We start from the raw sequence: 56553 nt of genomic DNA on the forward strand, positions 1-56553 counted from the left end.
CCTGCGAACGGCAAGCTTTACAGCGACGCCGGCCTGACGCATGCGATTGCCGCCGGTGACACGGTGAGCGGTTCGACGGTCTACTTCGTGCCGAATGCGAACTACAACGGCACGGTGACCTTCCAGTATGCGGCGGTCGACAACAACGGCCTTGCGGACGCCAGCCCGGCGACGGCGACAATCACGGTGGCCTCGATCAACGATCCGGCGGTCCTGACGCCGGTCAACGTTAACCTGACGGAAACCGACGCGGCGCTGAGCACGTCCGGTCAGCTGTCGATCAGCGATATCGACAGCCCGGCGACCTTCGTGGCGCAGACGGGCGTTGCCGGCTCGAACGGCTACGGCAAGTTCACGATCACCGCGGTCGGCGCCTGGACCTACGTGGCCAACACGGCGCACAACGAGTTCGTCGACGGCCAGCACTACACCGACAGCGTGACGGTGACGTCCGCCGACGGCACGACGACGACGGTGACGGTCGACATTCTCGGCACCAATGACGCGCCTGAGACCAACGCGGCTTCCGGCAATGGAAACGAGGATGCGGCTTCGATCTCGGTGGCTCTGTCGGGTGGCGACGTCGACGGCTCTGTGGCGTCCTATAAAATCACCGACCTTCCGGCGAACGGCAAACTCTACAGCGATGCCGATCTGACGACCGAACTTCATGCCGGCGACACTGTGAGCGGCTCGACGGTCTATTTCCGTCCCGATGCAAACTACAGCGGTGCGGCGAGCTTCCACTACGCGGCCGTGGACAACAACGGACTGGCAGACAGCACGTCGGCGACGGCAACAATCAATATCACGCCGGTCAACGACGCACCCGTCATCACCTCTAACGGTGGTGGCGATACGGCGGTTGTCTCGATCGACGAAAACGCGACGGCTGTGACGACCGTTACGGCGACCGACGTCGATACCGCGGCGGCCAACCTCGTCTATTCGATCGTCGGCGGCGACGACCAGAGCCTGTTCAAGATCGACAGCGCCACTGGTGTTCTGAGCTTCAAGGATGCGCCGGATTTCGAGCATCCGCTCGATAACGGCAGCAACAACGTCTACAACGTCGTCGTTCGCGTATCCGACGGCGACAAGTTTGACACCCAGACGATCAACGTCACGGTGAAGGATCTCCAGGAGAACGTTGCGCCCGTCCTGACTTTGTCGAACAGCGCCTATGTCCTCGATCAGTTCAACCAGAATGCCTACAACGGCAACGATGGTACCGCGAACTGGAAGACGGACTGGATCGAATACGGTGAAGGCGGCGGCAATGCTGCGACCACCGGCGATGTCCGGGTAAGTAACGGAGCTCTCATTCTCACTGATACGGATGCAGAAATCGACACCTTCGGCGATTTCGTCCAGCGCACGGTTGACCTAACAGGCGCTACCCAGGCAACGCTGACCTTCGACTACAAGCGGGACAGCATGGAGTACGGCGACGCCATCCATGTGCAGGTGAAGGACAGCGACGGCAACTGGGTGGAAATAGCTACCGTCAAGGGCGAGGGCAATGATGCGGGCTACACGACCGTAAGCGTCAACCTCTCGTCCTACATCTCGTCCTCGACCACGATCCGCTTCTACGCGAATGACGACATCGATGATGGCGACAAGGTCTTCATCGACAACGTCAAGATCGAATACACAACGACGCCGACCTTCGTCGAAGGCGGCTCGGCCGTCGCGGTTGTCAGCAACGCCGCGATTGCCGATGCCGATGCGAACATGAGCTCGGCCACTGTCAAGCTGACCAACGGCCAGACAGGCGACGTCCTTTCGATCGCCGGCCAGTCGACCAGCACCGGCACGATCGGCGGTATCACCTACAACATCAGCGGCGACACCGTGACCTTCACCGGTTCGGCGACCAAGGCTGCTTACGAAGCCGCCATCGAAGCCGTCCGCTTTGCCAACAGCTCGGAAAACCCGAACGGCGCCGACCGTACCTTCCAGGTTGTCGTCAACGATGGCCTGAGCTCGAACGTCGCGACGACGATCGTCCATGTGACGGGTGTCAACGATGCGCCGGTCAACACGGTCCCCGCTTCCGCGGTTACCGCGGCGGAAGAGACCAGCACTGCGATCACCGGCCTTTCCGTCTCCGATGTCGACGCCGGCTCCTCGACGCTGACGACGACGCTCTCGGTAACGCATGGCACGCTGACGCTTGCCGCACTTGGCGGTGCATCCGCCATCGGTAGCGGAACCGGCACGGTAACGCTGAGCGGCACGCTTGATCAGATCAATGCGACGCTTGCCGGCAACAACGTCTCCTACAAGGGCGATCTGAACTACAGCGGTTCCGACACGCTGACGATGACGACCAGCGATGGCGGCAATACGGGCACGGGCGGCGTCAAGATCGACACCGATACCGTCTCGATCACGGTGACGCCGGTCAACGATGCTCCGGTCAATACCGTTCCGGTTGCGACGGTCGCTGCGACAGAGGATCTGGCCAAGGCGATCACCGGCCTGTCGGTGACCGACGTCGATGCCGGCTCCTCGATCGTCACGACGACGCTTTCGGTCCTGCATGGCACGTTGACGCTCGGCGGCGTCTCTGGCGGCGCGTCGATCACCGGCAGCGGCACTGGTACCGTGACGCTCAGCGGCACCATCGCCCAGATCAATGCGTCGCTCGCCGGCAGCAACGTCTCCTACAAGGGCGAGCTGAACTACAACGGCGCCGACACGCTGACGATGACGACAGACGACGGCGGCCACAATGGCGCCGGCGGTGCCAAGACCGATACCGACACGGTGTCGATCTCGATTAGCGCGGTCAATGACGCTCCGGTGGTCTCGAACCTGGTCATCACTGAAAGCGGCATCAACTTCACGCTTACGGATCCGGACAGCTCCAGCTTCACGCTTGCTTCGCCGTTCGCCACCGCATTCGGCAGCAACCCCGGCCTCCATGTCGGCGACAACACCCTGACGCCGACGGCACAGGCCAGTGTTGTCAGCGGCACGCTGACAGTCAGCGATGGAGCTGCGCCCGGTGGCGTCGTCAATGTTATCCTCGGTAGCAACAACGACAACAACGGCAGTTCGCTGAAGGCATCCGACACTCCGACGGCCATCTACGGCTTCGGCGGAAAAGATACCCTGACGGGCGGCTCCGGCGCGGACTGGCTGTTTGGCGGCGACGGCGACGACACGCTCGACGGCAACGGCGGTGCGGATACGATGTCTGGCGGCGCGGGCAACGATAAGTTCGAGCTGGCCAGTGGCGATTGGGTCGCCGGTGAATCGATCGATGGCGGATCGGGCACCGACACGATCTCGCTGACGGGCCAACAGACTGTCGACTTCACGACTGGCACGATCAGCAATGTCGAAACGCTGACCGGCAGTTCGAACGGTGACACCGTCACGATGTCGGCTTCGCAGTTCCTCGGCTTCTCGGCCATCAATCTCGGCAATGGCAGCGACTCGCTGACCGTAAGCCTGAGCGCTACGACGGATCTCTCTGCCTCCGCACCGACGATCACGAGCGTCGAAACGCTGAAGATCACCGGATCGGCCGGCGACGACAACCTGACCATCAGTGCCCAGCAGTATGCGGCCTTTGGCAGCATCGACCTCAAGGGTGGCAACGATACGCTGACGGTCAATGTTGCCGGGACCAGCGATCTCTCGGGTGCTGCCGCGCTTGCCGGCGTTGAAACCGCCAAGCTGGTCGGTTCGACCGGCAACGATACTGTTACGGTCAGCAATACGCTCTCCGGCTTCAGCTCGATCGACCTCGGCGGCGGCAGCGGCGATGCGCTGAAGATTGCCGGTGGCTTCACCGACAGCAATGACGCCCAACTTGCCCGTGTCGAGAATGTGGTGATGGCAAGCTCGGGTACCCTGAACCTGTCGCATCAGTCCGAAGGCTTTACCATCACCGGCACATCCGGCGTCGATACGATTACCGGCGGTTCTGGTGACGACAAGATCACCGGAGGTGCGGATGGCGACATACTGACAGGCGGAGCAGGTCGCGATACGTTCGTGATCGTGGCAGGCGATTCCACGCCCGAAACCGCACCGGGGACTGGCTTCTTCTCCTGGGTAAACAATGAAAACGGCACCATCAGCGGTTACGACAAGATCACGGATTGGGGAGCCGGTGGCACTGCCGACAAGCTGGACTTCTCTTTGGCTCCGGTTAAGGCCCTTGGTTCTGTGAACGGTTCAGACTCTGCGCTGACAATCGGCTACGACACCGTCGAGTCCCACAGTGTCAATACCACTACTGGAATGACCACTTTCTATGGCGCCGACAACTTCACTCAAACCTTGTCGGTGGCGACGACTTCGGGCTTGGCCGCCGTCGTCCAATATCTCATGGCGAGTGATATCGGCGATGCGGGCGCAACCCTTGCCTTCACCGGAATGGGCCACACCTACGTGTATCAGCAGACCGGCGCAGGTGCTGGCGGTTCGCTGGTTGAGCTCACCGGCGTCACCCTTACCAACATCTATGCGAGCATGGGTTCGGCGACTTCCAATGCCATCGACCCGATCATCCTCGACCTCGACCACAACGGCATCGCACTGACCCAGCTCGACCAGGGCGTCCAGTTCGACATCAATGCCGACGGTCACAAGGATCAGATCGCCTGGACGGCAGGTACGGATGGCATCCTGGCGTACGATGTGGATGGCAACGGCAAGATCGACAACGGCAGCGAGATATTCTCGCCGCACTTTGCCGGTGGAACCTATGTCGATGGTCTGGCAGCGCTTTCGACACTCGACAGCAACCATGACGGCAAGATCGATGCGGCCGATGAGGCCTTCTCGAAGCTCACCGTCTGGCAGGACCTGAACCACAACGGCATTACCGACAGCGGCGAACTGTCGAGCCTGGCGGATCATTCGATCAGCAGCATCTCGCTCGATGCCAACGTCTCGAACTCGGAGATCAACGGCCAGTCGATCCTCGCCGACGGCAGCTACACTCTGACGGACGGCTCGACCGGCCACTTCGTCGAGGTTGCCTTCGATACGACGCTCGGCGGCAGCGAGAACGGCAGCGCCTACTCGCTGATCGGTAGCGACGGCGACGACACCCTATCGGGCAACGGCGGCATGTATACGATCTCGGGCGGGGCAGGGGCCGACACCTTCGTCCTCGACACCGATGCGCTTGCTGATGTCAAGCTCGCCGATGTCATCACCGACTTCAAGGCGAGCGAGGGCGATACGCTCGACGTCTCGAAGCTCCTCGACAGCCTGCTCGGCCACGAGGCAAGCGAGGCGGAAGCGCTGGCCAGCGTCAAGACAACGGTATCGGGTGCCGACACCGTGGTCAGCGTCAACGCCAATGGTGGCTGGCACGATGTGGCGGTTCTCCAGAATGTCACGGAAGCGGTGAAGATCCTCTACGACGACAAGCACGACACGACGACGGCACCGCACGCCGGCTGATCGTGGTGCGAACCAAAAAAGAAAGGCGCCTCTCGGGGCGCCTTTTCTTCGTTCCGGGTTTTGATGGTTCGCTCAGGCCGCTGGCAGCCTGGACATCGGAACCGCCTCTTCGCTCTCGCCGCCGCGCTGCATGGCCATTTCATCGGCCAGCTGGCGGATGTGGTTGAAATCGGTCTGTCCCTCGAAGACCGCGCCGCCGAGACGGATGCCGATCGTCATTGGCGTGCCTTCGGCCGAGAAGGAAGCTTCCGCGACGCGCCGGCGGATACGGGTGCCGACGTCCTGGGCGTTCTCGACGCTTGCGCCCGGGAGAAACACCCCGAGCTCGTTGGTTGCAAGGCGTGCCACCAGATCGCCCTTTCTGACGGAAGACTGGATGATTGCGGCAAGCGACTGCATGACGGTGTCGGCCCATTGCGGACCGTAGCTGCGGCTGATCTCGTCGAGCGTGTCGATGACCACGGCGATCATCACGCCGCCGGCGTCGGTGGCGATTCGCCTGCGCCGGTCGATATAGTGCTCGACGGCCGCGGCAAAGGCCGTGCCGTTCAGCGTCTTCGTGACCGCGTCGTGGCGCGCAGTATAGTTAACGGTTTCCTGCAGCTTTTTGAGCTCGCCAACCTTCAGCTGCAAGATCAGAAGCAGCGGAAATGCAACAAAAAGCGAAATTACGCCGGCGCCGGCAAATCCTACCAAAAATGGTCTATCCGGCATCAGAAGGTTTAAGATAAGTAAAACGCCGACGGATCCAGCCGCGTAGCAGACAGCACCGAGGGTGGCTATCCGAAGAGCTGAAGCGATTGTGGCGGAAGAGTAACGCTGGCTGAAATTCATCGCGGTTCGTGTCCGTTTGAAGTAATGCCAGATAAGCAGGTCCGGGGAAAGTCCGCGTTAAAAAATCCTGTAAAATTCTTGCTTTAGGCGGTTGTTCAGGCGATTAACCGTCTTGGCAGTAATGCTTTAGACTACAATTGGAATGTGGAAAGATTGGTGTTACTTGTTTGCTAAAGAAGGACTTTGGTATACGGGTTTCGCCGGGTGAATCTTGGATGTTGAGGGGCATCGAACTTGTTTAAGGGCAAAAGAATTTTCGCAGCATTGTCTGCAACGGTTGCTTTCAGTTTTGCGTTTTATGCTGATGCCAATGCAATGTCCTTGCAGCAGGCAATAGAAAAGACCATGAAAACGAACCCGCAGATCTTGCAGGCCGCGAAGAATAGAGAAGCGGTCGAGTTTGAATTGCGTCAGGCTCGCGGTTTATACTTGCCATCCGTAGATCTGGAGAGCGGAGTCGGGCGCCGTCGGCTGTCGAACGAAAGCTCTGGTTCGCTTCGGGACGATCATGACTATCTCTCGCCTAGCGATGTTGGTCTGACGATCTCTCAGACGCTTTATGATGGTGGCAGCCGTCGGGCTCAGGTCGAGCAGCAGGCATCGCGCGTCGATGGCGCCTCCTTTCGGGTTCTCGAACGTTCCGAGTCGCTCGCCCTTGAAGTGACGCAGGACTATCTGGAATATGTTCTCCAGAACCAGATTGTTGCCGCCGCCAAGCAGAACGTTGCTTTCCACACGCAGATGGTCGGCGATATCGACGAGAGCATCAAGGGTGGCGCGCTGACGGATGCTGACCGCCTCCAGGGCAGCGAGCGCCTGCAGGCCGCCAAGGCACGCCTGCGTGAAGCGCTTGAGGAGCTCGAGCAGACAAAGATCCGCTTCCTCCAGGTCGTCGGCGAGCCGATTACCAACGCGCAGACACCGCCGTCGGTCGGCAAGTATGTTCCGAAGACGCTGAACGATGCGGTCTTCGTCGCCACCAAGAACAGCCCGCGCATCTATTCGGCCAACGCCGACGTCGATGCAGCCGATGCCGGCGTTCGCGGCGCGCGCGCCAACTATATGCCGAAGGTCAACCTTGAAGGCACCGCCCGTGTCGGCGACGACATCGATGGCGACGAAGGCAACACCAACGACTACCAGGTCCGGGTCGTTGCCCGCTGGAATCTCTATCGCGGCGGCATCGATGTCGCACGCGAGCAGGAGCAGATCCGTCGTGCCGGCGAGCAGCGCTACAATCTCGCGCAGGTGCAGCGCGAAGTCGGGGAGTCGGTTCGCTCGGCATGGAACGAGCGCGTCAGCCGCGGCGAGCTTTCCGGTATCCTCAACAAGCAGGCCTCGATCAACAACCAGCTCGTCGGCTCCTACCGCGAGCAGTTCAAGGTCGGCCAGCGCTCGCTGCTCGATGTGCTCGATGCGCAGAACACGAAGTTCAACACACAGGTTCTCGCTGACACGGCGCGTGTTGCCTCGCAGTTTGCCGAGTACAAGATCCTGGCGGCCTCGGGCAATCTGCTTCAGACGATGAAGCTGAAGCCGGTCGAGCAGTCCAAACCTTATGCGCGGGAAGAGTTTGTTGTCCCCGCGGGCGTCGCGAATCCCGGATATGTCGAGCTTGATTCACATCAGAAAGCCGGCATGCCCCTGGACCTCCTAGCGCCAATTCGACAGCAGTAGTCGACATGGCCATGGAACGATGCTGAACGTAGCGCTCGAGACTTCCAGCAGCACACCGCTGCAGACATTCAAAGCCGCATTCAAATCCGTGGCTGCGTTCTATGGCCGACCAAGCTCCGACACGGTCCTCTTCTCCGGTCTTCCGGATGAAGTGACCGAGTCGCTTGAGGTCGATGATGTCGAGCGCATGGCCGAGCGCATCGGCCTGCAGGTGATCAAGCATCAGGAGCGCGAATGCCGCCAGGGCAATTTCGATTGTCCGGCGATCGTCGCGTTTGCGGATGGCAGCGTGTTGCCTGTGCTCGAGGTCGCCGAGGACGGTTCCTACGTCACGGATATCGTGCCGATCGCCGGCAACGCGATCCGTCTGACACGGGAAGAATTCCTGGCGCTGAAGCCGCAACTGGCATTCGCCTTCACGCTCTATTACCAGAACGCCTCGGAAGAGGCGCTGGTCGGCAATGCCGTCGAGATCGAGAAGCGTCATTGGCTGGCGACGACGCTGGCGCCGTACTGGCGCACCTATGTCCGCGTCATGGTCGCAGCGCTCTTTATCAACCTCATTGCGCTCGGTTCGCCGCTTTTCACGATGAACGTCTATGACCGGGTGCTGCCAAATAAGGCGATCCCGACGCTCTGGGTCTTGGCCGCCGGCATCTCGCTCGCCTATGTCTTCGACTTCCTCTTGAAGACCGCGCGCTCGTCGCTCATCGATTATGCCGGGCGCAAGGCGGATCTGCGCCTGTCGCAACTCCTGTTCGACAAGGTGCTCAACTCGACGCTCGCCTCGCGGCCGATGTCGACAGGCGAATACGCCAACCGCGTCACACAGTATGAATTCGTTCGCGAATTCTTCACGTCGAACACGATCGGCGTGCTGATCGACAGCCTGTTCGTCTTCATCTTTCTGGCAGTCATTTATCTGATTGCGGGCTGGCTTGTGGTTATCCCGGCCGTGGCATTCGTGCTGTCTGTCATCATCGGCCTCTATGCACAGGCAGCGATCGGCAAGCGCATGGCAACTGCCGCCAACGAAGCCTCGCGCCGTCAATCCTTGCTCGTTGAGACCATTTCGACCATCGAAACGCTGAAGAGCTTGCGTGCCGAAGCGACGATGCTGCGCCGCTGGCAGGAACTCACCAAATATTCGAGCCGCACCAGCGAAGACATCAAGCACATCTCGACGAACGCCATCAACATGACGATGTTCATCCAGCAGATGGTGAGCGTCCTGATCGTGATCGCCGGCACCTACGAATTCTCCGAAGGCCGCATTGCCATGGGCGCGATTGTCGCAACCGTCATGCTGGCAAGCCGCGCCGGCGCACCGCTCGGCCAGATCGCCATGACGCTGGCTCGCTTCCGTCAGGCAACCATGTCGCTTCGCATTCTCGACAAGATCATGGAGCAGCCGGACGATCGCCCGTCGACTGTCGGCTTCGTTAACCGCGAGATCACCCGCGGCGCCTTCAGCTTCCAGGATGTGTCCTTCCAGTATCCGGGCTCTGACTATCCCGTCATCAACAAGCTGTCGTTTACGGTGCAGCCGGGCGAGCGCATCGGCATTATCGGCCGCATTGGCTCCGGCAAGACGACGCTTGGCCGCCTGCTCGACGGGCTCTTTACTCCCTCGGGCGGGCGTGTGCTGATCGACGGCGTCGATATCCGGCAATACCACATGGCGGAGGTTCGCTCAGCGGTCGCCGTGGCCGGCCAGTCGTCCGATCTGTTCTCGGGAACAGTCAAGGAAAACCTGTTGATCGGGCGCGCCGATGCGACCGATGAGGAGCTTCTCGAAGTCGCCCGCATGACCGGCGTCGACGAGTTTGTCGGCAACCATCCTCGTGGCTTCGACATGCCGGTCGGGGAGCGCGGCACCAACCTTTCGAGCGGCCAGAAGCAGGCGTTGACGATTGCGCGCCTGCTGCTCACGAAACCGAAGATCGTATTTCTGGACGAGCCTTCGGGCGCAATGGATCTGGCGACCGAGCGCAACCTGATTTCGCGCCTGTCGAAGGCGATCGGCCGCGACACCACGCTTCTGATCGCCACCCATCGATACAGCATGCTCGAGCTCGTCGACCGCCTGATCGTCATCGACAAGGGGCGGATCATTGCCGATGGTCCGAAGAATGCGGTCATCGAGGCCATGCAGCGCAAACCGGCGGGGGCGCAGTGATGAGCCTCAGCAATCGCCACGACAATCCTCCACTTCTCGCCCGTGGCATTCTCGCCTTGGTGGCTCTGGTCATTGCGAGCTTCGTAGCCTGGGCGGCAATCGCTGATATCAACGAGATCGCCCGCGGCGAGGGCAAGGTCATTCCCGTCTCGAAGACGCAGATCATCCAGTCTTCCGAACCTGGCGTCGTCCAGCAGATCGCCGTCACGCTGGGCCAAGTCGTTCGCAAGGGCCAGCTGCTCGTTCAGCTCGACAATACGACGACCGCATCCACGCTCGGTGAATCCGTTGCGAAGGCGCGGGCGCTCGGCGCCAAGGTTGCGCGCCTGAAACTGGAAGAGGCCGGCCAATACGATGTCGCGTTCGTTTGCCCCGAAGAAATCATGTCGGTCGCAAAGGAAGTGTGCGCCAACGAGCAGCAACTTTTCGCCGCTGATCGGGCGAGTTACCAGAATAAGCTCGGCGTCCTGCAGGAGCGTGTTCGCCAGCGCGAGAACGAACTGAGCGAAGCGCATGCGAACATCGATCGCCTTGAGCAGAACATCGACGGCGCACAGCGCCAGTACGACCTGCTGTACCCGCTGGCACAGAAGAAGCTGGTCGCCCAGACCGATGTCTTGAAGACCGAGCGCGACCTCACCGACCAGCAGGGTCAACTCAAGGTCTACCAGGAAAGCATCGACCGCCTGCAGGCCGCCGTGCAGGAGGCCAAGTTGCAGCTCGGTGATCTTGCCCTTGAGCTGCGCCAGCAGGCCCTGACCGACAAGGCGCAGGCACTGGCCGAGCTTTCGGTCGTCGACGAGACCATCCGCGGCGCCTCCGACCGCGTCAAGCGCACCGATATCCGCTCGCCGGTTGATGGCATCGTCAACACACTCGAGGTCAACACGATCGGCGCTTATGTCGATCCGGGCCGCGTCATCGCCGGTATCGTGCCGACCGCCGACACGCTGTTGGTCGAAGCGAAAATTTCGCCGCGCGACGTCGCGTTCGTGCGCCGCGGCCAGCCTGCTGTCGTCAAGATCACCGCCTACGATTTCTCGATTTTCGGCGGCCTCGAAGGCATCGTCGAGAACATCTCGGCAGACAGTCTCGTGGAGAAGGAAAAGGGCGAGACCTACTATCTGGTGCAGGTGAAGACCGACAAATCCGCCCTGGAGCGCGACGGCAAGTCCTATCCGATCATCCCCGGCATGGTTGCCTCGGTCGAGATCATGACCGGCAACAAGACGGTGCTCAGCTACCTGATGAAGCCAATCAACAAGGCGCGCAGCGAAGCGCTGACGGAGCGATAGGATGCTGATCGTCAAGCCTGGCAGCAACGCACTTTCCGAGCTCGAGCCCATCGATGAGCCCCTGCCGGCCATCGGACAGGACGAGATCGAGCCGCGCTTCCGGGCTGTTGTCGGTCGCGGCGGCGAGCGTCGCGGCATCCGTCTGGAGCGGATCTACTGGGATGGCCTCGGCCGCATGTCGTCAGCCGGCAAGATGAGCACTGCCGACCTCGTTCACTACACGGCCTCGCAGATGCCGGAATCCGGCAATCTGGCCTCGTTGCTGCGTGTCCTCAGCTTCAAGTGGGCGCTGCGCCGGCTGGATAGCGTCGAAGACGCCTCGTCGATGTCAAACGTCAACGCCATCATCCAGGCGTCGCCGTCGCCGACGATCCTGCTGACGCAGGAAAAGAAGATCCAGTTCTTCAACGATCCCTTTCTGACGATGCTGCGCCAGCGCCTCCCGATTGGCGATTCGGCGCAGTTGACGAAGAGCCTGAGGTTCTCGATCGACACGCAGATCGACGAGGCCATCGCGACGCTTTACCGCAACAGGGGCAAGACGCTGAATACCGGCTTCACCATTGCCGTCGGCTCCGCCTCGATGAAGGGGCAGATCAACCTGGCTCTGGCACCAACGCATGAGAAGTCGATGCTGATCGGCTACATCTCCCGCTACTAAGGGCAATTTCTGCCATGAAATAGGCGGCTGAAACGCCCAGCTGCTAGCGCAAGTGTGGAATCGCACAGAGCCGAGAGCAGTTAGCAATTGATGACGACGTTGCGCCACAAGCGGACGTTGACACTCCTCCCAATTTCAATTCAGGTGAAGCCAAAAGGGGGAAGAACCATGCCCGGCGAACTAACTATGAGGGTTGTGCGAGAAGATTACGCCCGGCGTGTCAGCGTGTATTCTCGTTCTGACGGGAAGTACGAATATGTCGAAGAGGTGCTCTCTGAATGGGATAACAGCCCGCCCTCTTGGGTCGGAGAACATACGTCAGGCATCCTCGCTAGCGCCAAGGATGCCATGGCAGAAGCCAAACAGGTGATAGAATGGATGCGGCTTCCATCGGCGACAAATAGTCGACCCACGGACGTTGACGTGCCACTTCGGAGGTGGCGGCCAGTCGGTGTTGCCGAGCGGGCCCTTATTACGCACTTGCTCGGGCAGGAGTTTCCTGGACGAGCCGAAATCCTCGAACAACTCAATTCTCTGGAAGTTATGCGGATTGGTTTTGGCAGCAGCCTAAAGCTTCGCAGTGAAGGGCCGTACGCCGAGGTTAAAGACAGTGACGCTCCGTCCTCGCGGCCGAACGACCGTATTCCCGTTGAAGGATTTTATGACGACGTCATTGATGAAACTAAGGGAATGTTGGGTATCGCGGCCCTCGTGAGGCTCGCATTGCATGTGACTGGCGGAGAGCTATCAGAACTTGAAATATACAAAGAGAATGGAAAGCCCATTCTCATCGATCCCTATGAGATTGATCTGTCGAGGGTTCATTTCTACTGAAGGGTCCCATCTACTTTGCGATCAGGGCTCCGCTGCAACGTCCGCTTCGGGCCGAAAGCAGCCTTCACCGATGACGGCTTTGCGCTGCCAAAAGCGGCTATCGTTTTCAATCTCTCAGAAAGCCCCGCCTTCGCCGGGCGCCACCTTTTCCAGCGGCATTGCCGAAGCCACCTGCTTTGCGCCCGTGCGCGTTCCGTGCAGGTAGCCCTTGCCGTCCGCGATTGAGTAGAGTGGCACGTAGTCGGGCAGCTTCGTATCGGAGAGAACCTCGTCACGCATGTTGTCCAGGATGAAGCGGTTGCCATTCACCGCGACGGAGAGCACGGCGTGGTAGAAGCGCCGCTTCTGATCGTAGAGGACGACGACGGACATGTCCTTGAGATCGACGCCGTCAGCGTGCAGGGCCGCCATCTTCAGGATCGCGAAATCCTCGCAATCGCCCTGCTGGCGCGAGAGCGTCTCGGCGGGCGTCGCCCAGTAGTCGGCCACCTTGTAGGTATCGATGTCGCGGCTGTAGCGGATCGCATGATTGATGGTCACGTTGACCGCGTTCAGCTTGTCGCGGATTGAGGACTGCGTCGTTTTGGTGAAGGCTACCTTGAGCGCGGCCGTGGCCTCGGAGCATTTGCCGCCGTTGCAGTCGACAGCTGTTCCGTCCGTCATTTCCGCAAGCGACGGTGCGAACTTCTTCAGGGCGACAAGGCGCTTGAAGGGAATGGCGACGGTACCGAAAGCAGCGTTGCCTGTCGGTGCGGCAATCGCCGGACGTGCGACGGGCAGTGCCGGCGCCGCGCTCTCCTTTACCCAGCCGGCAGGCTCGGGCAGCGCGCGGGTCAGCGCAGCAACGTCGATCGTGCCGATCGCGCTTGTTGCCAGGCTGAGGAGGCTGGCGACGCCGCCAAGGGGCAGCGCGCGCACGGTATCAGCTGCGACGTCGAACGAATGCATCGCGCCTGCCATCTGCTGGGAGGGAAGCGCTGATGCCGACGAAATAGTCGGCCCGAAAGCAAGGGCAAATGCGGAGAAAGCAAAAGCGGCGATATTGCTTGTTCTTATGCTGCGCTTCATGGGTCGACGTCTCTCGTTGGCTGTGAGAAACGTACAAAACAGCTATAAAAATCAGGTATTTAAGCGTGGATAAGCGGGGTATAAATTATCCGTTCAAAAGAACATAAAAGTTTAGTGTGTCGATCAACCAAGTTTGGGCGAAGGGTTTGCTTTCCGGTGTTGCCTGTGCAGATATGAAATCCTGCAAAAAGGCCGGAAGCGGCCGTGATTTTGAGAGTGGGGGAGCAGGTGACAGTGCAGTCGATCGAGCAGGTGCAAGGCTCGCATGGTTTACGCTCGGCACGTCAAGTGTCGCCTTCGGAAGGCGTCGGTTCCCTGAAACGCATCAAATCGCTTCTCGCAATGTCGATCGTCGTCGCCTGCGGGGCGCTCTCGGGTTGCCAATCCGATGTCGATGGCATCGCCAAGAATGCGAAGACCAATGACATCAAGGCACCCTCGACCGAGGTCGAGGAAAGCTTTGGCGAGACGGGAGCGGAGATAACGCTGCTGCTGTCGAAGGGCGCAACTGGTCTCTATGAGGGGGCTGCGCGCGATGTGCGCGATGGCGCCGGTCTCGGCGTGGGCGAACTCGGTGGCAATCAGGTTTTTGTGAAGGTCGTTGATGTGGCCGCCGGCGCTCCCGCTGCAGCGGCGGCAGTCACGGCTGCCAAGGCGCGTGGTTCCGCACTTCTTGTCAGCTATGCCTCGCCCGCCGTCACATCGGCCATCGCTGCCGTTCCCGCTGACCAGCGGCCGCCATTGCTCAATCTGGGCGCACCAGTGCCGCCGACATCGGGCAATGTTTATAACTTCGCGTCCGATGAAATTGACAGTGCCGTCGAAGGCGTGCGGGCAGCCGCTGCCGGCGGCCACAAGAAGGTGCTGGTTTTCGCACAGAGCGATTTTCCGGCCGCAGGCGAGGAGCGATTGGCAAACGCCATCCGTGGTGGCGGCGGCACCTATCTCGGAATTGCCCGCTACGATCTGACGGATGCATCCGCTTCCGACGCCGTGAAGAGGGCGACGGCCAATCTGCAGAATGCCGACACCGTGCTCGTCCTTGGGAAATCGGTCATCACCACGACCATCGCCGGCGCAGTGAAAGCGAGCGGCAAGACGAACGTCACCTTCGTCGGGACCAACGCCTGGCCGCCGCAGACCTACACCGATCCCTCGGTGGCAGGCGCCGTGATCGCCATGGTCGAGCCCGAAGGCGCGACGATGATCGCCGATCGCTACAAGCGCCACTACAAGCGAACGCTGTCCACCGATGCCGCTCATGGCTATGATGCGGTGGCGATCGCCTCCGGGATCGTCCGGACCAAGGGGCCTGAAGGCCTGAACGCGCAGAACCTGACGAGCAAGGTCGGCTTCCGCGGCGTGACCGGTCTCTTCAGGCTGACGCCCGCCGGTACCGTTGAACGCAAGATGAGCCTCTATTCGCTCAGTGGCGGCAAGCTCAATCTGCTCGGCGCCACTCCGGCATCGTTCTGAGAGCCTGCACCGCCCAAGTCTAAGGCCGCGCCGCCGCGAAGAAGGGCTCGGGGCTTTCTACTTCGATGAGCCGCCGGCGCTCGATCTGCCAGAACCGGTTGCCGATGGCGCGCACGAAGCTGCGGTCATGCGAGACGACGAGGCAGCTCGCCTGATGGGCCATGAGTTCGCTTTCCAGCGCTTCCTGCCCATCGATATCGAGATGGTTCGTGGGCTCGTCGAGCAGGTAGAAGTTCGGTTCCGCCAGCCGCAGGACCAGCATGCCGAGCCGCGCCTTCTGGCCACCCGAAAGCCGCCCGACGGGACGCGTCTGCATGTCGATGCTCATGCCGGCGCCCGCCAGCAGCGCCCGAGCCCGCTGGTCGCCGACGTCGAAGCGGCGGATGATCGTCTCCATCGGCGTGTCCTTGTCCTTGAGGTCGGCAAGCGCCTGGTCGCTGTAGCCGAGCACCAGCGAGGGAGTGGCCTTGATGCCGTCCTGCGCCGTCTCGGCATTGCCGATCGCCTTTCGCAGCATCGCGATCAGCCGTGATTTTCCGGCGCCGTTCTCGCCCAGCAGCACGATCCGATCGCCCTGGCAGATGAACTGCTTGCCGGTCCGGAAGAGCGGCGCGCCTTCAGGCGTCAGCACCTCGGCATCGTCGAGCGTCACCAGCACCTTGGCGTGCGTGCCACGGTTGGCGAGCTTGATTGCCCCGGCTGACCGCTCAAGGTGCGCGGGCTTGGCCGCATCCTCCAGCTTCTCGGCGCGTTGCTTGAGCTGCTTGGTCTTGACAACCAGCAGGTCGCTACCGGAATTGATGCCGATATTGTTGAGCTTCGCCGCCTGCTTGCGCAACTGCTCTGCCGTCTTCATGTCCCGCTCATAGCGTTTCCGGTCGGCGGCATCCACTTCGTCCAACGCCGCCCGCGCCCGGCTGTAGGGCAGGGAGAAGACCTGCGATTGCTCCGGTCGCAGGAACAGCGTGCGGTTGGTAACGGCATCGAGAAAGGCGCGGTCGTGGCTGGAGATGATGGCGGGCACGTCACGCGGCAGGGCGGTCAGCCATTCTTCGAGTGCAGCGATCTTGCCGAGATCGAGGTGGTTCGTCGGCTCGTCGAGCAGCAGCGCGTCCGGTTCCATCACCCAGGTGCGCGCCAGCATCGCCAGCCGCTGCCAACCGCCGCTGAGTTGACCGACCGGGCGGCTGCGCAAGGCTTCCGGAACGTCGAGCGAATCGAGCACGATGTCCACGCGCCAGCTTTCGTTCGCCTGCTGATCAGCGGGCAGCACCTGCAGGACGGCATCGTGGAACGGCGCCTCAAGCAGCTTGGCAGGCACGTCCTGCTCGACATAGCCGATTGTCAGCCCGCGCGAGCGCGTGATGTCGCCGTGCGTTGCCTCCAGCGCTCCTGAGATGCAACGCAGCAGGGTGGACTTGCCGCGGCCATTGGCTGCAACTAGCCCGAGGCGGTCGCCTGGGTTGATGGCGAGGTCGAGCTTGGCAAAAAGCGGTGCGCTGAGTGTGACGACGAGATTGCGAATATTGATAAGGGTCATGATCTTGCTCTGGTCTTGCCGAGCGATCACACGGGCGAGGGCATGCAGCCTTCATCGCGTGCGTGTGCTCAAGCTCGGTGGATGAATAGTTGCAGACGAGCGGAATGCCCGAACTGCTGCCACGAGGGGCAGACCAGGAAGAGAGTCTTGAGAAACGGTCTCTGGTCAGCCCTGCAAACGCATCTGCGGGGCGTTGACGGGGCCACGCTGCCGGTTGAACCGGAAATAGAAATTTTGCACGCGACCCTCCTTTCTCTTTGAGTGCATAGGCGAAATACCATCCGGCAGGCAAAAATGCAATCGAGACGATTGTATCCGGGCCTTCTGTGCCCCCCGCGCAGGGCAATCCCGTGGGTCAACTTGCGCAAGGTGGCTTGGCTGTTATAAGCGGCCCTGACAGGCAACTCATTGATCTCCAGGAGAAGCGTCATGGCCGGCGGTGACGACGAATACGTCTACGACGAAGTAACGGGTGAATGGCGTCCGGCTTCCGAATTGGCCGTCGCGGGGCAGGGGGATGTCGAGGTTCGCGACGCTTCCGGAAACGTCCTCAAGGACGGTGACTCCGTCACCCTCATAAAGGACCTGAAGGTGAAGGGCGCCAATCAGACGCTGAAGCAGGGCACGGTCATCAAGTCGATCCGGCTGACGGATAATCCCGAAGAAATCGACTGCCGCCACGAGGCCATTAAAGGCCTCGTCCTGCGCACGGAATTTGTTCGCAAGCGTTGAGGACGATCGCAAGATTTCAAACTAGGCTGTGAACTCATGCGTTGGGAACAACCTGGAATGATGGTTGTCTGTAGTTGTGCAGCGCATAATTTCACCATAGGGCTTGACGGCGTGACAGAACAGCTTTTCCACTTTCAGTCGCGTTGGAAAGAAGAATTGGTCGTTTCGGGAAGTGGGGGGTCCTTCGTCCTAGAACTACCAATGGGTGTAATGTCCGTCCACCTACCTACCGAAGCAGAGTGGAAACGTCGCGCGCCGGAATGGGCGCGATCGCTTTGGCCAGAGCTGAAACGAGAACTGGAAAAGTGGTGCCGCGAGAGCAACGCCCAATTCCATGTTGATCCTTCGGCAGGCGTTTACCCGCTTTGACAGGGCATATTTGCTATTGAGGTTTGCGGCTTGTCGCTTTCATATCGCTCGGGATACGATTCAGCATCGGCATGAGCCGATGCGGTCGGATCGATCTCGTGTGGCGTGTGATCGAGCCACGCCTCCACTCAGCGCTTCAAGCTGCCTAGGATGCCGCGCACCAGCGCTCGCCCGACCTGTGTCGCCACGGTACGGGCGACGCTCTTCATCGCTGCTTCGACGACCGTTTCGCGCTGATAGCCGGGGGAACGGGCGCGGCCCTGGCTCTTGGCCTGCGGCTCGTTGTCGTCATCACCAAAGCCCGGTAGCGTCCAGCGACCCGTCGCGCTGCCCTCTGTCGGTTCCGTCGGCTGCACCTGCTTCGCGGCATCGGAGTCTGACGCCTTCTTGGCGCGTGCCGTCAGAATCTCGAAGGCGGATTCGCGATCGAGATCCTCGTCATAGACGCCGAGCACAGGGCTCTTGTCCATCACCTGCTGGCGTTCGGGATCAGTCAGCGGGCCGACGCGTCCGGACGGCGGGCGCACCAGCGTCCGCTCGACGATCGAGGGTGAACCCTTCGCCTCCAGCGTCGACACCAGCGCCTCGCCGGTGCCGAGCGTGGTGATAACCGTGGCGCAGTCGAAGGCAGGGTTGGGACGGAAGGTGTCGGCCGCCGTCTTCACCGCCTTCTGCTCGCGGGGCGAATAAGCGCGCAGCGCATGCTGCACGCGGTTGCCGAGCTGAGCGAGCACCGTTTCCGGCACATCGAGCGGGTTCTGCGTCACGAAATAGACGCCGACGCCCTTTGAACGGATAAGGCGCACGACCTGTTCGACGCGCTCGGTCAACACCTTCGGGGCGTCGTTGAAGAGCAGATGCGCTTCATCGAAGAAGAACACGAGGTTCGGCTTTTCGGGGTCGCCCACCTCAGGCAATTCCTCGAAGAGTTCGGAGAGCAGCCACAGCAGGAAGGTCGCGTAGAGCCGCGGGTTCATCATCAGCTTGTCGGCGGCAAGCACCGAAATCTGGCCATAGCCGCGGTTGTTGGTTCGCATGATGTCTGTGATCTTCAGCGCCGGCTCGCCGAAGAAGTGTTCGGCACCCTGCTGTTCCAGGACCAGCAGGCCACGCTGGATCGAGGCGACAGACGCCTTCGAGATCAGGCCGAACTGGCTGGAAAGCTCGGTGGCGTTCTCCGCCATGTAGTTCAAGAGCGATGAGAAGTCCTTGAGGTCGAGCAGCGGCAGGCCGCCCTGATCGGCAATCTTGAAGGCGATGTTGATAACACCTTCCTGCGGTTCCGACGCATCCATCAGCCGCGCCAGCAGCAACGGCCCCATTTCGGCGATGGTGGTGCGGACGCGGTGACCCTTCTCGCCAAATAGATCCCAGAAAATGACAGGGAACTGGTCGAAGTCGTAGTCGTCAAAGCCGATCTGCTCGGCGCGCTTGGTCAGGAAATCCTTCGGTTCGCCTTTTGCCGCGATGCCGGAGAGGTCGCCCTTGATGTCGGCGCAGAAGACCGGCACGCCGGCCCGCGAAAAGCCCTCGGCGAGCACTTGCAGCGTCACCGTCTTGCCGGTGCCGGTCGCGCCCGTCACCAAGCCGTGGCGGTTCCCGAACTTCAGGTCGAGATACTCCGGCTTGTTGATGCTGTCATCGGGATTGCGGCTGACGCCAACGAAAATCTTGCCATCCTCGAGCATTTCGAAAATTCTCCCTGCGGCCGTCGGCGCCGATTGCGTCAAAATGCGGAGTATGGGTTCCGCACGGTCATTATAAAATCGCCACTCTGTTATAAGCAGGGAGTTCAGTGCGGACAACTGTCTGCATTAAAAGGAAAAGTGGGATAAAGCCTGCTTCCGCCGCGGGCGGCTTGAGTTGCTCCCCAAGTTCGATTAACGTTGACGTTAACGTTAAAAATAGGAGGCTGACAATGACTGAAATCGTAGACCAGATCGCCGCGCGTGTGGGCATCACCCCGGAACTGGCCGAAAAGGCAGTGGGCATGATGCTCGGCTTCTTGCAGCGTGAAGCGGCGGACGGTCCGGTTACCAAGATGATTGAGGCCATCCCCGGCGCGTCCGACCTCGTTGCCAAGTACAACGGCGAAGGCGGGAGCGGTGGCGGCATCCTCGGCAGCATCATGGGCGCGCTCGGCGGCGGCGGCATTATGGCGCTCGGTCAGCAGCTGATGTCGGAAGGCCTCGGCATGAGCGAGATCACCTCGCTTGCCAGGGAAACCATCGCGGTTGCCGAACAGCATGCAGGCAAGGAAGTTGTCGACGAGGTTGTCGGCTCGGTTCCGGGGCTTAGCCAGTTCGTCTGAACGGCAAAACACGAATTTTCGACGGGCGGGCTTGTTCCCGCCCGTTTTCTTTTCCGCCTACCGCGTTACGCCAAGCAATGTCAGCCAGATTTCCGACTGATCGCTGGCTGCCTGGCGCCCGGCATCGCCAAGCACAGGCGTGCCGCAGTAGCGTTTGACGTTGGCCCGGTCGGCATGGCTGAGCTGAGGATTGCGCGACGCGACAATGACTTGACGCCAGGCGCAGCCGAGTACGGGGTCGACAACTATGCCCCCCGCGCAGCCGGTGCTCAGGCAGAAGGAGACCTTCCGCTGGCTCTCGATGCGACCCGCAATCGCGTCCGCATACAGCCCGGTCCAGGCGGCGCGAATATCCTCGCAGCTCCCGGGAGTCTTGCTCTGATGGCAGTCAACCTTCGGGACATAGCTCTCAGCGGGCGGCCAATCGGCAACCTCGGCAAGGCTGACGCATCCGCACGCCAGCAGGGCTGTAGCAATCAACTGCAGCATTGGGCTCCTCGCTTGATGAAAGCGGCAAGAGAATCACTGAAGATAGGCTCAATGATTCTTACTCGCTGAAGAAGCGTTCCTGAAGCTTGATTGTATCAGGATGGGCAAGACAAGCAGTCAATGCTTGCTCTTGTTTTCCCTTGCCAGCTTGAGAATGACGTCGTCAGCCGCGTCGGCGAGCGCCATCGCGATTTCGGCCGCTTTCCATCCTCGTTTCTCACCATTGCGGATGAGCTCGAAGAGGATCGGCTCGAACTCTGACCTGCAGGTTTCCATGCGTTGATCGGACGGCGAGCTTTTCTTTGACAACTGAGTATCTGCCATGTGAAGACCCCAAAACCTGAGAATAGGTTTAGCAAGGCCGTGAAAGAGCGCAAGTAAATATATTAATCGAGCTTTAACAATTTCGACTAATGCGCGCTTCATTCGCCAAATGATAGAAAAAAACAAGAAGGGCCCGCCGGGGTTGGACGAGCCCCCGCTGTCTTTGTCGCACTGAAACAGCAACGCGCCAGCAGAAAAAATCTTCGCTGTGCAAGGGGAAGTGGTCAATTCATCCATATTTTGTATAGCGTACCATAAATGTGTTGCGGTGAATTATGGCTAGACATCCTTGGTGCAATATTTCACCCGGAATGCGGGAAGTCCCTCTAAGTATTATTTGGTTTTACTTTAGTTAAGCGTGCATTTGTGAAGCTATTTTGGCTCTTGGTTGCGTTGGGATTCGCCCAGTTCATGCCATTCCCGGCCATCGCGACGAATGAGTTCGTCGGCGCAGGATGGACCACTGCTTCCGGGTGCGTAGGCCTCCGGCGTTTCGCCGCTCTTTGCCCATACATCCAGGAAGGGTTGAACCGCAGCCCACCCGGCTTCGATGCCGTCGGCGCGCTGGAACAGCGTTTGGTCCCCGATGAAGAGGTCGTAAAGAAGCGACTCGTATCCGGTCATCTTGCCGATGTCGAACTTGTCGGCATAGCGGAAGTCGAGCGAGACCGGCACGGTATCGACTGAAAAACCGGGTGACTTGATGGAGATCTCGACACTCAGTCCCTCATCCGGCTGTACCTGGATGACCATCCTGTTTGGCGGCAGGTGGCGGTTGACGTCCGTTTTCCGAAATTGCGCGAACGGCACTTGCTGGAAGGTGATGACGACTTCCGTATCGCGGGCTGTCAGCGCTTTCCCGGTCCGGAGATAGAAGGGGACGCCTGCCCAGCGCCAGGAGTCGACGTAAAGCTTCAGTGCAACAAAGGTTTCGGTGTTGCTGTCAGGTGAGACGTCCTTTGTCTCCCGGAAAGCCGCAATATCGTTTCCATCGAGCTTGCCGGCCGTATAGGCGCCGCGCACTGCATGGGTGGCGGCTTCCTCCGGCGTGTAGATGCGCAGCGCGCCCAAAGCCTTGCTCTTTTCCGTACGGATCGCTTCCGCGCCAAAGCCGTTCGGGGCCTCCATCGCGATCATCGCCAGCAACTGGAACAGGTGGTTGGGGATCATGTCGCGCAGCGCGCCGGTGGCGTCGTAGAACTTGCCGCGGCTGCCGACGTCCACCGTTTCGGCAGCGGTGATCTGCACGTTGTCGATATAGTTGTTGTTCCAGAGTGCCTCGATCATCATATTGGCAAAGCGGGCGGTCAGAATGTTCTGCACCGTTTCCTTCCCCAGGAAATGGTCGAGGCGATACACCTGGCTCTCGGCTATCTTGCTCAGAATGCGGGCGTTCAGCGCGCGCGCGGAGGCAAGGTCCGTGCCGAAGGGCTTCTCGATTGCGATCCGCCGGAAGCATCCGTCAGCCTCGCTGGTGAGCCCGTGTTCTGCAAGCTTTTCGACAAGCGTCCCGAAGAATTGCGGCGGCACGGCGAAGTAGAAGGCGGCGTTGCAGCTTGCCAGGTGCTTCTTGATCTCGAGGAATATCCCGTCCTGCATGAAGTCACCCGAAAGGTAGGAGATGCGCTGGCGAAGTCGTCTCCAGGCATCGTCGGTCTCGGGTCGGATAGGCTCGCTCAGGCTAGCAAGGAAGCTGTCGAGCCGCGCCACCAGGGAAGCGTCATCGCCGGGCTCAATGCTGACGCCGAGGATCTTCAGGTCGTCGCCGACAAGGCCGCTCCGGGTCAGATTGATGATGGCAGGTATCAGCAGGCGCCGCGTCAGGTCGCCGGTGGCGCCGAAGATGACAAGGGTGGCTGGCGGAATGGGGGCGGCGTCCATGCAGGTCTCCTCGCTGTTTATGTCGACTATAGTCCGCGGGAGGGCCGCGGCAAGCGACAGGATGCCGCCTGCCAATGGCAGGCGAATGTCACTCAGAAGCCGATTGGCTGACTATCAATTTTTCACGGCCACCATGAAGATCCGCGGAAACCGCAGCAGGACGCGACCGTCCGACATCTTCGGATAGGCCTTTTCCACGCGGCCCAGATAGTCCGCCAGGAATGCGTCGCGATGTTCTTCGCCCGCGTGGTCGAGATAGGGCCTGAGGCCCGTCCCCTTCACCCATTCGACGATCGCCGCGGCATCCGCCATCGGATGATTGTAGGCGGTATGCCAGATGTCGACGCGGGCGGCCTTGCCGATCAGCCGGCTATAGTAGGTCGACGGCGGGGGCAGCGGCTTGCGGCGAACGCTCCGCGCCTCGAAGGCCGTTTTCCACGGCCCGGCGTGCGCTGTCTCCTCCATCAACAAATGGGTCGGCTCGGTCAGATTATCGGGCATCTGCACCGCCAGAGCGCCGCCCGGCGCAAGCCCGTCCATGAGGCGCTCGAAGATGTCGAGATGGTTCGGCAGCCACTGAAAGACTGCGTTTGCAAAGAGCAGGTCGGCCGGCTCGCTCGGTTGCCAGGTCGTAAGGTCGGCCTCCACGAAGGGCGTGCCGGGCATGCGCTTGCGGGCCGCCTCCAGCATGTTCAGGTCGCTGTCCAGGCCGGAAACGCCAGATGCTCCGAAGCGCTCGACAATCAGTTCCGTCGAATTGCCTGGGCCGCAGCCGAGATCGACGGCATGACGGACATGCTCGAGCGGCACCTGTGCCAACAGATCACGTGCGGGGCGCGTGCGCTCGTCCTCGAATTTGACATACTGGCTGGCAGACCATGCCATGGATCGTCTCCTTGTTTATGCAGCTTCCTCGATACGCTGGACACGCACCTTGTCGATGTTGCGGCCGTCCAATCGGACGACTTCGAAGGCCAGTTCGTCCGTCGTGAAGCCTTCGCCCTCGTGCGGAAGATGGCCAAGATGCCAGAGAATGAAACCGGCAAGCGTCGAATATCGGTCGGTCTCATCGACGAGATTGGCATCGAGCAGCTTGGAGGCATGGCGAATGTCGATCCAGCCGTCGACCGTCAAGGAGCCGTCGTCACCGCGTTCGATCGTGAGCTTTTCCTCGTCCTCATCGGGAAACTCGCCTGCGATCGCCTCCAGAAGATCGGTCGGTGTCACCATGCCTTCCAGATCGCCGTACTCGTCAAGCACGACCGCAACCGCCTGGCTGGATTGCCGCAGCTGCTCCATCAGTTTCAGTGCGCTGATGCTCTCGTGCACGACGAGCGGCTGGCGAATGGAGCGCTCCGGATTGATCGCCCCGTCGACAATTATGTCGCGTAGAAGGTCACGAGCGCTGGCGACGCCGATGAAATTATCGAGGCTGCCGCGCGCTACGGGAAAGCGCGAATGGCCGAGATCCAGGATTCGGTGCTGGAGTTCTGCCTGCGGCGCATCGAGGTCGAGCCAGTCGATATCGATGCGTGGGGTCATCACCGACTTCGCCGATCGCCCAGCGAGCGCCAGCACGCCCTGGATCATGTCCTTCTCTTCGGTCGAGAAGACTTCGTCTTCGGCTGTCTGCTCGGCAATCAAATCGGCCGTCGGACCAAGTGTGACCTGCGGGCGCTTGCCGCCGAGCAGATTCAGAACCGCGTCGGCGGTGCGCTCGCGGATGTTGGTTGGCGTAATCAGTCGCTCGCGATTGTGGCGGGCCAGCTGGTTCAGCGCTTCGATGGTGACCGAGAAGCCGATCGCGGCGTAGAGGTAACCCTTCGGCAAGTGGACGCCGAAACCTTCGACGATCAGTGAGAAGCCGATCATCATCAGGAATCCCAGGCAGAGGATAACGACTGTCGGGTGCTTGTTGACGAAGGCGGTTAGCGGCTTGGAGAGCAGCAACATGACGCCGATGGCGAAGACGACTGCAATCATCATGACAGGCAGGTGCTGGACCATGCCCACGGCGGTAATGACGCTGTCCAGCGAGAAGACCGCGTCGAGCACGACGATCTGCACGATGACCTGCCAGAAAACGGCATGAGCCACCCGTTTCTCGCTGCTCTCGACATGCCCTTCGAGCCGTTCATGCAGCTCCATTGTGCCCTTGAAGAGCAGGAAAAGGCCGCCGACGATGAGAATGATATCGCGGCCGGAAAAGCCGTAGTCTGAGATTGTGAATAGCGGCCTTGTCAGTGTCACCACCCAGGCGATGGAGGCAAGCAGCGCCAGACGGATAAGCAGCGCGAGCGCAAGGCCGATCAGCCGGGCCTGGTCGCGCTGATGTGGCGGGAGCTTGTCGGCGAGAATGGCGATGAAAACGAGGTTGTCGATGCCGAGAACGATCTCGAGCACAATGAGGGTGGCCAGACCAACCCAGGCGGAAGGGTCGGATATCCAGTCGAAGAATATCAATGGTTCAATGCGGCCGCGCCAGACGGGCCGCTCCTTTCAAGATGAAAACAATGGGCGTGATTACGTCCGGACGCAGGGCGACGCAGTCTAGTTACCGCAATGATTGAGGAAGGGGCCGCGCTGTGTGCTGGATGCCTTGCACTGAAGCGAACGGTGTCGCTCTTTCTACAGTGGTCGCTGCCATCGTCGGCCGGAGTATCCCGGCTGGAACGGGCAGAACTGGTACTGGAGGGGTCGCTGTCAGGCATGTCGCAATTTTGGAGAGGAACAGGAGCGAGCGCAAGAGGCCCGCAAGCAAAATCGCCTATAGCGCCTTAATGTGACAGTATCTTGTAGGAGAGGGGAGCCGCGCGAACATGCAGTCCGGGCGGCTCTTGAAAGGCTCAGGCCGCCAGGATGGTTATGCCGTGCGCGTTGGCTGCGGCCTTCATGCGTTCCATCGTTTCTGCCGAAGGCGTCACCTTCGGCGCCTCCTGCGAACCGGCAGCTTCCAGGAAGTCGGCCATGTCGCTGTCGACGATCGCCGAGAAGACAGCGGCGTCGGGACCGGGATTGGAATAGGCGTGCGCCTGATTCGCCTCGATGCGGACAATGTCGCCCGCCGTGGCTTCGAATTCCTCCAGGCCGGTCTCCGTCGCGCGGCGGAACGCCAGCCGGCCTTCGATGATCCGGAAGACCTCGGGGCTGGCGTGGCGGTGCAGCGGCGTCCCGTTACCCGGAGCCACAGTAATGTCGAAGATATTGAGCCAGGTTCCGTGCAGACGAGCCCGTCGCTCGATCCGATCGCCCAGCACGAAGTAAACCTTCGCGCTCGCCTGGGCAGGCGCTTTCACAAATGAGTTGGACATCATGTCTCGCTTTTCTTTTTCTTGGCGGCGAGCCCGTTAGACCTTTACGAAGCCCTTGGCAACCCGCAGCCGCCGAACGTCGCTGTCGCGATTTGTCGCGGCACATATGGGTTTGGGCGCCCTCCGCTTCAAGCGGCCGCGTTCTCCTGGCCGGTTTCCTGCGCCGCCAGAATGCGCCTTGCAACTTCTTCCAGGGCCCTCGCATTGTCCTTGGCAATGGATGCCGCGATGGCCTTCAGCGCTGCGATGTTACCGGGAGAAGCATCGTCGAGAGCGTCGTTCTCCTTCTGCGTCAGCTGCCGGTCGAGCCGGAAGTAATCGAGCCTCTCGATGTTCTCGTCGGTGACGACGGTGGAGTATTCGATATCCGTGCCGGCGGGGTTGAGGAGCGCGTTGGCCTGATAGGAAGCCGTGCTTGCCTGCCCCTGCATCAGTATTGAAATCAATGGCGTATCATAGGCGGGATGCATCCAGCCGATAGCGCCCCAGTCCTTCGCCTCCTGATAGGCAACCGGACGGTTCTGTTGCCCGGTGCCGAGCGAAAGGAAGACCAGCCTGTCGCCTTGCCAGGGTTTCTTGCGGGCCTCGATATAGGCCGCGAGAATAGGGTCGTTGGCAAACACGCCGCCGTCGATCAGCGGCACAAAACGTTCGTCCTGTTTCTTGACCCCGACGCGCTCGATCAGCGCCGGTGGAAAATAGGTCGGCGCAGCCGAGGTCGCGCGTGCCGCCTCCCAATAACGGAAATTGCTGTTCTTCTTGTCTGCATTCGACATGAAAAGCGCCGTACGGTTGCGGATGTCGTAGGCCGGGATGAGGACAGTGGACAGGCCTTTGTCCAGCGTCGCGGTTCCCAGGCGTTGCTTCAGCTTTGCCTCGAGCATATCGGCGTTGTAGCTCGGATCATTGAGACCGAACGGATTTATGACGTCGGCGAGCGGCGGTTTCTTGAAGATCTCGCCGCCTTCGTTCACATAGAGGCCGAGCAGCTCGTCTGGCGTACAGGCTGCCTCGCCGGACCTCGACGGGTGAGGGCATGTCAGGCCGGCTGCAATAATGCCGCCGGTGGAAGTTCCCGCAATCAGGTCGAAGGCCTTGTGTAGCGGTATCCCGTCAAGGCGACTTGCCAGTTCGACTAGGATGACGGCTGGAATGATGCCACGGATGCCGCCGCCGTCGATAGAAAGAATGAAACGCGTTGCCATTTTCCTCTCCATACCGGTTCATCCGGTGTGGACAGTATGAAATACAACCATAATAATACTACAAACTGAAATGCTCTTTTTGATTGAGGTCGGTTGTGGGCTGTCAGAACTGCGTGATGACGCTGATCCCGATCCCTTCCGCCCGATCAAGCGTCATCAGACCTGGGATCGCCTCCTCAAGCGTGATCCGTCGTCCGATCAGCTTTTGCGGCGCGATCTTGCCCGAAATCAGCATCGACAGCATCGCGTCGTAGCGCCAGGCCTGCATGCCGTGGCTGCCATAGATCTCCAGCTCGTGGCCGATCACCTGTGCCATCGGGATCTGCGGCGCCGCATATTCCCCGAGCATCAGGCCGACCTGTACGTGCCGCCCGCGCCGGCGGAGATTCTTGATCGAGTTGAAGCAGGTTACGGGATGCCCGAGCGCATCGATCGAGACATGGGCGCCGCCCTTGGTGATCTCGCGCACCGCTTCCGCCACGTCCGCGACACTGTTCGCATTGATCGTCGCCACGGCGCCGCATTCACGGGCGAAGGCAAGCTTTTCGTCGGACAGATCAATGCCGATGGCGTTTGCTCCGAGCGCGGTCGCGATCATGATTGCCGAAAGCCCGACGCCGCCGCAGCCGTGCACGGCGATCCATTCGCCGGGGCCGGTACGCGCGTGGTCGACGACAGCGCGAAACGATGTCGCAAAGCGGCAGCCGAGGCTTGCAGCGGTCGCGTCATCGATGCTGTCGGGCAGATGCACGAGGTTGGTGTCGGCATAGTCGATCGCCACGTATTCCGCGAACGAACCCCAATGGGTGAAGCCCGGCTGGAACTGGTTGGGGCAGACCTGCTGGTTGCCGGAATGGCATTCGCTGCAATGGCCGCAGCCGGAAACGAAGGGGACGGTCACCCGGTCGCCGACCTTGAAGCGGACAACGCCCTTTCCGGTTGCAACCACCTTGCCGGCCAGCTCATGTCCCGGCACATGCGGCAGCTTGATGTCGGGATCGTGGCCCATCCAGCCGTGCCAGTCGCTGCGGCAAAGCCCGGTCGCGCCGACCGCGATGACAACGCCGTCCTCGGTGGGTGTCGGATCGGGCAGGGTGCGGATCTCGGGAGCCTTCTCGAAGGCGTCATAGAACATGGCTTTCATCGATGTCACTCCTCGTCAGCGCGTGCGGCCTAAGATTGCATGGCTGTGCTGTCGCTTCCAACCGCGCGATCCATGATTTTCCGTGATATACCCATCGACGGCGCTCAAGGGCCCCGCACGAATATTACTCCCTGCGAGGGTCCTTCGCCATTTTGTTGCTTAGGATTCTGGGGCGTCGATTTCCGCTTGACCGCCGCTTCGCACGGGGATTTCTGCTCTTCGAACTTTTGAAGGAGGATGCCAATGGCCGTCGACACATCGCCCCGCTCGAACACCTGGACCTATGTCGAGGGAGAGTGGCTTGCCGGCAATCCGCCGCTGATCGGGCCGACCTCGCACGCGATGTGGCTGGCCTCGACGGTCTTCGATGGCGCGCGCTGGTTTGACGGCATAGCGCCTGATCTCGACCTGCATTGCCAGCGCGTCAACCGCTCTGCCATTGCCATGGGCCTGAAGCCCGTAAAGACCGCCGAGGAGATCGAGGCGCTCGCTTGGGAAGGCATCAGGAAGTTCGACGGCAAGACGCCGATCTATATCAAGCCGATGTATTGGGGCGAGCACGGCTCGGCCGGCAGTGTTGTTACCGTCGATGGTGAGTCCACGCGCTTCGCACTGTGCCTGTTCGAGGCTCCGCTCGGCAACAACGCCCCGAACTCGCTCACCGTTTCGCCCTATCGTCGCCCGTCGCCGGAAACGGCTATGACGGACGCCAAGGCCGGTTCGCTCTATCCGAACAGCGGCCGCGCCATCGCTGAAGCCAAGAGCCGCGGCTTCGATAACGCGCTGATGCGTGACATGAACGGCAATGTCGCCGAAACGGCATCTTCCAACATCTTCATGGTCAAGGATGGCATCGTCTCGACGCCGGTCGCCAACCGCACCTTCCTTGCCGGCATCACCCGCGCCCGCGTCATCGGCCTGTTGCGCAAGGCGGGCTTCGAGGTGCGCGAGGTGACGCTTTCGGTCGAGGACTTCATGAGCGCCGACGAGATCTTCACCACTGGCAACTACTCCAAGGTCGTCGGCATCAACCGTCTCGATGGCCGCGATTTCCAGCAGGGGCCGGTCACCCGCAAGGCGTTCGAACTCTACATGGACTGGGCATTCGGCCGCAGCGAAAGCGACAGCTAAATCAGTCGCATCTCATCGGAATAAAATGGTCGCGCTTGTCGCGGCCATTCGCTCGGCTGTAGGGAGGAGAGCCGAAGCCCCATCATTCGAACGACCGAGAAGTCCGCGTCATGATCGTGCGCCCCCGCCCCAGCCTGCTTAAACTCTTCTTCATTCTTCGCGGCTCGATCATCAAGCAGGTCTTTCCTCAGATTCTGCTGACCGGCTTCCTCTCCTCGCTCGTGGTCCTCGTCCACAGCGTCTGGCCGGGCACCTTGCCGGTGTTCAGCGGCGCGCCGTTCGCGCTTCTCGGCATCGCGATCTCCATCTTTCTCGGCTTCCGCAACAACGCCTGCTACGACCGCTGGTGGGAGGCGCGCAAGCAGTGGGGACAGATGATCTTCTCCGCGCGTCATTTTGCGCGACAGACGCTGATCCTCGAAACCGCACATGGCGAGGCTGGCGTCGACGCGCGCAGACGCCTTGTGACCCTCGTCATCGCTTTCATCCAGTCACTCGTGCCGCACTTACGCGCCGGCAGCGGCCGCGAAAAGGTCGAGCGTCTGCTGTCGCCTGAACTGAAGGCCCGCTATCACGCAAGCCGCACGCCGCCGGAGGCGATCTCGCTGGAAATTGCGCGGGAACTCGCCGATCTGCGTGCCAAGGGCATGCTGTCGGACATCTCCTATCAGATCCTCGACAAGACGCTCGGAGAGCTGACGCTGGCGCAGGCCTCCTGCGAGCGTATCCGCTGGACGCCGGTTCCGTTCGGCTACACGCTGCTGCTGCATCGCACGGCGCATCTCTTCTGCCTGCTCTTGCCCTTCGGCTTCGACGACGTTCTCGGCTGGTTCATGCCCTTTGCGACCGCGTTGGTCGCCTACACCTTTTTCGGCCTCGATGCCTTGGGCGATGAGCTGGAAGCTCCCTTCGGCAACCAGCCGAACGCGCTGCCGATCGGCGCCCTTGCCGATACGATCGAGATCAATCTGCGCGAGGCGCTGGGAGAAACGGACCTGCCGCCGCTCCCGACCCCGGTGGACTACCTGCTGATGTAGGCTTGTTCAGGTCCCTCGCGGGCGTACGAGCCAGGCGTAGGCGGCGCCAGCGATCAAAAGCACGCAGGTTCCGAGAAACACGGCCCGCATGCCGATGTGGCCGCCAACGAAGCCGCCGAGCACGGGTCCGGCGACCTGGCCGACATATTGCGAGGAGACCGACAGGCCGAGGATGCTGCCAGCTGCGCTGTCAGGCACGCTGTGGCGGATGACCGCCGAGATGCAGGGCAACAGTCCGCCGAGCGCCACGCCCATCAGAAAGCGCAGAATGATGAGCTGCCAGGAGGTCGTCACGAATGCCTGCGGGATCAACAACAGCCCGGCCACCGCAAGGGCGCCCGCAATGACGGGCCAGTGGCCGATACGGTCCGCTAGCTTGCCGAGCCGCGAGGCCGACAGGATGCTGCCGAGGGCCGCCGCCGACATGACGACACCTGCAATCATTGTTACCCTGCCGGGATCTTCCGCCAGCTGCGCGACATAGACGGTGATGATCGGCTCGATCGACATGTTGGCGAGCATCAGCAGCAGCCCGGTTGCCAGCATTGCGATGACGGGGCCCTTGTCCGGGATCGAGGCCCAGCCACCGCTCGCCTTCGCGGCTTGCTTGCGGGCAGGGGACTTCTCTTCCTTGATCAGGAAAGTCGTCGCGAGGAACGCCAGGAAGATCATCCCGCCCGCGGCGAGAAACGTGCTGCGGATGCCGATCAGCGGCGGCAGTGCTCCGCCGATCAGTGGACCCACGAGGTTGCCTGCCATGATGCCGGAAGCGAGAACGCCGAGTGCCCAGGCAGAACGGTCCTTTGGCGTTTGCGTGGCGACCAGCACCATCGAGCCGGACGAGTAGCCACCCGCAAGACCCACGAACAGGCGGAGAGCGACGAGCTGCCACACGTTATCGGCCATGCCCATCAGCGAGATGGCAACCGTCATCCCGGCGCTGGCGCGCACCAGCATCAGCTTGCGTCCATAGATATCGCCGAGCCGGCCCCAGAGCGGCGCCACGAAGGCCGCGGCCAGGAAGGTCGCGCCATAGGCGATGCCGGACCACTGGACGATCGCCGCATGATCGCTGACACCAAGTTCCTCGACATAGAGCGGCAGGAAGGGCAAGAGCAGCGTCATCGCGACGATCGTCGTGAAGGAGCCGAGCAGCGAAATGACCAGATTGCGCTTCCAGTAGATCGAACCGCTATCGACGACGGCGGCGTCCCATTTGGTATCGGTCATTTCGTGGCCTTTGCATTGATCGTACAGGTCAGGTCAGCCGCACCGGAGGCAAGGACATGTCCCTTTGCGGCGGCAGGAAAATCGGCGCGGGTGAAGGCGTCGGGAAGCATGAGCTGGTCGGTATCGAGCGCATGATGGTTATGCGGGATGCGCGGATCGTTCCAGGGCGGGCATGTGACCATATAGCCCCCGCAAGGGCGATCCATCAAGGCGGCTGCGAACCGGTTCTGGCCGTCGGTCACTTCACGACTGCTGCTGTGGTTCCGTCATTCGTACGCGACGAACGAAATCACGTTGCCGTCCGGGTCACGGACATGGAAGTCCGTTCCACCCCAGGGCTGGCTGGTTGGTTCCTGCGCAAACTCCGCGCCGCGTCCTTTCAGCTCCTCAAACAGCCCGTGGACGTCCGAAACCTCAATTGTAGCGAGGATAAGCGAGACCTCGCGTGCTGCCAGATCGGCAAAATTCGGTTTGCTGACACACCGAAGATGCAGACAGGCCGCGCCGCGTGACACCGCACCGTAAAACGGCGGCGTACCGTGGAGGAAATCGACGTCAAATCCGAGCTTCTCGTTAAAGAATCGGGCGCTCGCCGGCACATCACGCACAAAGAGGATCGGGATGATGGACGTCAGGGAAATTTCGTTCATGCATGTCTCCGCTATGCCGATAGAGTCTACAGATCGATTCATGTGTCTGCAAAGGGGCCGAACCAAACGATCGCACCTTGTCCGCAAAGCGCCAACAGCGAGCATGACATCGCTATCGTTAGCTGGTCTAATCGAATGATGGAAATTCCCGACCTTTTGCCAGATATCAGGTTCCCTCCGCTCGTGGCATCGGACCATGAGTTCTCGTTTCGGGTGAAAGCCGAAGCGATGGGTCCTCATATCAAGCGTCACTGGGGCTGGGACGAGCAATATCAGCGAGATGTTCACCACCAGAAATTACGAGCCAGGCCCTTTTCGCTGATTGAGTTAAATGGGAGCGCGATAGGCACGGTATCGTTGGAGCGGCACGCGGATCACCTGCAGTTTGGCGAGTTTTACATCCTGACAGAATTTCGCGGGCAAGGCATTGGATCGAGAGTCTTGCGCCATTGCCTTTCGCTCGCTGACGAAATGCACCTTCCAGTGTCACTTGAGTATCTTCTGTGGAACCCTGTCGGCACCCTTTATCGCAGGCATGGCTTTTTGGAAACGTCAACCACGGAGACCCATTACATCCTTAGCCGTCCGACCACTGGTCCCGGCGCCATGCGCTGATACCCACTTCGCGCCAAACGCGGTCATTTACGGTTGCTAGTTACCGTAACGTACTTCCCGACGCTGCGTCGCTTGGGCATCGTTCGGCCGTCGCGCGAAGTGACTGTGTCTCGCTCCGAGGTACGGCGCTCGAGGGAGGTTCGAATGATGAAGATTTCACAGACATTAATCATAGGCCTCCTGTTCATGGCAGGTTCAGCGGTGGCCGATGACGCTATCAAGGTGACGCCCGATAATTTTGTGCGCGCGGAAAGCGACATGTATTTTGCGGTTTCAGCCAAGGAGGGCGGCCTCGGGAAGCTGTTCCATCGCCGCGATACGTTCGACGTCGATCACCAGGCTGTGGTGCGCGGCAACCGCGATACGCTCTATTCGAGCGGCGTTTTCGACCTCGACGCCGGTCCCGTGACGATTACCATGCCGGATTCCGGAAATCGCTTCATGTCGTTGATGATCCTGAATGAGGATCACTACGTCATCGACGTATTCCATGGCGCGGGAAGCCATACGCTGACCAAGGACCGCGTCGGCACGCGGTACGTCCTTGCTGCAATCCGCACCCTGATCGACCCCGGCAAGACGGGTGATGCCGACGAGGTTCACAAGCTGCAGGATGCCATCAAGGTTGGGCAGCCCGGCGGCCCTGGCAAACTGGAGCTGCCCACATGGGACAAGGTCAGCCAGGATAAGGTGCGCAGCGCCCTCTTGGCGCTGAACGCCACCATGGGCAGCTTCGACCGGGCATTCGGCAGCAAGGAGCAGGTCGATCCCGTCCACCACCTGATCGGGGCGGCGGCCGGCTGGGGTGGCAATCCCGATAGCGAGGCGATGTACATCGCCGTCACGCCGCCGCAGAATGACGGAAAGACGGTCTATACGCTGCGCGTTCCCCCTGGTGTTCCAGTCGATGGCTTCTGGTCGATCAGCCGCTACAATAGCGAAGGCTTCTTCGTACCCAATTCGCAGAACGCCTATTCCGTCAACAATCTGACGGCGACCAAAGGCAGTGACGGTTCCATTGAGGTCCAGTTTGGTGGCTGCGATGGCAAGGTGGCCAATTGTCTGCCCATTGAGGCCGGATGGAATTATACGGTCCGGCTCTACCGACCACAGCCGCAAGTGCTGGATGGAAGTTGGAAGTTCCCTGATCCGCAGCCGCGATGAACACCTTTATATCGATCTGATTGTAGGAGCTTCGTTCGGAAAATCGTCTTCAAGCAAGACAGCTATGGAGAACGGCGATGACCATTACAATTACGGCCTTCGAGCGCTCGCCCGATCGTGGCAAGGGACTGGCGCGGGACATGCGCGTTCGCTGGGCGCTTGAAGAGGTGGGGCAGCCTTACGAGGTTCGTCTACTGTCGTTCAAGGCGATGAAGGAGCCAGCGCATCTCGCGCTTCAGCCCTTCGGGCAAATCCCAACCTATGAGGAAGGCGATCTCGCCCTGTTCGAGTCGGGAGCAGTCGTCCTCCATATTGCGCAGCGCCATGCCGGTCTCTTGCCTGATGACGCGGATGCCAGGGCGCGTGCGATCACCTGGATGTTTGCCGCGGTCAGCACAATGGAACCGACGATCGTCGATCGTGAAATCGTTCGATACCTCGAGGGTGACAAGCCGTGGTACGAGGAGCGCCTGTCCATGGTCGATGACCGCATCCGTCGGCGGCTGAGGGACCTTTCCAACAGGCTTGGCGATGCCGAGTGGCTCGACGGCGCGTTCAGCGCGGGAGACCTTGAGATGGTGTCGGCGCTGCTCCGGGCGAGAGGATCAGGCATCCTGGACGAATATCCGAACCTTGCTGCCTATGTCGCTCGCGGCGAAGCGCGGCCCGCATACAAGCGCGCATTCGACGCTCAGCTGGCGGTTTTCACCGCCGCGTCGACCGGATGACGCACGTTCTGGCTTGGTCCTATTTCGTCTTCCTGGCCGCCGGGGCAGGGGATGAAACGAGCGCGAGTTCCTTCATTTCATCCGCCGAGAGATAGTAGAGCCTGTCGGGCGTCGTCTCCATGGCGTGGATCCAGAGCCCCGGCTTTACGCCCATTTTGTCGAGATGCCGGGTCACATCGGCCGTGGTGCGCTGGGCTTCCGACATGGCGCGTTCGGGCGAAAGCTTCTCCCTGGTGCCATTGAAGATCTGATGCACGCCGATGACGGCATCCTTGTCCGCCGTGCGCACGACGCCGCCAGCCATGATGATCGGGCAGGAGGAAACACAAAGCGCGCCGCCGGCGACGCTGGTTGCGATCTTGCGTTCCCGGATAACCGTGGAGATTGCGATCGCGTCGCCGATCGATCCGCCCGGCGAGTCGAGCGAGACGGTTCTGACATACTCGCCACGCGCCTTGATCTCGGCCTCGAAGCGTACGGCCGCGCCCGGCTCGATCGTACCTTGTGCGATGAGGACGCCGCCCGGCTGCAGCTCGAAGCGGATCGGCTTTTCCAGAAGTTCAGGGTCCGTGGTGACCTCGGAAGGTGCGCTGTGTGGCTGGCCTTGCGTGAGGGCCGGCGGAAGCATGGGCAGGGCGTCCGGCATGGCAGGATCGTAGGCTGGAACATCGGGACCGGCGGCGCTGATTTCACGCCAGTCGATGACCACAAAGACGGCGGCGGCGGCAAGCAGCGCGTGGAAGGCATGTCGCATCAACGTGCCGTCATCGGCGGACAGCACGTAGCTCTTCAATTTCCGCCCCGCCGTTTCCAGTCTCATGCCGGCGGCCCCTTGCGTGGTCCCTTGCCTGACAGGTCGAAGCTCGCAACATTCGACTGGTCCGTCCCTTCGGCTCGCTCCGCTGCGCCGATGGCGGTTTCGAGGTCAACGCCGTTGCGCTGGATTTCACGCTGGACCTCCAGCGCCTGCAGCAACTCGGCAGCGGTGATCCGCTCGGCGAAGGGCAGCCGCTGCTCCTGGCGCCGGAGCGTCGAATGGACGATGGACAGCATGAAGATCAAGACTGCTGGCAGGATGTCGATCGAGATGGCCCCCGCCCAGCTTGGAATGAAGTCGCCGGCATAGCGCAGCACGGCCTCGGCGGATGACAGTGGTACGAAGCGCCGCTCGGCCACCGGCTTGCGCTCGAGGATCTGGTCGGCAGCCTGCGACAGCACCTTGGATTGCGCCGCGACGGAGGATCGGATCGTCTCCATGACCTGATCCTGCCGGTTGACGAGATCCGCTTCGCGGCCGTCTGCCACCGGGGCGATGAAGCCGAGCGACAGGTCTTCCGCGGCGCGCTTGACCGATGGCGCGATCGAGGTCTGTTCCAGCGAGGTGATGACACCGGAAAGACCAACGACTTCGGCGGAGAATTGATCTGCGCGCGGGTTGATCGCGCCTGGCGCTGAAACCAGCGTCCGCATCGTCTCGAGGTGTTTCCGTCCTTGGTCGAACAGCGTCGTCACCCGCTCGCGAGAGGCATTGATACCGTTCTCCAGCTCGGTCAGTTGCGAGGCCATCTGCGACAGAAGCTGAACGACGCTGCCGGCTCCGGTCGTGCCGGTCAGTGCGCCGGTCTCCCGCTCCTGGTCGGCAAGGCGCTGGAAACGCTCCTGAGTGCGCTGGATGTCGGGCAGCAGGCTCTGGGCGGCAAGCGCGTTCTGGTGCGCCTGATCGAGATCAGCGGTGTAGTCTTCGAGCGTTTCCGCGAGATGCTGTTCCAGCGCGGCGGAACCGGCCAGCGCAGCCGCATTCAGCCAGCTCGACATGGCAATAATCATTGCGCAGCCAAGCGCCATGACGCCGAGCATGGCGGCCCGCCCGCCGGTGCCCGTCACATGCGGATAGAAGCGGGCCATGTAGGTCCAGAAGGCGTAGATCGCCACCGAAACAGCACTCGAATAGATGAGCGCCGCGAAAAACACCGCGGTTGCCGAGCCGTCGAGGATGCTTCGTACGCCGAGATAGGTATAGACGCCAGAGGCAAGCGCCAGGATCGCCAACGCGAAGCGCGTCATGGTCTCGACGGCTTCGATGCCATCCTGCAAGCGATGCGACGAGCCGAGTGCCATGGTTCCCTCCGGGCCAAGGCATGTCCGCCGAAAGTGCAAAGCGGTTTCGAAGCCGGACATGCACGAGAACAAGGACCTGAAGCAGATCGCGCGAGTTCTTCTTCACGCGAACTGCCTTAGCCCTTAAGAAACCAATACAATACAGGCAAAAGCAAGACTTGGCACCAGACCCCAGCCTGGCGCCATCGAGCTTATTCGGCTGGCGTGCTGTCGGCTGACGGGGCGCGCAGCGATTTCTCCGAGATGTCGATCATCGGCGTGAAGCTTGCAGCCGGCATTCTCACGTCCTCAGGCTCATCGAGGGCAACCGCCGCTGCCACTGCGCCGGACCGTTCGCTGCGTGCGACTTCCAACTGGCCCGAGAGGATGGCGCGCTCGGCGCGCAGCTGCCGGATCTCCGACTTGGCGATCTCAAGGCTGGTGCGCAGCTGGCCGATTTCATAGCGATCCGAATCCATGCGCGTGTCGATGTCGCGGCGCAGCGCATCGGCATCCCGGTCGCGGCGCACGCGCAGGCTTTCAGCCTCGCGCAGCTTGAGCGTCAGCTCGTTCGCCTGCGTGGCGAGTTCGCGGCGGGCAGCTTCGCTCTCGGCGCCGGTCGTGCGTGCACGCTGCAGCTCCTCGGCAAGCCGCTCCGAGCGGGACAGCGAGGTGGCGAGTTCCGACTTGACGCGCTTGAGGTCTGCGCGTGCCGCCTGCAGCTCCTCGTCCGTCATCTTGTTGCGGCCGTTTGCCGTAACAAGGAGCTTCTCCACGAGTTCGGCCTTGGAGCCGATCGCCTCATGCTTCGTCGTCAGATGGGCAATCTCGAGCGCGGAGGATGCCTGCAGGGTTTCGTGTTCGACTTCGAGCCGCTTGTGGCGTTCCTCGAAGAGCGAGAGGTCCTGCTTCAGGTTGGCGACGGCCATCTGCAGGTTGCGCACCTGCGCCTCCTGCTCGATGAGGCTGGACTTCAGGTGGCTGCGCTCCTCGTTGAGGCGCGCCATTTCGCGGGCCTGCACACCATTCTCGCGTCGCGAGGTTTCGATCAGCAGCTGATGCGCGGTCGTCTCGTTGTCGAGCTTCTCCCGCGTGGCCGAGAGCTCGCGGCTGCGCTGGTCGAGTTCCGTCTGCGCGCGCTTTAGCAGCGTCGAGGCTTCATCGAACTGGATGGCGCGATCCGTCAGCTCCCGCTCGGCGTCGAGCAGCCGGTTTTCGATGATCGTGAATTCCTCGCGGGTGACCTGATGGATGCCTTGAAGTTTGGTCAGCTCGTCGCGGAAAGCCTCGATCTCGGAGCGAAGCTGTGTGTTGTCGGCGCGAAAATCCTTGTTTTCGGCGCTGAGGCGAACGTTGTCCTGGTCAGCCTTCTGGCGTGCATTGCTTTCATAGTCGAGAAGCGAGCTGATGCGCGCGCATTCGGCGCGCAGCGCGCCGGTTTCGTTCAGCGACTGGCTGTGGGTGCCGAGCAGCGAGGACACGCGCTCCTGCAGCGAGGCGAGGCTCGACAGAAGGTCTTCCGATGTCCGTTGGTTTTCTTCCAGCGCGGAGCCGAAAGCGGCGAAGTCGTTGACGTCAGGGATGGCGTAGCGCAGCGGCTCATCGGCGGCTGGGCGCTCATCGGTTATTGATGCGGGTCGGTATCCTGTTGTCGACAGCGACCTGCCGCCGTCTTCTGCGCGACGAAAAAAGCTCATGACCATGACTTATGCCCCAAAAGTACCTGTCAAAACGCCGGCGAAATATGGATTTCAGCTAATTAAGCGACCTATCGAAAATTGCCCTGAGTCCGTAAACGCATGCTGCGCTTGCATCTAGGAACGGCTATGTATCGGTGTCAAAATACGCAGCATGACAATCAACAGGTTTGACGCGCAGACCTGTGACGTTTGTGCAACAGATGGCTGACGACGTTATTCTTCGGGCAGAATCCGCATGTCGCTGGTCTCAAGTTCGCTGCCGAGCTCGACCTCTTTTGTCTGCTTGTCATAGACGCAGAAATAGCTGACGAAGCCATTCGCACCCTTCGGTTTGCCGGTCACGAGTGCGATGCCGTAGTGCTCGCTGCCAAACGGATCGACGACGGCATGCGGAAACTCGATCGAGGCACGCGCCGCCTGCTTGCATTTGCCTTCGACCTCGGTCGCAAACTGCTGCCACGCGTCTCCGGAGGAGGCGTGGGCGGCAGCTGCCGCAGCCATCGCAATGGCAACCGCGCAAAAGCGGATTTTATTCCTCTGCATCTGAATGGCCTCGTCTTCCTGCTGTTGCGAAACGCGGCCATGATCAGCGATTTAGGGCAGGAAAGCCAAGTGCTTGACGGAGGCAATTTTTCCTCTGCGCCGGTGTTTTTTGATATTTCGCCGGTTGCCTCTCAATGCTTGCGCTCCTATGTTCCGCCTCACCTGCCGATTACGCAAACTATTGCCAAAAGGAGACCCACAATGGCTTTCGAATTGCCCGAACTTCCCTATGACTACGAAGCGCTTCAGCCCTTCATGTCGAAGGAAACCCTGGAGTTCCATCACGACAAGCACCACAAGGCTTATGTCGACAACGGCAACAAGCTCGCGGCTGAGGCAGGCCTTTCCGATCTCTCCCTCGAAGAGGTCGTGAAGAAGTCGTTCGGCACCAATGCCGGCCTCTTCAACAATGCTGCCCAGCATTACAACCACGTCCACTTCTGGAAGTGGATGAAGAAGGGCGGCGGCGGCAACAAGCTGCCGAGCAAGCTCGAAGCTGCGATCAATTCCGATCTCGGCGGCTACGACAAGTTCAAGGCCGACTTCATCGCTGCCGGCACGACGCAGTTCGGCTCCGGCTGGGCATGGGTTTCGGTCAAGAACGGCAAGCTCGAAATCTCCAAGACCCCGAACGGCGAAAACCCGCTGGTACACGGCGCGACCCCGATTCTCGGCGTCGACGTATGGGAACACTCCTACTACATCGACTACCGCAACGCGCGTCCGAAGTACCTCGAAGCCTTCGTCGACAGCCTGATCAACTGGGACTACGTCCTGGAGCGTTACGAAGCCGCTGCCAAGTAAGCGGTTCGCAAGAACAGATGTCAGCACCCGGCGCCTCGAAACGCCGGGTGTTTTCGTTTCATGAACCGTCACAAGCGTGTCATCTGGTGCGCCTAAAGCGCTGCCATGACATCTCTTTCCGATTTTCCCCTTCTCCGTTTCGGCATCGTCGCAGACCCGCAATATGCGGCGAGGGAACCGCACGTCGGGATGGACCGCCATTATGCCAAAAGCCTCGCCAAGCTCGCGGAAGCGATCGAGGTGTTCAACGGGGAGGATCTGAGCTTCGTCATCACGCTCGGCGATATCATCGACCGGGATTTCGAGAGTTTCGACGACATCCTGCCAGTCTACGACAGTCTGGAGCACGAAAATTTCTTCCTGCTCGGCAATCACGATTTTTCCGTTGCGCCTGACCGGTTGGAGGAGGTCGCCAAACGGGTCGGGCTATCCTCGTCCTATTACAGCTTCGTCCGTTCCGGCTGGCGCTTTATCGCCCTCAATGGCAATGAGGTCAGTACCTTCGCGCCGCCGCAGGGCCATCCGCACCGCGCGGTGGCCGCCCGCAAGCTCGCCGATCTAAGGGCGTCCGGTGCGATCAACGCGCAGGACTGGAACGCCATGCCGAGCGACGAGCAATTCGCCTGGCTTTCCGAGGAGATCAGCGCAGCTGCAGCTGCAGGTGAGCGCGTTATCGTCATGAACCACTATCCGGTCTATCCGCCGAACGAGCACGACAGCTGGGACCGCGAGCGCATCATTGCTCTTCTGACAGCCAATCAACAGGTCGCCGCCTATTTCAGCGGCCACAACCACGCGGGCAATTTCGGTACGGTCGAGGGATGCCATTTCCTCAACTTCAAGGGCATGGTCGATACCGAGACTGGGAATACCTTCGCTGTCGTCGAGATATGGAGCGACCGCATCGAGGTCCGCGGTTTCGGGCGCGAGGATTGCCGGACACTGAAGCTTCGCGCGCCGGCGTGATTATCGCCGGCCCGTCCTCGCGCCAATCAGTACTCTGGGGCGGACGGGTGAAGCGCACCCGCCTTCCACCGCTCGGAATACATTTTCCGCCCGCTCGGCTGGCTCACATCGATCCATCGCGTTCAACAGGCTCTCTTTTGTCGCATAGCCATCTTGGAAAAGATCGAAGAGGGTTGAGGCAGCCCGGCAACCTTCGAGGCTGTTCGGGTCTTTCTTGTGCAGGTAACACCACTCCGAGAGTGCCTCGAAGACGACATTTATATCGTCTGTGAAGCAGATCCCGTTTGACAGATTTGTCATGTCTTTCGACGCTCCGCTTAGGCAGAAGTACGAGACTCCCAAGCGGTCGTTGCCATTACATGCCGACCGATAAGTCATGGTACTCCCTGCAGCAGAGTGCGGCTATTAACTAAGACATAGCGGAGCAACGCCGACCACGCATCCACGTCCGACGTCGCGCGCGAACTGCGATTGGATGTCTATCCTCACGGGACTTTTGTCATTGGCGGATGTTTCCACGTACCGTCGAGTGCCTCCGGCTTCGGCCAGTAAAGGCGCATCGCAACGACGAAAGGCCCCTTCGGTGCAGGAAGCCAGTTCGGCTCTTTGTCCTTCCCAGGCGATTCGTTTTGAAAATAGAATGTCAGCCCGCCGTCGGCGTCCTTCACGAACTGCGGCAGCATCGGTGAATTGAGCAGGTAACGGTCAATCGGGTTGGCCACGAGCAGGCTCTGGGGGAGTTCGTACATGGTCAGGGACCAGAAGGCGTTCACCGGTGGCATCGTGCCGGGAGCGAAGTGGACCGTGTACCTGTTGGCGCCGTCGAGTTTCTTGCCGTCGGAATCAATGGCGTAAGCCGGGTATATCGCCTCCTGCTTCGAGTTGCCGTAGATACCGAGGACGGCTGCCGCCATCCGGTAAAGGTAGTTGTTCTTCAGATATTCGCGCGTGCCGAACACGTCGCCGGATGTCACTTCGCCGGTATCGAAGCGCTTCCGCATCGTTCCCATTTCAGCCCATGCGTCGGCCGTTCCCTGCTGAAAGGCGGCCTTCACCTCAGGTGACAGCTTGCTCCCGTCGAAGGTCTTGCCTCCGCCTATGCCGATCTTGGCAAATCGCTCCATCAGTTCAGTTTCCGATGGATTGGTCGGGCAAAACTGCAGGTCGAAATTGAGAATGCTGAAAAACTCCGGCGATGTCTTCTCTTCGTCTGGCGTGAGAGGCTTGATGAAATCGATCGCACTTGCAGCGGCCGGGGCAGGCTGGCCGAGGAATTTGGACAGCGGCTCCGCCTTGTAGGCGGCCTGGATTTTCTTCACGTTGTCCAGATCGTCCGGATTGAAGAGCTGCGTCCGGTAGACCGCCAGCGCCAATTCGGTTTCGGACCGCATCACCTTCTTGATGCCTTGTGGCGTCTCGCCCTTCCAGTTCGGACCGGCGATCAGGAAGCTCCCGCCGTCATTGCCGGTTGCGCGACTGCCGATATAGTCGAAGTTGAACGTGTAGGCATCGATCAGTTGAATGCTGAAATACCGGTCCTTCTCGATCGGCGGCACTGTCAGCACCATCGGTTCGGCCCGCAGGTCCAGGCCGAGCATCGAATAGGGCGTATCGGAATTCGGCGTCTGGACCGCGGTATCCGCCGGCGTATAAACCCGCGGGATGTTGACCAGATGGTTCCAGGGACCTTTGTATTCCGGGTCTTTCGTGTTGACGAAATAGGCGTATTGAATGCGGTAGCTGTCGACCATCGGGAAGCCATAGATGTAGGCTTCCCTGGCAATCGCGCGTGCCTCGTCCGCGCTGATGTCAGCGGAAATACCCTTCGCCGGATAGAGGCTGGCAAAACCGGTTGCCAGGATCAGTCCCTTGGTGAATTCACGCTTCGTGAGTTGCATGGCGGCTGCTCCCATTGCTTCGATCCAGGACCGTTGACCTGTCCCACGGAGCAGCCTTGCGCAAAAGTCGGCTCGCTGGAAGCACGTTACAGTAACATTGGCCGTAAATGGCCGACCGGCCGGCAGCGGGAGAATCCGACTGGTCCTTCAAGCCTCTAACGTCTCGGAGGTTCCTTGAACTTTATCAGTTGACGTCCATTTCCTTCCGATCGAAACCCATCCAAGCGTGCTTCGGCTCTTGAAGATCGCGACTTACAACGTCAACGGCGTGAACGGACGCCTGGAAATCCTTCTTCGCTGGCTGAAGGAGGACAAACCCGACGTTGTGTGCCTGCAGGAGTTGAAAGCCGAAGACGATCGGTTTCCACGCGGCGCGCTCGAGCGGGCCGGCTACGGTGCGATCTGGCATGGGCAGAAGAGCTGGAACGGCGTCGCGATCCTTTCCAGGGGCTCGACACCCATCCTGACGCGGCGCGGTCTTCCTGGCGATCCCGATGACACGCACAGCCGCTACATCGAGGCAGCCATCGACGGCATCTTGATCGGTTGCCTCTATCTTCCGAACGGAAATCCCGCGTCTGGACCGAAATTCGACTACAAGCTCCGCTGGTTCCGACGACTCCACGAATATGCCGCCGAACTGCATGAGCTGGACATTCCTGCCCTCCTGGTCGGTGATTTCAACGTGATGCCGACGGATATGGACGTCTACAAGCCGGAGCGATGGCGAGATGACGCCCTCTTTCGGCCGGAAGTCCGCAAGGCCTATGCCGACCTCCTCGCACAGGGCTGGACAGACGCCATAAGACATCTGCACCCGAACGAGCGCATCTACACTTTCTGGAAGTATTGGCGAAACTCGTTCGAGCGTGATGCCGGTCTTCGGATCGACCACTTCCTGCTCAGCCCGATGGTCGCCCCGTGGCTGAAATCGGCGAGCGTGCGCAGGAAGCCGAGGAGCTGGGAACACACAAGCGACCACGCTCCCGTGATGATCGAGCTGGACATCCCGGCGCGACACTGAGGTTGTGAAGGGTGATAGCCTCGGATCGCTCTCTAGCGGTGCTCGACTGCGAGTGATGAACGTCCATTTTCGGACATTCGAAATCGATTGCGGGGCCGCGCTGGCGACCCCGCAAAATATCGAACTAGGCTACCTCTTGAAACCGCGCCTCGCCATCGTGGAGAAAGCAGGCCTTGGTAAACAGCTTCAGATCGATCGGGTTTGGCAGCCGGATATCTTTCATATCCGGCAGAGCTTTCATGTCGGGATCAAAGGAACGGTCGACCTGCGAGATGAATGCCAATACGATGCCGGCGGCCCGGGCAAAGTCGCGAAGAACGGGAACTTGCTCGGAAAGCGCCGGTTTGCTGCGTTTCTGATCCAGTATTTGCAGATAGTCGATGACGGCTACCGCCCCGCGGGGGCTGTCGGACATATGGCGCATGATGTAGTCGGCGCTGATTTCATCCGAGGTCACGATTTCAATCTTGTCTCCAAGCTCCGTGCCCGCGGATAGGGAATGGATACGCCTCCTGCTCTCCTGCTCAGTATATTCGAGCGTGAAGAATGTCGCCGTCCGGCCCACGCGGACGGCATCAAGCAAAAGCCGAAGGCCGAGCATGGTTTTGCCGTGTCCCGGGCGGGCGCCGAGGAGCACCAAATCACCTTCCGTCAGCCGCGACAGGACCGAAGTCGCGGAAGGGGGCTGCTCGTGTTGAGCCGCAAGCAGGCTCCAACCGGTGTAGCCCTGCTCTCGGGCGATGCGATCCAACGCCTGGTGAAGTGGAATATCGTCAATGCGAGCCAAGAGCTTGGCTTTCCGCTTGAGCTGGTAGATAGGAACGGACAGCTTCATCAAAGAACCTCCATTGCGAGCCAAAAACGCAATCCCTCCTTATGCGAGTGCTCGAACAGAATGGTTCGACGATAGTGGTGCCCTGCATGAACGATGCTTTCCCGACTGGAGGGGGGAGGCGTGGGGTAGCCTGAGTTCAAAGCTACCGGTGGCGATGATTCGGGACAAGCTTAAACGGTAGGTCGGCCGATCTCGCCCTTGGCGACTGCGACGTGTGTCATCGCACGCCGGTCGGGGCCTCGCTAGGCGGCCGTAACCATGGGCAGTTCCTTCCGTTCCATGGCATCGCGCTTCGGTGGCGTGCCGAACATGCGGGAATATTCGCGGCTGAACTGTGAGGCGCTCTCATAGCCGACCTGATAGGCCGCCGTGGCGACGCTGGCGCCGTCAGACACCATCAGTCGCCGTGCCTCCAGCAGCCGCATGTTCTTCTGGTACTGCAACGGCGTCATTGCCGTCACCTGCTTGAAATGTTGGTGGAAGGAAGACGGGCTCATGTGCGCGACGGAGGCAAGCTGTTCGATCCGCACCGGTGCGGCAAAGTTCTCGCGAAGCAGGTGAATGGCATCGGTCATGCGCCTGATGTGACTGCCTGGCAGCGCCAGCTTGCTGACCTCGGCCGCGTTCGGTCCCGTGAGCAGCCAGTAGCAGATCTCGCGCATGATGGCCGGATAGAGCACCGGAATGGCTTTCGGCGTATCGGCAAGACGCACCAATCGCAGCACGCAGTCGGCCAGCACCCCGTCGAAATTCTGCACGAAAACACCGGCCGCGCTGTCGGTGGCCGGCCGCGGCGGTTGTTCCATTGCCTCCATCACCTCACGCAAGATTGCCACGTCGAAATCGATGTTCAGGCCGATATACGGCTCCTCCTTGCTGGCCTTGGTGATCTGCCCCAGGGCCGGCACCTCGAAGGTGACGATCAGCGACTGCATCTCGCCATACTTGAAGACCCGGTCGCCAACCATGATTTCCTTGGCCCCCTGAACGACGACACAGATCGTCGGCCGGTAGATCATGTGGTTCGGCATGACAGGATCGCTGACCCGCGACACCGAGAGTGCCGGCAGCGGAGTCTCGAAACGCCCTTCGGCGTCACCGGCGGTTCTGTCGATATAGGTCTGGATTGCCTGCTTCAGGGTATCGAGCATCGCCAGCGTCTCCTCGGTCGTTCCTCGGTGGCAGTCAAGATATGCGCCGCATCGCATTGGCCCGCAAGTCGCTTGGAGTATTAGGCAAGAAATTCGAGAGTTTCGGCATTCAACGACGACCCATGGCAAGCGTATCGTAAGGGCATCAACTCCAGCAAAGGAAGAGATCATGTCAAACGAAACGCAAGCAAATTCAGTATCTAAGGTCGCCATCGTGACCGGCGGCAGCCGTGGACTGGGACGCAACACCGCGATCAATCTCGCCCGTCGCGGCGTGAACGTCATCTTCACCTACCGTGCAAATCGGGCAGAGGCGGAGGTCACCGTTTCCGAGATCAAGGCACTCGGTGCCGAGGCGGTTGCTCTGCAACTGGACACCGGGCGGACAGCCGACTTCGACGCCTTCGTGGGCAAGGTGAAAGATGCCTTGCAGGGGCTTGGACGAACTCAGTTCGACTACCTCGTCAACAATGCCGGCAGCAGCTATCACGCAACAATCGCAGAAACGACGGAGGAGGCGTTCGACGAGCTCGTCAACGTGCATCTGAAGGGCGTTTTCTTCCTGACACAGAAGCTTCTGCCGCTGATGGCGGATGGTGGGCGGATCATCAATGTCTCGAGCGGCCTTGCGCGCTTTGCCGTGCCCGGCATTTCCGCCTATGCGTCGATGAAGGGGGCAGTCGAGGTGTTTACCCGTTACCTCGCCAAGGAACTCGGCGCACGCGGCATCACGGCGAACACCGTTGCACCGGGCGCGATTGCCACCGACTTCAGCGGCGGCATGGTGCGCGACAATCCCACCTTCAACAAGATGGTCGCCGATGCGACGGCGCTCGGTCGCGCCGGCGTGCCCGACGATATCGGTCCTATGATCGCCTCGCTGCTCTCCGACGACAACCGCTGGGTCAACGGTCAGCGTATCGAAGTCTCCGGCGGCACGCACCTCTGATCGACTTAACCCGCGGCGGCAACCGGCGGGTTCGTCCACCCGCTCGTCCAGAGTTGCCGCAGCCGATCGCCGTCGCCTCGGAAATAGGCGTCGGTCGCCTCGCAATGCTCCACCCTGTCGCTGCGGAAATTACGGATCGCCTGGCGCAACTCGCACCAGGCGACAATGTTGGCGGTTTGCGAATAATAGATCAGCGCGATCGGCTGGACGGTGCGCTCGCTCGCCCGGCCGAGTTCGTCACGATAGTCGAGCAGCAGTTTCCGCTCGTCGCGGATGGCGCGACGGACGAGGCTGAGGTCGAGGCTTGTCGGAGGTTGGGCGACCGATCCCCAGGCATAGATCGCCTTTCGCTCCATTGCCTGGCGCAGCGGCGGCGGAACAGCGCCCGCGATCTTCCGGTTGACGCTTGTTGCCGCCCTCTTCAGCTCATCGTCGCCGGTGCGTTCGAGCAGCGCCAACGATAGCACGATCGCCTCCATCTCCTCGACCGAGAACATCAGCGGTGGCAGATCGAAGCCCGGCCGCATGATGTAGCCGATGCCCCGGCCGCCCTCGATCGGGACACGCATCGCCTGCAGGGCCGCGATGTCGCGATAGATGGAGCGCACGGTCACCTCCAGCCTCTCGGCCATGTCGGCTGCCGTCATCGGCCGCTTGGCCAGCCGCAGGATCTGGATGATCTCGAAAAGCCGCGAGGCCTTGCGCATCTTTTGCCTTTCTCCGTTCACGCTCCTGACAAAACGCTGTCAGTTGGGTCGTCGTATTGTTCGCCCTATCGAATTGAAAATCAACAAAGTCCTGAAAATTGATTTTGAAACACACGGCGAGCAACTGACATGACCTACACAGAAAATCTCTGGCTCTACTTCACACTCCTCTTCGGCATCATCATCGTTCCGGGCATGGACATGCTGTTCGTGCTGGCCAACTCGCTGACCGGTGGCAGGCGCACCGGCATAGCGGCGACTGCCGGCATCATGGCGGGCGGCGCCGTGCATTCGCTTTATGGTGCGATCGGTGTCGGCGTTCTCGCCGTCCTCCTGCCGACGCTCTTCAATCCGCTGCTCTTTGCCGGCGCGGCCTACATGGCCTGGATCGGCTACACGCTGATCCGCAGTTCGATCATCGTCGGCACCGTCGGGGCGGGTGGTCTGCGGTCAGGATGGACGGCCTTTCGCCAGGGTGCGGCAACCTGCCTGATGAACCCGAAGGCCTATCTGTTCATGATCGCTGTCTACCCACAATTCCTCAAGCCGATCTATGGGCCGATCTGGGTGCAGGGTCTTGTCATGGGCGTTATGACCATGGCCACCCAGGCCGCCGTCTACGGAACGCTCGCCCTGACGGCGGCCAGAAGCCGCACGATGCTGGTCTCAAATCCGAAGGCCACGATCCTTGTCGGTCGGGTCGCCGGAGCACTGCTGATCGTCGTTTCCATCCTCACCGCATGGCATGGTTGGCGCACGCCGGTATGAGGCGCCTATGCGAAACGATTTAGATGGCCATTTTTCCTGAAATATCACCTACTTGTTATTTCTTGAGCCCTTAAAATTTGCCATGATGCCGCCCGTCGGCGAGGCGCCGGGCTTCGCGGACCTTGTTATCAAAGAGGAGTGGAGACATGAGACTGAAAGCTATAGCCGCGACAGTACTCGTCGCCGGTCTGGGGGTAGGCATCGCGATTGCAGCGGAGGACGGCACGCACGACGCGCGTGCTGCACTGATGAAAAAGATAGGCGGTGCAACCGGTGCCATGGCCGCGATGGCTAAAGGCGAAAAACCGTTTGACGCAGAAGTGGTGAAGGCATCCCTGACGACGATCTCTGAGACCGCGAAGGTATTCCCTGATCAGTTCAAGCCTGGCACCGAGAAGGGTGACAAGGCTGCAAGCCCGAAGATCTGGGAGGATCCGGCGGACTTCAAGGCACGTGCCATGAAGCTTTCGGAGGATGCCGGCAAGATTCTCGCGACGCCTCCTACTGACGTGGCTACTCTCGGTGCCGCAATGAAGACACTCGGCGCCAACTGTGGTGGCTGTCATGAGAAGTTCCGTATAAAGACCGATTGACGATCCTGGCATTTCAGTCGAACGATCCGCACCAGCCTTGCCGCTGGGGCGGATCGTTTTATGTTTTCAATAAGTCGATTGGTGATAGGAGCGGAAAATGGTCCGCAGGTTTGTCCGGTTTCTGCTCTGTCTCGTCGGCGTGGCCGTCATCGGAGGAGGGGTGTTCTATTTTATAACCGCGCCCAATCCGCTGCCTGAAAGCCACTGGGCCAACCTTGGCGCACCCGATCTGAAGAATGGCGAAATGGTCTTCTGGACCGGTGGTTGCGTCAGTTGTCACGCCGCACCCGGATCGGAAGGCGATGCCAAGCTGACGCTGTCAGGCGGCCTTGCGCTGAAGAGCCCCTTCGGTACGTTCCATGTCCCGAACATCTCGCCGGACGAACAGGCTGGTATCGGGACGTGGACGCTGGCTGACTTCGGCAATGCCATGAAGCGCGGCGTTGCCAAGAACGGCGAGCATCTCTACCCGTCCTTTCCCTACAATTCCTATGCCCGGATGAGCGACAAGGATATCAATGATCTCTTCGGGTATCTGAAGACGTTGCCAAAGAGCGCCAACGTCGCCCCGCCGCACGAATTGCCATTCCCCTTTAACATCCGTCTGGCGCTGGGCGGCTGGAAGTTCCTCTACTTCAACGACGAGCCGCGCGTCGCCCTCGCAGCCAATGTCGATGACCAGGTCAAGCGCGGGCAACATCTGGTCGAAGGCGCCGGCCATTGTGGCGAATGCCACACTCCACGCGATCGCCTTGGTGGGTTCGTAGCGGACCAATGGCTGGCGGGAGCACCGAATCCGGAGGGTCAGGGAAGGATTCCAAATATCACGCCGGGTTCGAAAGCTGTCGGCTCCTGGAGCCAGGAGGACATCGCCAATTATCTCGAAACCGGTTTTACGCCCGATTTCGATTCGGCCGGCGGATCGATGGCGGAGGTGCAGCGCAACCTCGCCCACCTGCCGAAGCCGGAACTCGAGGCGATCGCAGCCTACCTGAAGGCGGTTCCCAACCGTTAATATTAGCGATATCTCAAAAATGCCGCATTGCAGCACTCCACTAGAACGTGCGTACTGAATGCCCTGTGGCGAGCCGTGCGGGCTCGCTTTCCGAATGACGCCAACCAACGTCTTCCGAAAGGACAGCTGCATGCACATGACGTCGGTCGATCCTGCAAACGATCTTGACACCGTCGCCCGCAAGGGCGGCAAATTGCGGCGCATGGCGGTGCGAATACCGACTTACATGGCCGACATTCGAGAAAATCCTGCCTGGCTGCCGATGTTTCTCCTGGCGCGCACGATACCGGCGCGACGGGTGCATTGGCTGACCGCACGGCGCAGCAACGGCGCGATCGATAACCTGCCGACGCTTTTCAAGACTGTTGATCACGCAAGCGCCGTCGCGGCATTGAGGCGGGATGGAATATTTCCGAACCTGACCTTGCCTGAGGCAATCACCGGCGAAATCGCCAGCTTTGCAAGCGCAACACCATGCTTCGGCAACTTCGATCGCAAGATCGAATTTCAGGCGTCGAACCACCGCGCCGCCGAGCAGGAATGGGGGAGGCCGATCCTCAGTGGCCACCATTTCGAGCGCGCGCTCGATTGCCCGGCCGTTCGCACAGTGCAGCGCGATCCTGTTCTCTCCGAGATTGCCCGCTGCTATCTGGGCGCACAGGCTCGTCTCATTACGACGCGCATCTGGTGGAGCTTTCCGACGAGGGCCAGCGAGGCGGATCGCAGCCTCGCGTCGCTGGACAAATATCACTTCGACCTCGACGACTGGCGGATGCTGAAGTTCTTCTTCTATCTCGTCGACGTCGACGAGGGCACGGGTCCGCATGTCTATGTCAGGGGCAGCCACAACAAGCGGCGGATCAAGCACCAGCTGACTCTCCTGGTCGGCCATCCCGCACACGAAATCGTGGATTTCTACGGCAAGGACAGCGTGACGACGCTTACCGGCGCGGCCGGCTTCGGCTTCGCGGAGGATCCCTTCGGATTTCATATGGGCACGGTCGCCAGGACGAAGCCGCGTCTCATGATGGAGGTGGGGTTCGGCGTATCCAAGCCGTCGCGTCGCCGGTTCCACGGCGAGCCGGTGCTGCGATAAGTGCCGTACCGAGTTAGGCCGCTTTAGGCTGGTGCTCGGCGCCGAACATCAGCACGTACTGGTCCAACTCGTCGCCTGCATGCCCGAGCGCGCGGTAGATCTCGGCGGTAAAGGTCATCGGCGCCGAGCCCGGCGCGGTCACCAGTTTTCCCGCACGTACTGCCTGCGGGCTATCCCTGTAGCGGGAATGCCCGGTGTAGCCGGGCGCAGCTGCGATAAAGTCGGCCGCATTGCTGGTGTGGTCGCTGGCATTCAGTGCGCCCGCGCGAGCAAGCGCCAGCGTAGCGCCGCATATCCCGGCCACCAGCTTGCCGTGGGCGAGGAAGTCGTAGATGACGGTTCTAAGGTCCGGCGCCTTTTCGGTCTCCCAAATCGTTCCGCCGCAGAGGACGAGGCCGTCGAAGGCGCTGGCATGCAGGTTTTCGGCCGCGCTGTCGGCCGCGACGCGCATGCCGCCCATCGAGCGCACTTCCTCTGCCTCCGGCGTCGCAATCACCACGTCAAAACCGAAGTGGGTACGCGCGGAGGCCGTCAGCTGCCCGACCTCCCAGTCGGCGAATCCGTCTGTGAGCACGATTGCAAGTCGGGTCATCGGTTTCTCCCTGCCGAAGGTCCGCGGCGACCAGCGCCGCTCACGCCAAAGCCTGCATATAGCGCATGCCGGTGACCGGGCGAGGGACGAAGTCCATATTCTCGTAGAAGCGATGTGCCTGCACGTTGCCCGTCGCGGCGCTGACCGAGAGGTAGCCACAGCCGGCGTTGCGGGCGGTGTCGCGGGCGCGGTTGACAAGATGCTGGCCGACGCCGTGGCCGCGATGACCGTCCCGCACGAAGAGATGATGCAGATCCATGCCGCGCGCACCATCCTGTGCCCTGTAGAGCGGTACGAGGATGGCGTAGCCAATGAGGCCCTCGTCGGTTTCGGCAACCAGCGCGCTGATCCACGGAACCGGGCCGAAGAGGTCGCGCTCGAGCTGTTCCGGTGTCGAGGCTGAAGGGTCGCCATGGTGCTTGGCAAGCAGGGCGATCATTTCGTTAAGTTCGGGGAGGTCGCGCGGCTTGGCGGCGCGGATATTGATCACCGGCGGGCGGATCAATGAGATTTCGCTGTCTTCGATTTCTAGCATGGTCTTCGCGTCCTTGTGTGGTGTTCTGCCGTCAGGACGCTGCCGATACAACAAAGCCGCCTGACGGCGGCTTGTTGACAATATGATCTGTCCAGCCGCCCTCTACAGGTACAGCCAAAAATACGTGCTGGTGATGTGCGCGTTCTTGATCATGTGTCGATAGATCATCCAGAACGCGCGGTTTGTCAATGGGCTTTACGCCTCGGTGCCCGGAAGCGCACAACGTCCATCGGCGCAATTGCCGTCCGAGACCTCGCCAGCGGCAGCGGGCACCGGCTGCGCCAGCGCCATGGCGATGCGCGCGCCGACAGCCATGTCGTCCTCGACGCCGAAGGCGTGGTGCAGAATGGTGCCGTCGCGGCCGATCAGGACCGAAGAGGGGGTGCCGCGAAGGCCGTAGCGCGCCATCGTGACAGGCACATCGCCGTCGCCGGCCTGATCGACGCCGATCGGCGAGGTCAGGCGGTATTCGTGGATGAAGGCCTTGAGGGTGACTGGCGTCATCGCTGCGTGATGTTCAAAGACGGTGTGCAGGCCGATGACCTTCAAGTCGGTATTGGCGAACAAACGCTCGATCCTCTTCACCTGCGGCAGGCTTTCGGCAACGCAGCCGGGGCAGAGGAGCTGGAAGCTGTGCAGGTAGACGACCTTGCCGCGCAATCCTTCGAGCGTGATCGGCGATGGCGTGTTGAACCAATCGCTGACGGCAAGCTCGGGGGCAAGCGGCAGATGCTGTATGGACATGGGATGATCCTTTCGGTGAGCCTGCCGTCCGCCGGATATTGCAACGAGTGTGCGGGGCGGGGTAAGGCTCGGTGGTTTTCTTTTTCCATTTGCCTGGAGAGAGGAACAAGCCGGTCCGGCGATGGCAGTCGGCGGACCGGCGCAACTGTTCTCACTTCGCGGGCGTGACCTTGCCAGGCAGGCTCAGATTGCCCGACGCGACCTTGAAGACGTTGTCGACGCAAAGCAGCGGCGAATGCAGGTTGCCGTTGACCTTCAGCCCTGCCGTGACACCGTCATAGGAGGCGCCGGCAATGCCGCCGATAAGCTTCAGCGGGATCGAGACATCGACCGTATCGCCCTTCAAGCTCGTCGGATATTCCGGGCTGTCGATCAAGAGAGGCACACCCGGCCAGGTTTCCGGCAGTTTCGGCTTGGTGCCATCAGGAATGTCGGTGACCTTCAGTCCGCCGGCGCAGGCCTTGTCCTCGTTCAGGACGACCCAATGCGGATGCCAGACGGTGCGGTTCTTCTTGCCGTAGGCCGCGTCGTCGAAGTCCGGATGGAAGGTGACGGCAAGCGCAACGATCCCTTGGTCCTTGTCGAAGCCGACATCGGCGCTATTCAGCGACGTCGGCCAGACATAGGCGTAGACGCTGGAGCCTTCGAACTTGCCGGTTGCATCCGGCCGGTCCTTTCCAGCCTCGCCGCGAACGCGGGTCGAAAAGATCGCCGTGTCCTTGTTGGTGACGATGCGTGTCTCGATGATATCGAACGCGGCCTTCACCTTGTCATCGGGCTTTGCCGTCACCGGATGAGCGCCTGCGCCGCCAACCCAAAGGGAGAGCGCTCCGGCGATGAGCGCGCCGGTTAAGATATGCCTTAACATTTTGGTTTCCTTCCGTTTCCTTGTTGCCTGGAGAGTTCGCCTATCCTTCTTGAAAGGCATCCCAGGTGGCAGCCCGGGTTGCCGGATCGGCAGTTTCATGGTCGCGGCAGTCGATGCGGAACTCGCTCTGGCCGAAGGCCGCGTTCACGAAATTACAGTGGTGCGGCCTTTCCGCACCCTTATGCTGGTATGGCCGGAAATACCGGCACGTCGCGCACATGCGCTGTATGGGTATCGCATCCGCCTCTTGCAGATGCCGGATGATCTTGACCAGCGACATCAGCAGGTCTTCCTGCTCCTGCGCGGGGAGGGCGCGTGCAGCCGCCATCGCCGCATCTTCCACGGAGCCTGCCGCCTGCAGAGCATCGCGGCCGGCCGGTGTTATGCCGATTGCTGCGGCACGCTTGTCGCCGGCAGCACTGGTCTTCTCGACGAAGCCTTTCCGCTCCAGTGCCGCAACCGAGTCCGTCGCGGTCGGTTGCGAGACGCCGAGATGGGCGGCGATCTCCTTTACCCGCGCAGCGTCCTTGCGCCCGGCGAGATAGTCGAGAATCGCAAGCTGCGTCGGCTTCAGTCCCGTCGCTTCGGCCTTGGCCCATTCGTCGCTGCGGATCGCCATTGCCACGCGTGACAGGCCTTCGCTGATGCGGTGCGAGATCGGAGTTGGATCGGTCGGTGTTTCCATGAGGCAAATATATAGGAGTCCTATTTAAATTCAAGAGCGCTTTGAAAAACGGGGGGACTTTTCAGGAGAGAAACACTGATATAGGGTACCCCCCTATACTAAATGGATGAGACCATGTCCCACACCACGCATCAGAAGAAGAAGCTGATGGCCCGTGTCAGCCGTCTGAAGGGCCAATTGGAGGCCGTCGAGCGCGCCTTGGACGCGGAGCGGCCCTGCGGCGAGATTTTGCAGCTTCTTGCCTCGATCCGCGGCGCTCTGAACGGCCTGACCGGCGAGGTGCTGGACGACCATCTGCACGAGCATGTCCTGCATGCGGCCGATGAAAAGGGCCGGGCGGAAGCCGTCGAAGAAATATCCGAAGTTCTGCGAACCTATATCCGCTGAGACGTCGACATGAGGAGCGTGCGATGAGCGCACAGACCGAAACACTTGAGCACGATCACGTTTTCCTGGGCGCTGATCATGACCGCAACGCCCGCCGCGTCTGGTTCGTCATAGCGCTCACCGCCGTCATGATGGTGGTCGAGATCGGCGCTGGCACCTACTATGGCTCGATGGCGCTGGTCGCCGATGGCTGGCACATGTCGACGCACGCCAGTGCGCTGCTGATCTCGGCGGTCGCCTATCTCTATGCGCGCCGGCAGGCGCACAATCCGCGCTTCACCTTCGGCACCGGCAAGCTTGGTGACCTCGCGGGCTTTGCCAGCGCAATCATCCTGATGCTGATCGCTTTGCTTATGGCCTGGGAGAGCTTCCTGCGCATCACTCATCCCGTGCCGATCAGCTTTTCGCAGGCGATCGCTGTTGCCGTCGTCGGTCTGCTCGTCAATGTGGCGAGCGCCTGGCTCCTGAAGGATGACCATCACGGCCACAGCCATGGCCATTCCCACCATCACGAGCACCATCATCACCACGGCCACGGCGATCATGCCCATCATGGCGACCACGCGCATACTGCACATGCCTCCGACAACAACATGCGCGCCGCCTACGTCCACGTCATCGCCGATGCGCTGACCTCGGTGCTCGCCATCGCGGCACTGCTGCTCGGCAGCCTGTACGGTTGGCTCTGGCTCGATCCGCTGATGGGCATCGTCGGTGGCCTGATCATCGCGCAGTGGTCGTGGAGCCTGATGAGATCGTCGGGTCGCGTGCTGCTCGATGTCGTGCCGCAGGAAACGGATCTGCAGGACGAGATCCGTTCGGCGCTGGAAACCGGCGACGAGCGGATCACCGATCTGCACGTCTGGCAGGTCGGCCCCGGCCATCACGCCGCGATCGTCGCGCTCGTCGCGCCACAGCCGGAAAGCCCGACCTTCTACAAGGCAAAGCTCGATCGCCTTCCGGGCCTCTCGCACGTCACCGTCGAGGTAACGCGGGCAACTGCCGCTTGACGCGACGCATCCGGGCCACAATCAGTCTCTAGCCGTGTAAGCATTGATTCAGGCAGAGGAATTTTCATGCGTGGCTTTTTGATCCGCCGCCGAACCCTTCTCGGTTCGGCACTGCTTTCACCCGCCTTGCTCCTGCCGCGCATTGCCTGGTCGGAGGAGAGCGACGATGAAATCAACAGGCGGATGGAAGCGCTCGAGAAAGAGATCGGTGGTCGCATCGGCGTGTCCGCGATCGACACCGAGACCAACATTTCCTTCGGTTATC

The 56553-nt window shown here is 60.8% G+C and carries 53 protein-coding genes (2 of these 53 running past the window's edge); 25 read left to right on the forward strand and 28 right to left on the reverse strand.

Annotated features, from left to right (window positions below; genetic code table 11):
* A protein-coding gene (locus tag JNB88_RS19820) for a VCBS domain-containing protein (protein ID WP_220356930.1) crosses the window boundary here: on the forward strand, nucleotides 1–5436 show its final stretch. The gene continues 7566 nt to the left of window position 1, outside the view; 5436 of the gene's 13002 nt are visible here — the last part of the coding sequence; its start codon lies off the left edge, out of view; it ends in the stop codon at nucleotides 5434–5436.
* Nucleotides 5437–5508: 72 nt separating this feature from the next.
* Here JNB88_RS19820 and JNB88_RS19825 read toward each other — a convergent pair whose 3' ends face one another.
* On the reverse strand, nucleotides 5509–6132 hold the full coding sequence (locus JNB88_RS19825) for a GGDEF domain-containing protein (protein WP_223217261.1): 624 nt from the start codon (nucleotides 6130–6132) through the stop codon (nucleotides 5509–5511).
* Between the two features lie 453 nt (nucleotides 6133–6585).
* Between JNB88_RS19825 and JNB88_RS19830 the strand changes: the two genes are divergently transcribed.
* From JNB88_RS19830 to JNB88_RS33390, 5 genes are all read left to right on the forward strand, one after another.
* Nucleotides 6586–7947 carry a TolC family outer membrane protein gene (locus tag JNB88_RS19830; protein ID WP_037137774.1) on the forward strand — a complete coding sequence of 454 codons (1362 nt, stop codon included), beginning with the start codon at nucleotides 6586–6588 and terminating at the stop codon, nucleotides 7945–7947.
* Between the two features lie 19 nt (nucleotides 7948–7966).
* Complete coding sequence (locus JNB88_RS19835) at nucleotides 7967–10126, forward strand: type I secretion system permease/ATPase (RefSeq protein ID WP_220356932.1); 2160 nt, start codon at nucleotides 7967–7969, stop codon at nucleotides 10124–10126.
* Nucleotides 10126–11421, forward strand: coding sequence for an HlyD family type I secretion periplasmic adaptor subunit (locus JNB88_RS19840; protein WP_220356933.1), 1296 nt, complete (start codon nucleotides 10126–10128; stop codon nucleotides 11419–11421). Before JNB88_RS19835 ends, JNB88_RS19840 begins: the two co-directional genes overlap by 1 nt.
* Nucleotide 11422: 1 nt before the next feature.
* Nucleotides 11423–12082: a ribbon-helix-helix domain-containing protein gene (locus tag JNB88_RS19845; RefSeq protein ID WP_220356934.1), complete on the forward strand. Its 660-nt coding sequence runs from the start codon at nucleotides 11423–11425 to the stop codon at nucleotides 12080–12082.
* A gap of 90 nt (nucleotides 12083–12172) precedes the next feature.
* Entirely contained in the window at nucleotides 12173–12916 is a 744-nt protein-coding gene (locus JNB88_RS33390) for a hypothetical protein (RefSeq protein WP_222858080.1), read from the forward strand.
* 114 nt (nucleotides 12917–13030) lie between these two features.
* On the opposite strand, the gene JNB88_RS19855 is transcribed toward JNB88_RS33390, so the two are convergent.
* Nucleotides 13031–13984 (reverse strand): transglutaminase-like cysteine peptidase, encoded by a 954-nt coding sequence (locus tag JNB88_RS19855; RefSeq protein WP_220356935.1) that lies wholly within the window; start codon nucleotides 13982–13984, stop codon nucleotides 13031–13033.
* 204 nt (nucleotides 13985–14188) lie between these two features.
* On the opposite strand from JNB88_RS19855, the gene JNB88_RS19860 reads away from it, so the two are divergent.
* Entirely contained in the window at nucleotides 14189–15460 is a 1272-nt protein-coding gene (locus tag JNB88_RS19860; protein WP_338111016.1) for an ABC transporter substrate-binding protein, read from the forward strand.
* A 19-nt stretch (nucleotides 15461–15479) separates the two neighbouring features.
* On the opposite strand, the gene JNB88_RS19865 is transcribed toward JNB88_RS19860, so the two are convergent.
* Nucleotides 15480–17000: an ABC-F family ATP-binding cassette domain-containing protein gene (locus tag JNB88_RS19865; protein WP_220356936.1), complete on the reverse strand. Its 1521-nt coding sequence runs from the start codon at nucleotides 16998–17000 to the stop codon at nucleotides 15480–15482.
* Between the two features lie 429 nt (nucleotides 17001–17429).
* Here JNB88_RS19865 and JNB88_RS19870 point away from each other — a divergent pair, with 429 nt between their 5' ends.
* Nucleotides 17430–17732: an alkylphosphonate utilization protein gene (locus tag JNB88_RS19870; RefSeq protein WP_220356937.1), complete on the forward strand. Its 303-nt coding sequence runs from the start codon at nucleotides 17430–17432 to the stop codon at nucleotides 17730–17732.
* Between the two features lie 497 nt (nucleotides 17733–18229).
* On the opposite strand, the gene JNB88_RS19875 is transcribed toward JNB88_RS19870, so the two are convergent.
* Nucleotides 18230–19789 (reverse strand): helicase HerA-like C-terminal domain-containing protein, encoded by a 1560-nt coding sequence (locus tag JNB88_RS19875; protein ID WP_220356938.1) that lies wholly within the window; start codon nucleotides 19787–19789, stop codon nucleotides 18230–18232.
* Between the two features lie 230 nt (nucleotides 19790–20019).
* Between JNB88_RS19875 and JNB88_RS19880 the strand changes: the two genes are divergently transcribed.
* Nucleotides 20020–20412 (forward strand): hypothetical protein, encoded by a 393-nt coding sequence (locus JNB88_RS19880; RefSeq protein ID WP_037137734.1) that lies wholly within the window; start codon nucleotides 20020–20022, stop codon nucleotides 20410–20412.
* Nucleotides 20413–20469: 57 nt separating this feature from the next.
* Here the strand turns inward: JNB88_RS19880 and JNB88_RS19885 are convergent, their stop codons facing one another.
* The 8 genes from JNB88_RS19885 to JNB88_RS19920 form a co-directional block, all read right to left on the reverse strand.
* A complete protein-coding gene (locus JNB88_RS19885) occupies nucleotides 20470–20901 on the reverse strand; it encodes a hypothetical protein (RefSeq protein ID WP_051977217.1) in 432 nt (143 codons plus the stop codon).
* A 117-nt stretch (nucleotides 20902–21018) separates the two neighbouring features.
* Nucleotides 21019–21462 carry a hypothetical protein gene (locus JNB88_RS19890; protein ID WP_156142659.1) on the reverse strand — a complete coding sequence of 148 codons (444 nt, stop codon included), beginning with the start codon at nucleotides 21460–21462 and terminating at the stop codon, nucleotides 21019–21021.
* A gap of 135 nt (nucleotides 21463–21597) precedes the next feature.
* Nucleotides 21598–23106 carry a glucose-6-phosphate dehydrogenase gene (zwf, locus tag JNB88_RS19895; RefSeq protein ID WP_220356939.1) on the reverse strand — a complete coding sequence of 503 codons (1509 nt, stop codon included), beginning with the start codon at nucleotides 23104–23106 and terminating at the stop codon, nucleotides 21598–21600.
* A 114-nt stretch (nucleotides 23107–23220) separates the two neighbouring features.
* On the reverse strand, nucleotides 23221–23991 hold the full coding sequence (gene tam / locus JNB88_RS19900; protein ID WP_220356940.1) for a trans-aconitate 2-methyltransferase: 771 nt from the start codon (nucleotides 23989–23991) through the stop codon (nucleotides 23221–23223).
* 15 nt (nucleotides 23992–24006) lie between these two features.
* On the reverse strand, nucleotides 24007–25566 hold the full coding sequence (locus JNB88_RS19905) for a TerC family protein (protein WP_220356981.1): 1560 nt from the start codon (nucleotides 25564–25566) through the stop codon (nucleotides 24007–24009).
* A 386-nt stretch (nucleotides 25567–25952) separates the two neighbouring features.
* Nucleotides 25953–26420, reverse strand: coding sequence for a cupin domain-containing protein (locus JNB88_RS19910; protein WP_220356941.1), 468 nt, complete (start codon nucleotides 26418–26420; stop codon nucleotides 25953–25955).
* A gap of 125 nt (nucleotides 26421–26545) precedes the next feature.
* Entirely contained in the window at nucleotides 26546–27622 is a 1077-nt protein-coding gene (locus JNB88_RS19915; RefSeq protein WP_220356942.1) for a patatin-like phospholipase family protein, read from the reverse strand.
* Nucleotides 27623–27725: 103 nt separating this feature from the next.
* Nucleotides 27726–28766 (reverse strand): zinc-dependent alcohol dehydrogenase family protein, encoded by a 1041-nt coding sequence (locus tag JNB88_RS19920; RefSeq protein ID WP_220356943.1) that lies wholly within the window; start codon nucleotides 28764–28766, stop codon nucleotides 27726–27728.
* Between the two features lie 243 nt (nucleotides 28767–29009).
* Between JNB88_RS19920 and JNB88_RS19925 the strand changes: the two genes are divergently transcribed.
* Nucleotides 29010–29897 carry a branched-chain amino acid aminotransferase gene (locus JNB88_RS19925; protein WP_220356944.1) on the forward strand — a complete coding sequence of 296 codons (888 nt, stop codon included), beginning with the start codon at nucleotides 29010–29012 and terminating at the stop codon, nucleotides 29895–29897.
* 110 nt (nucleotides 29898–30007) lie between these two features.
* Nucleotides 30008–30934, forward strand: a complete 927-nt coding sequence (locus tag JNB88_RS19930; protein ID WP_220356945.1) for a bestrophin family protein — start codon at nucleotides 30008–30010, stop codon at nucleotides 30932–30934.
* 6 nt (nucleotides 30935–30940) lie between these two features.
* On the opposite strand, the gene JNB88_RS19935 is transcribed toward JNB88_RS19930, so the two are convergent.
* The 3 genes from JNB88_RS19935 to JNB88_RS19945 are packed head-to-tail and all read right to left on the reverse strand — an operon-like array spanning nucleotide 30941 to nucleotide 32814.
* Nucleotides 30941–32164 (reverse strand): multidrug efflux MFS transporter, encoded by a 1224-nt coding sequence (locus tag JNB88_RS19935; RefSeq protein ID WP_220356946.1) that lies wholly within the window; start codon nucleotides 32162–32164, stop codon nucleotides 30941–30943.
* Nucleotides 32161–32406 carry a YbhB/YbcL family Raf kinase inhibitor-like protein gene (locus JNB88_RS19940; RefSeq protein ID WP_338111017.1) on the reverse strand — a complete coding sequence of 82 codons (246 nt, stop codon included), beginning with the start codon at nucleotides 32404–32406 and terminating at the stop codon, nucleotides 32161–32163. Before JNB88_RS19940 ends, JNB88_RS19935 begins: the two co-directional genes overlap by 4 nt.
* 24 nt (nucleotides 32407–32430) lie before the next feature.
* The gene (locus JNB88_RS19945) at nucleotides 32431–32814 is read right to left on the reverse strand and encodes a glyoxalase superfamily protein (protein ID WP_262928080.1); all 384 of its coding nucleotides are present in this window, start codon (nucleotides 32812–32814) and stop codon (nucleotides 32431–32433) included.
* Nucleotides 32815–32949: 135 nt separating this feature from the next.
* Here JNB88_RS19945 and JNB88_RS19950 point away from each other — a divergent pair, with 135 nt between their 5' ends.
* The 3 genes from JNB88_RS19950 (at nucleotide 32950) to JNB88_RS19960 (ending at nucleotide 35321) form a co-directional block, all read left to right on the forward strand.
* Nucleotides 32950–33429 carry a GNAT family N-acetyltransferase gene (locus JNB88_RS19950; protein WP_223217263.1) on the forward strand — a complete coding sequence of 160 codons (480 nt, stop codon included), beginning with the start codon at nucleotides 32950–32952 and terminating at the stop codon, nucleotides 33427–33429.
* Between the two features lie 144 nt (nucleotides 33430–33573).
* Entirely contained in the window at nucleotides 33574–34593 is a 1020-nt protein-coding gene (locus JNB88_RS19955; protein ID WP_220356948.1) for a DUF1214 domain-containing protein, read from the forward strand.
* Between the two features lie 77 nt (nucleotides 34594–34670).
* A complete protein-coding gene (locus tag JNB88_RS19960; protein WP_220356949.1) occupies nucleotides 34671–35321 on the forward strand; it encodes a glutathione S-transferase family protein in 651 nt (216 codons plus the stop codon).
* 19 nt (nucleotides 35322–35340) lie between these two features.
* Here JNB88_RS19960 and JNB88_RS19965 read toward each other — a convergent pair whose 3' ends face one another.
* The 4 genes from JNB88_RS19965 to JNB88_RS19980 form a co-directional block, all read right to left on the reverse strand.
* Entirely contained in the window at nucleotides 35341–36141 is an 801-nt protein-coding gene (locus JNB88_RS19965) for a COG3904 family protein (protein WP_220356950.1), read from the reverse strand.
* Entirely contained in the window at nucleotides 36138–37439 is a 1302-nt protein-coding gene (locus tag JNB88_RS19970; RefSeq protein WP_220356951.1) for a hypothetical protein, read from the reverse strand. Before JNB88_RS19970 ends, JNB88_RS19965 begins: the two co-directional genes overlap by 4 nt.
* Before the next feature lie 191 nt (nucleotides 37440–37630).
* On the reverse strand, nucleotides 37631–39121 hold the full coding sequence (locus JNB88_RS19975) for a coiled-coil domain-containing protein (protein WP_220356952.1): 1491 nt from the start codon (nucleotides 39119–39121) through the stop codon (nucleotides 37631–37633).
* A gap of 210 nt (nucleotides 39122–39331) precedes the next feature.
* Entirely contained in the window at nucleotides 39332–39661 is a 330-nt protein-coding gene (locus JNB88_RS19980; protein WP_220356953.1) for a hypothetical protein, read from the reverse strand.
* A 201-nt stretch (nucleotides 39662–39862) separates the two neighbouring features.
* Between JNB88_RS19980 and JNB88_RS19985 the strand changes: the two genes are divergently transcribed.
* Together JNB88_RS19985 and JNB88_RS19990 are read left to right on the forward strand one after the other, a co-directional pair.
* Nucleotides 39863–40465: a superoxide dismutase gene (locus JNB88_RS19985; protein ID WP_007791842.1), complete on the forward strand. Its 603-nt coding sequence runs from the start codon at nucleotides 39863–39865 to the stop codon at nucleotides 40463–40465.
* A 105-nt stretch (nucleotides 40466–40570) separates the two neighbouring features.
* Nucleotides 40571–41431: a metallophosphoesterase gene (locus JNB88_RS19990; protein WP_220356954.1), complete on the forward strand. Its 861-nt coding sequence runs from the start codon at nucleotides 40571–40573 to the stop codon at nucleotides 41429–41431.
* Nucleotides 41432–41916: 485 nt separating this feature from the next.
* On the opposite strand, the gene JNB88_RS19995 is transcribed toward JNB88_RS19990, so the two are convergent.
* A complete protein-coding gene (locus tag JNB88_RS19995) occupies nucleotides 41917–43329 on the reverse strand; it encodes a DUF1254 domain-containing protein (protein WP_220356955.1) in 1413 nt (470 codons plus the stop codon).
* Nucleotides 43330–43567: 238 nt separating this feature from the next.
* Between JNB88_RS19995 and xth the strand changes: the two genes are divergently transcribed.
* Nucleotides 43568–44353, forward strand: coding sequence for an exodeoxyribonuclease III (gene xth, locus JNB88_RS20000; RefSeq protein ID WP_220356983.1), 786 nt, complete (start codon nucleotides 43568–43570; stop codon nucleotides 44351–44353).
* A 124-nt stretch (nucleotides 44354–44477) separates the two neighbouring features.
* Here xth and JNB88_RS20005 read toward each other — a convergent pair whose 3' ends face one another.
* Nucleotides 44478–45188, reverse strand: a complete 711-nt coding sequence (locus tag JNB88_RS20005; protein WP_220356956.1) for a DNA helicase — start codon at nucleotides 45186–45188, stop codon at nucleotides 44478–44480.
* Between the two features lie 242 nt (nucleotides 45189–45430).
* Nucleotides 45431–46339, reverse strand: coding sequence for an AraC family transcriptional regulator (locus tag JNB88_RS20010; RefSeq protein ID WP_220356957.1), 909 nt, complete (start codon nucleotides 46337–46339; stop codon nucleotides 45431–45433).
* Nucleotides 46340–46508: 169 nt separating this feature from the next.
* On the opposite strand from JNB88_RS20010, the gene JNB88_RS20015 reads away from it, so the two are divergent.
* The gene (locus JNB88_RS20015; RefSeq protein ID WP_220356958.1) at nucleotides 46509–47288 is read left to right on the forward strand and encodes an SDR family NAD(P)-dependent oxidoreductase; all 780 of its coding nucleotides are present in this window, start codon (nucleotides 46509–46511) and stop codon (nucleotides 47286–47288) included.
* Nucleotides 47289–47293: 5 nt separating this feature from the next.
* On the opposite strand, the gene JNB88_RS20020 is transcribed toward JNB88_RS20015, so the two are convergent.
* Complete coding sequence (locus tag JNB88_RS20020) at nucleotides 47294–47995, reverse strand: helix-turn-helix transcriptional regulator (protein WP_037137691.1); 702 nt, start codon at nucleotides 47993–47995, stop codon at nucleotides 47294–47296.
* A 129-nt stretch (nucleotides 47996–48124) separates the two neighbouring features.
* On the opposite strand from JNB88_RS20020, the gene JNB88_RS20025 reads away from it, so the two are divergent.
* The 4 genes from JNB88_RS20025 to JNB88_RS20040 all read left to right on the forward strand — a co-directional run bounded on the left by JNB88_RS20025 (nucleotide 48125) and on the right by JNB88_RS20040 (nucleotide 51467).
* Nucleotides 48125–48763: a LysE family translocator gene (locus JNB88_RS20025; RefSeq protein WP_220356959.1), complete on the forward strand. Its 639-nt coding sequence runs from the start codon at nucleotides 48125–48127 to the stop codon at nucleotides 48761–48763.
* Between the two features lie 146 nt (nucleotides 48764–48909).
* Entirely contained in the window at nucleotides 48910–49356 is a 447-nt protein-coding gene (locus tag JNB88_RS20030) for a c-type cytochrome (RefSeq protein ID WP_037137687.1), read from the forward strand.
* A gap of 97 nt (nucleotides 49357–49453) precedes the next feature.
* On the forward strand, nucleotides 49454–50371 hold the full coding sequence (locus JNB88_RS20035) for a c-type cytochrome (protein ID WP_220356960.1): 918 nt from the start codon (nucleotides 49454–49456) through the stop codon (nucleotides 50369–50371).
* A gap of 130 nt (nucleotides 50372–50501) precedes the next feature.
* Nucleotides 50502–51467, forward strand: coding sequence for a phytanoyl-CoA dioxygenase family protein (locus tag JNB88_RS20040; RefSeq protein WP_220356961.1), 966 nt, complete (start codon nucleotides 50502–50504; stop codon nucleotides 51465–51467).
* 13 nt (nucleotides 51468–51480) lie between these two features.
* On the opposite strand, the gene JNB88_RS20045 is transcribed toward JNB88_RS20040, so the two are convergent.
* From JNB88_RS20045 to JNB88_RS20065, 5 genes are all read right to left on the reverse strand, one after another.
* Nucleotides 51481–52059 carry a DJ-1/PfpI family protein gene (locus tag JNB88_RS20045; RefSeq protein WP_220356962.1) on the reverse strand — a complete coding sequence of 193 codons (579 nt, stop codon included), beginning with the start codon at nucleotides 52057–52059 and terminating at the stop codon, nucleotides 51481–51483.
* Between the two features lie 40 nt (nucleotides 52060–52099).
* On the reverse strand, nucleotides 52100–52594 hold the full coding sequence (locus JNB88_RS20050) for a GNAT family N-acetyltransferase (RefSeq protein ID WP_220356963.1): 495 nt from the start codon (nucleotides 52592–52594) through the stop codon (nucleotides 52100–52102).
* Between the two features lie 195 nt (nucleotides 52595–52789).
* Entirely contained in the window at nucleotides 52790–53338 is a 549-nt protein-coding gene (locus JNB88_RS20055) for a redoxin family protein (protein WP_220356964.1), read from the reverse strand.
* A 151-nt stretch (nucleotides 53339–53489) separates the two neighbouring features.
* Complete coding sequence (locus JNB88_RS20060; protein ID WP_220356965.1) at nucleotides 53490–54206, reverse strand: hypothetical protein; 717 nt, start codon at nucleotides 54204–54206, stop codon at nucleotides 53490–53492.
* A gap of 40 nt (nucleotides 54207–54246) precedes the next feature.
* Entirely contained in the window at nucleotides 54247–54891 is a 645-nt protein-coding gene (locus JNB88_RS20065) for a MarR family winged helix-turn-helix transcriptional regulator (RefSeq protein WP_220356966.1), read from the reverse strand.
* Between the two features lie 114 nt (nucleotides 54892–55005).
* Here JNB88_RS20065 and dmeR point away from each other — a divergent pair, with 114 nt between their 5' ends.
* From dmeR to bla, 3 genes are all read left to right on the forward strand, one after another.
* Nucleotides 55006–55278 carry a Ni(II)/Co(II)-sensing transcriptional repressor DmeR gene (gene dmeR, locus JNB88_RS20070; protein WP_220356967.1) on the forward strand — a complete coding sequence of 91 codons (273 nt, stop codon included), beginning with the start codon at nucleotides 55006–55008 and terminating at the stop codon, nucleotides 55276–55278.
* Between the two features lie 23 nt (nucleotides 55279–55301).
* A complete protein-coding gene (gene dmeF / locus JNB88_RS20075; protein WP_220356968.1) occupies nucleotides 55302–56288 on the forward strand; it encodes a CDF family Co(II)/Ni(II) efflux transporter DmeF in 987 nt (328 codons plus the stop codon).
* 66 nt (nucleotides 56289–56354) lie between these two features.
* A protein-coding gene (bla, locus tag JNB88_RS20080; protein WP_220356969.1) for a class A beta-lactamase crosses the window boundary here: on the forward strand, nucleotides 56355–56553 show its beginning. It continues 692 nt past the right edge of the window; 199 of the gene's 891 nt are visible here — the first part of the coding sequence; the start codon lies at nucleotides 56355–56357; its stop codon lies off the right edge, out of view.

The sequence above is a fragment of the Rhizobium cauense genome, assembly GCF_019511525.1.
GTDB classification, from domain to species: domain Bacteria; phylum Pseudomonadota; class Alphaproteobacteria; order Rhizobiales; family Rhizobiaceae; genus Rhizobium; species Rhizobium cauense.

Excerpts from the sequence above, each read along its gene's own strand:
- JNB88_RS19830 (WP_037137774.1), top strand. The coding sequence starts at position 6,586 with ATGTCCTTGCAGCAGGCAATAGAAAAGACCATGAAAACGAACCCGCAG.
- JNB88_RS19835 (WP_220356932.1), top strand. The coding sequence starts at position 7,967 with ATGCTGAACGTAGCGCTCGAGACTTCCAGCAGCACACCGCTGCAGACA.
- JNB88_RS19840 (WP_220356933.1), top strand. The coding sequence starts at position 10,126 with ATGAGCCTCAGCAATCGCCACGACAATCCTCCACTTCTCGCCCGTGGC.
- JNB88_RS19845 (WP_220356934.1), top strand. The coding sequence starts at position 11,423 with ATGCTGATCGTCAAGCCTGGCAGCAACGCACTTTCCGAGCTCGAGCCC.
- JNB88_RS33390 (WP_222858080.1), top strand. The coding sequence starts at position 12,173 with ATGACGACGTTGCGCCACAAGCGGACGTTGACACTCCTCCCAATTTCA.
- JNB88_RS19855 (WP_220356935.1), bottom strand. The coding sequence starts at position 13,984 with ATGAAGCGCAGCATAAGAACAAGCAATATCGCCGCTTTTGCTTTCTCC.
- JNB88_RS19865 (WP_220356936.1), bottom strand. The coding sequence starts at position 17,000 with ATGACCCTTATCAATATTCGCAATCTCGTCGTCACACTCAGCGCACCG.
- JNB88_RS19870 (WP_220356937.1), top strand. The coding sequence starts at position 17,430 with ATGGCCGGCGGTGACGACGAATACGTCTACGACGAAGTAACGGGTGAA.
- JNB88_RS19875 (WP_220356938.1), bottom strand. The coding sequence starts at position 19,789 with ATGCTCGAGGATGGCAAGATTTTCGTTGGCGTCAGCCGCAATCCCGAT.
- JNB88_RS19880 (WP_037137734.1), top strand. The coding sequence starts at position 20,020 with ATGACTGAAATCGTAGACCAGATCGCCGCGCGTGTGGGCATCACCCCG.
- JNB88_RS19885 (WP_051977217.1), bottom strand. The coding sequence starts at position 20,901 with ATGCTGCAGTTGATTGCTACAGCCCTGCTGGCGTGCGGATGCGTCAGC.
- JNB88_RS19890 (WP_156142659.1), bottom strand. The coding sequence starts at position 21,462 with ATGGATGAATTGACCACTTCCCCTTGCACAGCGAAGATTTTTTCTGCT.
- zwf (WP_220356939.1), bottom strand. The coding sequence starts at position 23,106 with ATGGACGCCGCCCCCATTCCGCCAGCCACCCTTGTCATCTTCGGCGCC.
- tam (WP_220356940.1), bottom strand. The coding sequence starts at position 23,991 with ATGGCATGGTCTGCCAGCCAGTATGTCAAATTCGAGGACGAGCGCACG.
- JNB88_RS19910 (WP_220356941.1), bottom strand. The coding sequence starts at position 26,420 with ATGATGTCCAACTCATTTGTGAAAGCGCCTGCCCAGGCGAGCGCGAAG.
- JNB88_RS19915 (WP_220356942.1), bottom strand. The coding sequence starts at position 27,622 with ATGGCAACGCGTTTCATTCTTTCTATCGACGGCGGCGGCATCCGTGGC.
- JNB88_RS19920 (WP_220356943.1), bottom strand. The coding sequence starts at position 28,766 with ATGAAAGCCATGTTCTATGACGCCTTCGAGAAGGCTCCCGAGATCCGC.
- JNB88_RS19925 (WP_220356944.1), top strand. The coding sequence starts at position 29,010 with ATGGCCGTCGACACATCGCCCCGCTCGAACACCTGGACCTATGTCGAG.
- JNB88_RS19930 (WP_220356945.1), top strand. The coding sequence starts at position 30,008 with ATGATCGTGCGCCCCCGCCCCAGCCTGCTTAAACTCTTCTTCATTCTT.
- JNB88_RS19935 (WP_220356946.1), bottom strand. The coding sequence starts at position 32,164 with ATGACCGATACCAAATGGGACGCCGCCGTCGTCGATAGCGGTTCGATC.
- JNB88_RS19945 (WP_262928080.1), bottom strand. The coding sequence starts at position 32,814 with ATGAACGAAATTTCCCTGACGTCCATCATCCCGATCCTCTTTGTGCGT.
- JNB88_RS19950 (WP_223217263.1), top strand. The coding sequence starts at position 32,950 with ATGATGGAAATTCCCGACCTTTTGCCAGATATCAGGTTCCCTCCGCTC.
- JNB88_RS19955 (WP_220356948.1), top strand. The coding sequence starts at position 33,574 with ATGATGAAGATTTCACAGACATTAATCATAGGCCTCCTGTTCATGGCA.
- JNB88_RS19960 (WP_220356949.1), top strand. The coding sequence starts at position 34,671 with ATGACCATTACAATTACGGCCTTCGAGCGCTCGCCCGATCGTGGCAAG.
- JNB88_RS19965 (WP_220356950.1), bottom strand. The coding sequence starts at position 36,141 with ATGAGACTGGAAACGGCGGGGCGGAAATTGAAGAGCTACGTGCTGTCC.
- JNB88_RS19970 (WP_220356951.1), bottom strand. The coding sequence starts at position 37,439 with ATGGCACTCGGCTCGTCGCATCGCTTGCAGGATGGCATCGAAGCCGTC.
- JNB88_RS19975 (WP_220356952.1), bottom strand. The coding sequence starts at position 39,121 with ATGGTCATGAGCTTTTTTCGTCGCGCAGAAGACGGCGGCAGGTCGCTG.
- JNB88_RS19980 (WP_220356953.1), bottom strand. The coding sequence starts at position 39,661 with ATGCAGAGGAATAAAATCCGCTTTTGCGCGGTTGCCATTGCGATGGCT.
- JNB88_RS19985 (WP_007791842.1), top strand. The coding sequence starts at position 39,863 with ATGGCTTTCGAATTGCCCGAACTTCCCTATGACTACGAAGCGCTTCAG.
- JNB88_RS19990 (WP_220356954.1), top strand. The coding sequence starts at position 40,571 with ATGACATCTCTTTCCGATTTTCCCCTTCTCCGTTTCGGCATCGTCGCA.
- JNB88_RS19995 (WP_220356955.1), bottom strand. The coding sequence starts at position 43,329 with ATGCAACTCACGAAGCGTGAATTCACCAAGGGACTGATCCTGGCAACC.
- JNB88_RS20005 (WP_220356956.1), bottom strand. The coding sequence starts at position 45,188 with ATGAAGCTGTCCGTTCCTATCTACCAGCTCAAGCGGAAAGCCAAGCTC.
- JNB88_RS20010 (WP_220356957.1), bottom strand. The coding sequence starts at position 46,339 with ATGCTCGATACCCTGAAGCAGGCAATCCAGACCTATATCGACAGAACC.
- JNB88_RS20015 (WP_220356958.1), top strand. The coding sequence starts at position 46,509 with ATGTCAAACGAAACGCAAGCAAATTCAGTATCTAAGGTCGCCATCGTG.
- JNB88_RS20020 (WP_037137691.1), bottom strand. The coding sequence starts at position 47,995 with ATGCGCAAGGCCTCGCGGCTTTTCGAGATCATCCAGATCCTGCGGCTG.
- JNB88_RS20025 (WP_220356959.1), top strand. The coding sequence starts at position 48,125 with ATGACCTACACAGAAAATCTCTGGCTCTACTTCACACTCCTCTTCGGC.
- JNB88_RS20030 (WP_037137687.1), top strand. The coding sequence starts at position 48,910 with ATGAGACTGAAAGCTATAGCCGCGACAGTACTCGTCGCCGGTCTGGGG.
- JNB88_RS20035 (WP_220356960.1), top strand. The coding sequence starts at position 49,454 with ATGGTCCGCAGGTTTGTCCGGTTTCTGCTCTGTCTCGTCGGCGTGGCC.
- JNB88_RS20040 (WP_220356961.1), top strand. The coding sequence starts at position 50,502 with ATGCACATGACGTCGGTCGATCCTGCAAACGATCTTGACACCGTCGCC.
- JNB88_RS20045 (WP_220356962.1), bottom strand. The coding sequence starts at position 52,059 with ATGACCCGACTTGCAATCGTGCTCACAGACGGATTCGCCGACTGGGAG.
- JNB88_RS20050 (WP_220356963.1), bottom strand. The coding sequence starts at position 52,594 with ATGCTAGAAATCGAAGACAGCGAAATCTCATTGATCCGCCCGCCGGTG.
- JNB88_RS20055 (WP_220356964.1), bottom strand. The coding sequence starts at position 53,338 with ATGTCCATACAGCATCTGCCGCTTGCCCCCGAGCTTGCCGTCAGCGAT.
- JNB88_RS20060 (WP_220356965.1), bottom strand. The coding sequence starts at position 54,206 with ATGTTAAGGCATATCTTAACCGGCGCGCTCATCGCCGGAGCGCTCTCC.
- JNB88_RS20065 (WP_220356966.1), bottom strand. The coding sequence starts at position 54,891 with ATGGAAACACCGACCGATCCAACTCCGATCTCGCACCGCATCAGCGAA.
- dmeR (WP_220356967.1), top strand. The coding sequence starts at position 55,006 with ATGTCCCACACCACGCATCAGAAGAAGAAGCTGATGGCCCGTGTCAGC.
- dmeF (WP_220356968.1), top strand. The coding sequence starts at position 55,302 with ATGAGCGCACAGACCGAAACACTTGAGCACGATCACGTTTTCCTGGGC.